Origin of the sequence: Streptomyces sp. NPDC060000, from assembly GCF_042737375.1 — a bacterium.
Taxonomy (GTDB): domain Bacteria; phylum Actinomycetota; class Actinomycetes; order Streptomycetales; family Streptomycetaceae; genus Streptomyces.
Window position 1 is genome coordinate 1 of the sequence record NZ_JBHWUU010000016.1, and the last position, 57,282, is coordinate 57,282.

The 57,282-nt window shown below is 71.0% G+C and carries 49 protein-coding genes (1 of these 49 only partly in view); 25 read left to right on the forward strand and 24 right to left on the reverse strand.

Translation table 11 applies throughout. The features are described 5' to 3' along the window. Window positions 1-70 precede the first annotated feature (70 nt). Window positions 71-259 (reverse strand): DUF5703 family protein, encoded by a 189-nt coding sequence (locus tag ACFWBB_RS11165; RefSeq protein ID WP_005485166.1) that lies wholly within the window; start codon window positions 257-259, stop codon window positions 71-73. A gap of 47 nt (window positions 260-306) precedes the next feature. On the opposite strand from ACFWBB_RS11165, the gene ACFWBB_RS11170 reads away from it, so the two are divergent. Then, window positions 307-1,032, forward strand: coding sequence for a hypothetical protein (locus tag ACFWBB_RS11170; RefSeq protein WP_385269472.1), 726 nt, complete (start codon window positions 307-309; stop codon window positions 1,030-1,032). 78 nt (window positions 1,033-1,110) lie between these two features. Here the strand turns inward: ACFWBB_RS11170 and ACFWBB_RS11175 are convergent, their stop codons facing one another. After that, a complete protein-coding gene (locus ACFWBB_RS11175; protein ID WP_385269474.1) occupies window positions 1,111-3,561 on the reverse strand; it encodes a helix-hairpin-helix domain-containing protein in 2,451 nt (816 codons plus the stop codon). Then, window positions 3,558-4,544, reverse strand: a complete 987-nt coding sequence (locus ACFWBB_RS11180; protein ID WP_385269476.1) for an aldo/keto reductase — start codon at window positions 4,542-4,544, stop codon at window positions 3,558-3,560. Before ACFWBB_RS11180 ends, ACFWBB_RS11175 begins: the two co-directional genes overlap by 4 nt. 199 nt (window positions 4,545-4,743) lie before the next feature. Here ACFWBB_RS11180 and ACFWBB_RS11185 point away from each other — a divergent pair, with 199 nt between their 5' ends. Then, window positions 4,744-5,799, forward strand: coding sequence for an LLM class F420-dependent oxidoreductase (locus ACFWBB_RS11185; protein WP_385269478.1), 1,056 nt, complete (start codon window positions 4,744-4,746; stop codon window positions 5,797-5,799). Between the two features lie 244 nt (window positions 5,800-6,043). After that, on the forward strand, window positions 6,044-6,832 hold the full coding sequence (locus tag ACFWBB_RS11190) for a ferritin-like domain-containing protein (RefSeq protein WP_385269480.1): 789 nt from the start codon (window positions 6,044-6,046) through the stop codon (window positions 6,830-6,832). Between the two features lie 52 nt (window positions 6,833-6,884). Here the strand turns inward: ACFWBB_RS11190 and corA are convergent, their stop codons facing one another. Beyond that, window positions 6,885-7,880 (reverse strand): magnesium/cobalt transporter CorA, encoded by a 996-nt coding sequence (gene corA / locus ACFWBB_RS11195; protein WP_385269482.1) that lies wholly within the window; start codon window positions 7,878-7,880, stop codon window positions 6,885-6,887. Window positions 7,881-7,942: 62 nt separating this feature from the next. On the opposite strand from corA, the gene ACFWBB_RS11200 reads away from it, so the two are divergent. From ACFWBB_RS11200 to mshC, 4 genes are all read left to right on the forward strand, one after another. Then, entirely contained in the window at window positions 7,943-8,629 is a 687-nt protein-coding gene (locus tag ACFWBB_RS11200) for a histidine phosphatase family protein (RefSeq protein WP_385269484.1), read from the forward strand. A 111-nt stretch (window positions 8,630-8,740) separates the two neighbouring features. After that, on the forward strand, window positions 8,741-9,331 hold the full coding sequence (locus tag ACFWBB_RS11205) for a DUF3090 domain-containing protein (RefSeq protein WP_385269486.1): 591 nt from the start codon (window positions 8,741-8,743) through the stop codon (window positions 9,329-9,331). After that, window positions 9,295-10,128 carry an SCO1664 family protein gene (locus tag ACFWBB_RS11210; RefSeq protein ID WP_385269488.1) on the forward strand — a complete coding sequence of 278 codons (834 nt, stop codon included), beginning with the start codon at window positions 9,295-9,297 and terminating at the stop codon, window positions 10,126-10,128. The genes ACFWBB_RS11205 and ACFWBB_RS11210 overlap by 37 nt, the downstream gene beginning before the upstream one ends. A gap of 594 nt (window positions 10,129-10,722) precedes the next feature. Then, window positions 10,723-11,952, forward strand: coding sequence for a cysteine--1-D-myo-inosityl 2-amino-2-deoxy-alpha-D-glucopyranoside ligase (gene mshC, locus ACFWBB_RS11215; RefSeq protein WP_385269490.1), 1,230 nt, complete (start codon window positions 10,723-10,725; stop codon window positions 11,950-11,952). 113 nt (window positions 11,953-12,065) lie between these two features. Here mshC and ACFWBB_RS11220 read toward each other — a convergent pair whose 3' ends face one another. From ACFWBB_RS11220 to ACFWBB_RS11255, 8 genes are all read right to left on the reverse strand, one after another. Beyond that, complete coding sequence (locus tag ACFWBB_RS11220) at window positions 12,066-13,013, reverse strand: PAC2 family protein (RefSeq protein ID WP_385269492.1); 948 nt, start codon at window positions 13,011-13,013, stop codon at window positions 12,066-12,068. Between the two features lie 179 nt (window positions 13,014-13,192). Continuing rightward, window positions 13,193-13,864, reverse strand: a complete 672-nt coding sequence (locus ACFWBB_RS11225; RefSeq protein ID WP_385269494.1) for a FadR/GntR family transcriptional regulator — start codon at window positions 13,862-13,864, stop codon at window positions 13,193-13,195. 115 nt (window positions 13,865-13,979) lie between these two features. Further along, window positions 13,980-15,275, reverse strand: coding sequence for an amidohydrolase (locus tag ACFWBB_RS11230; protein WP_385269496.1), 1,296 nt, complete (start codon window positions 15,273-15,275; stop codon window positions 13,980-13,982). After that, window positions 15,272-16,036: a nucleoside phosphorylase gene (locus ACFWBB_RS11235; RefSeq protein ID WP_385269498.1), complete on the reverse strand. Its 765-nt coding sequence runs from the start codon at window positions 16,034-16,036 to the stop codon at window positions 15,272-15,274. Before ACFWBB_RS11235 ends, ACFWBB_RS11230 begins: the two co-directional genes overlap by 4 nt. After that, window positions 16,033-16,899, reverse strand: coding sequence for an ABC transporter permease (locus tag ACFWBB_RS11240; protein WP_385269500.1), 867 nt, complete (start codon window positions 16,897-16,899; stop codon window positions 16,033-16,035). The genes ACFWBB_RS11235 and ACFWBB_RS11240 overlap by 4 nt, the downstream gene beginning before the upstream one ends. After that, window positions 16,899-17,945 carry an ABC transporter permease gene (locus tag ACFWBB_RS11245; protein ID WP_385269502.1) on the reverse strand — a complete coding sequence of 349 codons (1,047 nt, stop codon included), beginning with the start codon at window positions 17,943-17,945 and terminating at the stop codon, window positions 16,899-16,901. The genes ACFWBB_RS11240 and ACFWBB_RS11245 overlap by 1 nt, the downstream gene beginning before the upstream one ends. Then, window positions 17,942-19,492 (reverse strand): ABC transporter ATP-binding protein, encoded by a 1,551-nt coding sequence (locus tag ACFWBB_RS11250; protein ID WP_385269504.1) that lies wholly within the window; start codon window positions 19,490-19,492, stop codon window positions 17,942-17,944. Before ACFWBB_RS11250 ends, ACFWBB_RS11245 begins: the two co-directional genes overlap by 4 nt. Continuing rightward, window positions 19,473-20,528, reverse strand: coding sequence for a BMP family ABC transporter substrate-binding protein (locus ACFWBB_RS11255; RefSeq protein WP_385269506.1), 1,056 nt, complete (start codon window positions 20,526-20,528; stop codon window positions 19,473-19,475). The genes ACFWBB_RS11250 and ACFWBB_RS11255 overlap by 20 nt, the downstream gene beginning before the upstream one ends. Window positions 20,529-20,909: 381 nt before the next feature. Here ACFWBB_RS11255 and mtnA point away from each other — a divergent pair, with 381 nt between their 5' ends. Further along, window positions 20,910-21,941, forward strand: coding sequence for an S-methyl-5-thioribose-1-phosphate isomerase (gene mtnA, locus ACFWBB_RS11260; protein ID WP_385269508.1), 1,032 nt, complete (start codon window positions 20,910-20,912; stop codon window positions 21,939-21,941). Between the two features lie 129 nt (window positions 21,942-22,070). Here the strand turns inward: mtnA and mtnB are convergent, their stop codons facing one another. Genes mtnB through ACFWBB_RS11275 form a run of 3 tightly spaced genes read right to left on the reverse strand, consistent with a single transcriptional unit; the run spans window position 22,071 to window position 24,006 of the window. Next, window positions 22,071-22,679, reverse strand: a complete 609-nt coding sequence (gene mtnB, locus ACFWBB_RS11265) for a methylthioribulose 1-phosphate dehydratase (protein ID WP_385269510.1) — start codon at window positions 22,677-22,679, stop codon at window positions 22,071-22,073. Beyond that, a complete protein-coding gene (gene mtnC / locus ACFWBB_RS11270) occupies window positions 22,676-23,410 on the reverse strand; it encodes an acireductone synthase (RefSeq protein WP_385269512.1) in 735 nt (244 codons plus the stop codon). The genes mtnB and mtnC overlap by 4 nt, the downstream gene beginning before the upstream one ends. Next, window positions 23,407-24,006, reverse strand: coding sequence for an acireductone dioxygenase (locus ACFWBB_RS11275; RefSeq protein WP_385269514.1), 600 nt, complete (start codon window positions 24,004-24,006; stop codon window positions 23,407-23,409). The genes mtnC and ACFWBB_RS11275 overlap by 4 nt, the downstream gene beginning before the upstream one ends. 602 nt (window positions 24,007-24,608) lie before the next feature. Between ACFWBB_RS11275 and ACFWBB_RS11280 the strand changes: the two genes are divergently transcribed. The 4 genes from ACFWBB_RS11280 to mtnK are packed head-to-tail and all read left to right on the forward strand — an operon-like array spanning window position 24,609 to window position 29,524. After that, on the forward strand, window positions 24,609-25,706 hold the full coding sequence (locus ACFWBB_RS11280) for a substrate-binding domain-containing protein (protein WP_385269516.1): 1,098 nt from the start codon (window positions 24,609-24,611) through the stop codon (window positions 25,704-25,706). Next, a complete protein-coding gene (locus tag ACFWBB_RS11285) occupies window positions 25,693-27,252 on the forward strand; it encodes a sugar ABC transporter ATP-binding protein (protein WP_385269518.1) in 1,560 nt (519 codons plus the stop codon). The genes ACFWBB_RS11280 and ACFWBB_RS11285 overlap by 14 nt, the downstream gene beginning before the upstream one ends. Window positions 27,253-27,289: 37 nt before the next feature. Further along, window positions 27,290-28,336 (forward strand): ABC transporter permease, encoded by a 1,047-nt coding sequence (locus ACFWBB_RS11290; RefSeq protein WP_385269520.1) that lies wholly within the window; start codon window positions 27,290-27,292, stop codon window positions 28,334-28,336. A gap of 15 nt (window positions 28,337-28,351) precedes the next feature. Beyond that, on the forward strand, window positions 28,352-29,524 hold the full coding sequence (gene mtnK, locus ACFWBB_RS11295; RefSeq protein WP_385269522.1) for an S-methyl-5-thioribose kinase: 1,173 nt from the start codon (window positions 28,352-28,354) through the stop codon (window positions 29,522-29,524). 16 nt (window positions 29,525-29,540) lie between these two features. Here the strand turns inward: mtnK and ACFWBB_RS11300 are convergent, their stop codons facing one another. From ACFWBB_RS11300 to ACFWBB_RS11320, 5 genes are all read right to left on the reverse strand, one after another. Further along, window positions 29,541-30,101 (reverse strand): SMI1/KNR4 family protein, encoded by a 561-nt coding sequence (locus ACFWBB_RS11300; RefSeq protein ID WP_385269524.1) that lies wholly within the window; start codon window positions 30,099-30,101, stop codon window positions 29,541-29,543. Between the two features lie 189 nt (window positions 30,102-30,290). Then, on the reverse strand, window positions 30,291-31,907 hold the full coding sequence (locus ACFWBB_RS11305; RefSeq protein WP_385269526.1) for an FAD-dependent oxidoreductase: 1,617 nt from the start codon (window positions 31,905-31,907) through the stop codon (window positions 30,291-30,293). Between the two features lie 9 nt (window positions 31,908-31,916). After that, complete coding sequence (glpK, locus tag ACFWBB_RS11310; RefSeq protein WP_385269528.1) at window positions 31,917-33,455, reverse strand: glycerol kinase GlpK; 1,539 nt, start codon at window positions 33,453-33,455, stop codon at window positions 31,917-31,919. Window positions 33,456-33,529: 74 nt separating this feature from the next. Further along, window positions 33,530-34,324, reverse strand: coding sequence for an MIP/aquaporin family protein (locus ACFWBB_RS11315; protein WP_385269530.1), 795 nt, complete (start codon window positions 34,322-34,324; stop codon window positions 33,530-33,532). A gap of 429 nt (window positions 34,325-34,753) precedes the next feature. Beyond that, a complete protein-coding gene (locus tag ACFWBB_RS11320) occupies window positions 34,754-35,518 on the reverse strand; it encodes an IclR family transcriptional regulator (protein ID WP_385269532.1) in 765 nt (254 codons plus the stop codon). A gap of 363 nt (window positions 35,519-35,881) precedes the next feature. On the opposite strand from ACFWBB_RS11320, the gene metH reads away from it, so the two are divergent. The 4 genes from metH (at window position 35,882) to ACFWBB_RS11340 (ending at window position 43,947) form a co-directional block, all read left to right on the forward strand. Continuing rightward, window positions 35,882-39,400 (forward strand): methionine synthase, encoded by a 3,519-nt coding sequence (metH, locus tag ACFWBB_RS11325; RefSeq protein WP_385269534.1) that lies wholly within the window; start codon window positions 35,882-35,884, stop codon window positions 39,398-39,400. Between the two features lie 113 nt (window positions 39,401-39,513). Then, complete coding sequence (locus ACFWBB_RS11330; RefSeq protein WP_385269536.1) at window positions 39,514-40,212, forward strand: HAD family hydrolase; 699 nt, start codon at window positions 39,514-39,516, stop codon at window positions 40,210-40,212. Between the two features lie 478 nt (window positions 40,213-40,690). Continuing rightward, window positions 40,691-42,298 (forward strand): ABC transporter substrate-binding protein, encoded by a 1,608-nt coding sequence (locus ACFWBB_RS11335; protein WP_385269538.1) that lies wholly within the window; start codon window positions 40,691-40,693, stop codon window positions 42,296-42,298. A 65-nt stretch (window positions 42,299-42,363) separates the two neighbouring features. Beyond that, entirely contained in the window at window positions 42,364-43,947 is a 1,584-nt protein-coding gene (locus ACFWBB_RS11340; protein ID WP_385269540.1) for an ABC transporter substrate-binding protein, read from the forward strand. 120 nt (window positions 43,948-44,067) lie between these two features. Here the strand turns inward: ACFWBB_RS11340 and ACFWBB_RS11345 are convergent, their stop codons facing one another. Both ACFWBB_RS11345 and ACFWBB_RS11350 read right to left on the reverse strand, forming a co-directional pair. Beyond that, the gene (locus ACFWBB_RS11345; protein ID WP_189926438.1) at window positions 44,068-44,739 is read right to left on the reverse strand and encodes a response regulator transcription factor; all 672 of its coding nucleotides are present in this window, start codon (window positions 44,737-44,739) and stop codon (window positions 44,068-44,070) included. Between the two features lie 14 nt (window positions 44,740-44,753). Next, window positions 44,754-45,740 carry a RecB family exonuclease gene (locus tag ACFWBB_RS11350; RefSeq protein ID WP_385269542.1) on the reverse strand — a complete coding sequence of 329 codons (987 nt, stop codon included), beginning with the start codon at window positions 45,738-45,740 and terminating at the stop codon, window positions 44,754-44,756. A gap of 388 nt (window positions 45,741-46,128) precedes the next feature. Here ACFWBB_RS11350 and ACFWBB_RS11355 point away from each other — a divergent pair, with 388 nt between their 5' ends. From ACFWBB_RS11355 to ACFWBB_RS11365, 3 genes are all read left to right on the forward strand, one after another. Then, window positions 46,129-47,712, forward strand: a complete 1,584-nt coding sequence (locus ACFWBB_RS11355) for a site-2 protease family protein (protein ID WP_385269645.1) — start codon at window positions 46,129-46,131, stop codon at window positions 47,710-47,712. 52 nt (window positions 47,713-47,764) lie between these two features. Beyond that, on the forward strand, window positions 47,765-48,667 hold the full coding sequence (locus ACFWBB_RS11360) for a tRNA (adenine-N1)-methyltransferase (protein ID WP_385269544.1): 903 nt from the start codon (window positions 47,765-47,767) through the stop codon (window positions 48,665-48,667). A 320-nt stretch (window positions 48,668-48,987) separates the two neighbouring features. After that, window positions 48,988-49,566 carry a hypothetical protein gene (locus ACFWBB_RS11365; RefSeq protein WP_385269546.1) on the forward strand — a complete coding sequence of 193 codons (579 nt, stop codon included), beginning with the start codon at window positions 48,988-48,990 and terminating at the stop codon, window positions 49,564-49,566. A 56-nt stretch (window positions 49,567-49,622) separates the two neighbouring features. Here the strand turns inward: ACFWBB_RS11365 and ACFWBB_RS11370 are convergent, their stop codons facing one another. After that, window positions 49,623-49,928 carry a ferredoxin gene (locus ACFWBB_RS11370; protein ID WP_385269548.1) on the reverse strand — a complete coding sequence of 102 codons (306 nt, stop codon included), beginning with the start codon at window positions 49,926-49,928 and terminating at the stop codon, window positions 49,623-49,625. Window positions 49,929-50,171: 243 nt separating this feature from the next. Between ACFWBB_RS11370 and arc the strand changes: the two genes are divergently transcribed. From arc to prcA, 6 genes are all read left to right on the forward strand, one after another. Further along, window positions 50,172-51,938 carry a proteasome ATPase gene (gene arc, locus ACFWBB_RS11375; RefSeq protein ID WP_385269550.1) on the forward strand — a complete coding sequence of 589 codons (1,767 nt, stop codon included), beginning with the start codon at window positions 50,172-50,174 and terminating at the stop codon, window positions 51,936-51,938. Between the two features lie 233 nt (window positions 51,939-52,171). Next, window positions 52,172-53,683, forward strand: a complete 1,512-nt coding sequence (dop, locus tag ACFWBB_RS11380; RefSeq protein ID WP_385269552.1) for a depupylase/deamidase Dop — start codon at window positions 52,172-52,174, stop codon at window positions 53,681-53,683. A 187-nt stretch (window positions 53,684-53,870) separates the two neighbouring features. Further along, window positions 53,871-54,089, forward strand: a complete 219-nt coding sequence (locus tag ACFWBB_RS11385) for a ubiquitin-like protein Pup (RefSeq protein ID WP_189926427.1) — start codon at window positions 53,871-53,873, stop codon at window positions 54,087-54,089. 51 nt (window positions 54,090-54,140) lie between these two features. Next, window positions 54,141-54,716, forward strand: a complete 576-nt coding sequence (locus tag ACFWBB_RS11390) for an endonuclease VII domain-containing protein (protein WP_385269647.1) — start codon at window positions 54,141-54,143, stop codon at window positions 54,714-54,716. Then, complete coding sequence (gene prcB / locus ACFWBB_RS11395; RefSeq protein WP_385269554.1) at window positions 54,668-55,513, forward strand: proteasome subunit beta; 846 nt, start codon at window positions 54,668-54,670, stop codon at window positions 55,511-55,513. The genes ACFWBB_RS11390 and prcB overlap by 49 nt, the downstream gene beginning before the upstream one ends. A 62-nt stretch (window positions 55,514-55,575) precedes the next feature. Then, on the forward strand, window positions 55,576-56,313 hold the full coding sequence (gene prcA / locus ACFWBB_RS11400; RefSeq protein ID WP_385269556.1) for a proteasome subunit alpha: 738 nt from the start codon (window positions 55,576-55,578) through the stop codon (window positions 56,311-56,313). A gap of 64 nt (window positions 56,314-56,377) precedes the next feature. On the opposite strand, the gene ACFWBB_RS11405 is transcribed toward prcA, so the two are convergent. Next, window positions 56,378-57,282, reverse strand: partial view of a LacI family DNA-binding transcriptional regulator gene (locus ACFWBB_RS11405; RefSeq protein WP_385269558.1) — the 3' portion only. 112 nt of this gene lie beyond the right edge of the window; 905 of the gene's 1,017 nt are visible here — the last part of the coding sequence; the start codon falls outside the window, past its right edge — the gene reads right to left on this strand; its stop codon occupies window positions 56,378-56,380.

Sequence of the window (57,282 nt, forward strand, 5' to 3'; positions counted from 1 at the left end):
AGCCTGGGGAGTGCCAGCGCGGATGCGGGCCCCGCCACGGCGGGCCCCGCTCCGTATCCGTCGTCTCACCTCACCACGTGGCCCGCACCTGGCGGATGATCCGCCGACGCAACCGCACCCGGCGGCTGCCGTCACGCAGCAGGCTCAGACGGTCCAACTCCCAGTGTCCGTACTCGGCATGGTCGGTCAGCAGTCGTGTCGCGTCCTTGCGGGAGACCCCGCGCGGTACGTAGACGTCGACAAATTCGTATTCCGGCATCGCATCTATTGTGCGGTCTGGGGTCCGGTACGGATAGCGTCTGCACTATGTCTGATGCTGCGCAGCCCACCGCTGCCGAGGTACGCGCCGCCGCCGAGGCGGTCAAGACCGCGCTCGACCGCCACCTGGCCGCGGTCGAACGCAGGACGGGGGAGGACGACCCGGCCGTCTACGAGGCGTTCAACGAGCTTGCCGCGGCCGCGGAGGTCTACGACGAACTGCTCTACGACCGCTATGACGAGGTCACGCCCTTCGAGATCCCCGGCGCGGAGGACGCCCTGCCGCCGTACGCGGGCCCCGAGGAGCCGAACGCGCTGAGCGTGCTGATCCGCCGCGACTACGCCGTCGCGGAGCCGCAGCGGCTGCTGGCGCAGGCCCAGCGGGTCGAGGCGGCGGACGACGAGGGAGTGGGCGCGGCCGTCTCGGACACGGTGCACGGAGCCCTGGGCATTCTGTTCGGCGAGTTCGAGGCGGACGAGATCGCCTCCCGGCACAAGGAGTTCGGCCTGGAGGAGGGCGACTCCACGCTGTGGGTGCTGGCGGCGGACGAACCGGCCGAGCCGGGCGAGTGGCTCGAGACGCCGTTCGAACAGGCCGACCCCGGGCGAGTGGTCTGCCGCTTCGACGTGAGCTCGGTGTTCGACGAACCCGACGACGGTGACGACGGCGACGACGATCTCGTGGACGACATCGAGGACGAGGAGCTGGAGCCGTTGGACGCGGACCGCTGGGCCGGGTCCGCGAAGCCCCGCCCGGCCCCCGACGCCCGGTAGGCGCGCTCGCCGCGCGGTAGAACTTCACGACGGCGGCGGTCGCGAGGGGGAGACCCTTCGGGACCGCCGCCGTTCGCGCTATTCGGCCGCCGGGACCTGGGTGCGCAGCAGCACTGGCAGCCGGGTCGTGCGGGGCTTCGCCGGAACCTCGGTCACGGCCTTCGGCAGGGCCTGCTCGACGCCGTGCACCACGGAGAGATGGCGCTCCGCCCGGCCGAAGGCCGTGTACACCCACGGACGGGAGAGGGTCGGCGCGGCGTCCCCGGGCAGGACCACGACCGCCGCGGGCCACCGGCTGCCCACGGCCTGGTGCGCGGTCAGCGCCCATCCGTGCCGGACGGTCTGCTCCACCCGCTCCCTCGGCACGACCACGGAGGCACCGGCGCAGGACAGGTGCAGCCCGTCCGCGTCGGCCGTCACCACCCGGCCCGGCACCGTACGGCCCGGAGCGGGCGAGTAGGCGATCCGGTCGCCGGGGTCGAAGCCGCCGAAGCGGCCGGGGCCGGGATTGAGCCGTTCCTTCAGGGCGGCGTTCAGCGCGCGGGTGCCGGCCGCGCCGCCGTGCCCCGGGGTGATCGCCACCGTCTCCTCGGGTGTGATCCCGAAGGCCCGCGGCACCGAGTCGGCGACGAGCTGCACGGTCCGGTGGACGGCCTCGCCCGCCTCCCGCACCGGCACGATCACGATCTCCTTGCCCGGCGCGTCGACCTGGTTCAGCTCGCCGATGCCGACACCGGAGACGAGCTCGCCGATCGGCCCGGGGTCGGGTGTGCGCGAGGCGACCTGGGGGCACACGCGCGCCGCGAGCAGGTCGGCGAAGACCCGGCCCGGGCCGGCCGACCACAGCACCGCCGGATCCCCGCTGAGCACCAGGCGGGCCCCGTCCGGCAGCGACTCCGCCAGCGTCGCGGCGCTCTCCACGTCCAGTTGCGGCGCGTCGAGCAGGACCAGCAGGTCGAGGGCGAAGGCCCCTTCGGCGTCCCGTCCGGGCCCCTCGGAGCCGGCGAGCAGACCCGGGACGGTGACGACGGCGCCGTCGCCGGCCTGCTCGCCGAGGAGAGCCGCGAACCGCCGCCGACCGTCCGGCGTGTGGCAGGCCGCGACCGCGCGCAGGCCCAGGGTCCGGGCCGCGGTGAGCAGGGCCGCCGGTTCGGCGCGGGCGGCCTCGCCGCCGGTGTGCAGCACGAGACCGTGCCCGGCGACGGCGCGGAGCAGTTCGGCCGTACTGCCGGACGCGGTGGCCGTGACCGGCTCCCACGGCGCGGCGGCCTCCTTGGCCAGGGAGTTGACCACCCGGGCCAGTGCGTCGGCGAGGCTCTCCTCCGCGAGCGCGTACCGCTCCAGACCCACCAGGACCCGCACCGGCCGGGCCTCCTCGCCCTCCTCGCCGCCTTCCTCGGTGTCCGCCGCGGGCTGCCCGGCGCCGGGCGTGTCCAGGGCGTCCTGGAAGGCCAGGGCCTCGCCCTCGGCCAGCGTGCTCTGTACGGCGGCTTCCGCGTCCGGCACGGCCTGCCGGTCGAGGGCGGCGGTGAGGGTCGGCAGCTCCAGGGCGGTGTGCCCGGCCAGGGCGGCCTGTTCCAGCAGCCAGACGGTCACCGCGCGGCCGCGCCGTTCGTCGTCCGGGGCGCACTCCGGGCCGAGCAGCGCCCGCGCGAAGCCGTCGGCCTGTTCGGGCCGCACACCGGGGACGCGCAACAACTGCCAGGGGTCCTCGCGCAGCAGTTCCTCGGCGCCTTCGCCGAGCGCGAGGGCGGCCTGCGGCGCGAGTGGCTCGGGTGCGCCACCGGCGGCCAGCACGCGCCGCACCCCCTCGACGGCGTCCGCCGCGGGTGCCGGTGCGGCGTTCGCGGCCGCTACGGCGGCCATCGGCTGAGGGCGCCGCACGGGCTCCGGGGCGGGCCGGCGCGGGGCGGGAGCGGGCTCGGCGAACACGGCCGGGGGTTTCGCCCCGCCCTCCACCGCGCGTACCGCCGCCAGCAGATCGGCGGCCTTCCCGCTGAGCTTGGTCCCGCTGGCGATGGGCTCGGCCTTCTCGGCCTTGCGCCGCTCGATCCGCTCCCGCTCCAGCTTCTGCGCGGCCAGCTCGGCCTCCGCCTCGGAAAGCTGCGTGGCCGCGTCGCCGGCTGCCGAAGCGCCGCCGTCCCCCTCGGTCGCCTTCCCTTCGGCGCCGCCCTCACCCGCCGTGTCCGCGCCGGTGTCGGCGTCACTGCCTGGGCCCGCCGCTGCCTGCGCCGCCGCGCCCGAGGCCGCGTCCGGATCTTCGTCTGCCTCGGCGGCGAGCCTCTCTTCGCTGTCGCTGTCGCTGTCGCCGTCGCCGCTGTCGCCGCCGTCGGCTTCGTTCTCGCTCGGGCCCGTGCCGTCCGCCCCCGCGGCAGGCGCGCCGGGGGTGTGGTCGTCGCCCGTCCCGGCGCCGTCGGCCGGCGGCTCGGCCGTCGCGGTGTGGTCCGCGGCCCCGGGCTCCCCGGCGGCGTCCGGCGTCGCCGGTCCGGCGTTCTCGGTGCTCTCCGGGGGAACCGGCTCCGTGCTCACAGCGTGCTCCAGTCGTGATCGGGATAGCGGTGCACGGGCGCCGACACATCGTCGAGGGCCCGGCAGATCTCGTCAGGAAGACTAAGGGCCTCCACTGACAACGCCGCCGTGAGCTGCTGCGCGTTGCGCGCGCCGACGATCGGGGCGGACACGCCGGGCCGGTCGCGGACCCAGGCGAGGGCGACCTGGAGCGGGGTCACCGCCAGTCCGTCGGCGGCGGTAGCCACGGCGTCGACGATGCCGCTCGCGGTGTCGTCGAGATACGGCTCGACGAAGAGCCCGAAGTGGTCCGAGGCGCCGCGCGAGTCGGGTGGCAGGGCGTCGGCCCGGTACTTGCCGGTGAGGACGCCGCGGCCCAGCGGAGAGGAGGGCAGCAGACCGATGCCGAGATCCATTGCGGCCGGCAGCACCTCGCGCTCGATGCCGCGCTGCAGCAGCGAGTACTCCATCTGCGTCGCCGCGAGGCGGGTGCGGGTGCCCGGCGCGGAAAGCTGCCAGGTGGCCGCCTTGGCGAGCTGCCAGCCGCAGAAGTTGGCCACCCCGGCGTAGCGGGCGCGGCCGCTGGCGACCGCGATGTCGAGGGCCTGGAGTGTCTCCTCCAGCGGGGTGTCGGGGTCGAAGGCGTGCACCTGCCACAGGTCGACATGGTCGGTGCCGAGCCGTGCGAGCGAGGCGTCGAGGGCGGCGAGGAGGTGACCCCGCGAGCCGTCGTGTCGGCGGTCCGGGTCGGGGACGCTGCCCGCCTTCGTCGAGATGATCAGGTCCCGGCGCGGCACCAGGCCGTCCATCAGCCGTCCGAGCAGGTACTCGGCGTCTCCGTCGCCGTACACGTCGGCTGTGTCGACGAGGGTCCCGCCCGCCTCCCAGAACGTCTTCATGACGTCCGCGGCGTCCTGCTCGTCGGTGTCGCGGCCCCAGGTCAGGGTGCCGAGCCCGATGCGGGACACGCGCAGGCCGGTGCGGCCGAGATGCCTCTGCTCCATGGACGCCGAGATTACTGGCCAGAACTGGGCAGTGGGTTGCCTGTGGATAACCGAATGTGCGGGAGGGAGAGCCGAGTTCCGCAGGCCGCGACGCCGTTGGCGATCCGCGCGACCCTCGCCACACCACCCTCCCCGGGCACCGGCCCCCGCGCTAAGGTCTCCGCAACAGCGTCGTTACTGATCAGTAAGGGGATCGGCCATGCAGCTCGGGATCAACCTCGGCTACTGGGGTGCCGGAATGGACGGCGACAACCTCGCCGTCGCCCAGGAGGCCGACCGCCTCGGATACGCCGTCTGCTGGGCCGCCGAGGCCTACGGCTCCGACGCGGCCACGGTGCTCACCTGGGTGGCCGCGCAGACCGAGCGCATCGACGTCGGCTCGGCCATCTTCCAGATCCCGGCCCGCCAGCCGGCGATGACCGCGATGACCGCCGCCACCCTCGACTCGCTGTCCGGCGGCCGTTTCCGCCTCGGCCTCGGCGTCTCGGGACCGCAGGTCTCCGAGGGCTGGTACGGCGTCAAGTTCGACAAGCCGCTGTCCCGCACCCGGGAGTACGTGGAGATCGTCCGCAAGGCGATGACGCGGGAGCGGCTGTCGTACGACGGCGAGCACTGGACGCTGCCGCTGCCGGGCGGGCCGGGCAAGCCGATCAAGCTGACCGTGCACCCGGAGCGTGAGCACATCCCGCTCTACATCGCCGCGATCGGCCCGAAGAACCTCGAGCAGACCGGCGAGATCGCCGACGGCGCCCTGCTCATCTTCCCGTCCGCCGAGCACCTCGAGGACACCGCGATCAAGCACCTGCGGGCCGGACGCGAGAAGGCCGGCAAGACCCTGGACGGCTTCGACGTCTGTCCGACGCTGCCGCTGGCCGTGGGCGAGGACAAGGACGTCGAGCGGCTCGCCGACACCTTCCGCCCCTACACCGCGCTGTACGTCGGGGGTATGGGCAGCCGCAAGCAGAACTTCTACAACCAGCTCGCGCGCCGCATGGGCTACGAGGCCGCGGCCGACGATATCCAGGACAAGTACCTGTCCGGTGACAAGCAGGGCGCCGCGGCCGCCGTACCGCACGAGCTGATCGACCGGACCACGCTGCTGGGTTCGGTGGAGCGGATCGCCGACCGGATGAAGGCCTACGCGGCGGCCGGCGTCACCACCCTCACCCTCGCCCCCGCCGGCTTCACCCTGGACGAGCGCCTCGCCTCGCTGCGGGCCGGCGCGCAGGCCCTGGAGCTCGCCGGTCTGGCATAGCCGGTACTCGCGGGTCCCGGGAGTTTCAGCGGCCGTGGTGGGGGCTCGGGGGTCTTCCCCGCCACGGCCGTCACGCGGAACAACGCGCCGCGCGGCGCGTGGTTACGCTCCCGGGCCGACTCCCGGGGTCCCTCTTTTGGCGGAGTTGTCCGACACACCTGTTGCAACGCCTTCCGTGCCGCATTTGACTCGTTCCTTGCGGAATGCTGCGGAATCCTGCGCAATGCGGAGAGGTGCCCCCACGATGCTTTCGGCCAAGAGCCTGTTCCAGGAGATCATCGGCAACGACGAGTCCTTCGCGCTCTTCTGTTCCATCGCCGCAGGCGGAGAGTCGCAGGGTGGCTGGGAGAACGCGCGGATCGCCGCGCTCGTCCCGCAGAGCGAACGTGACCTCGCCCCCAAGATCACCCGGCACGGCGCCGACGAGGACAAGCACGCGCGGATCTTCAACGCCCTGATGAAGAAGCGCGGTCTCGCTCCCGTCCCCGTACCGCGCGACACCGACTACACGATGCTCCTGGAGAGCGACGGCATCGGCCTCGCGCACGACCGGCTCAACGCCGACGAGCCGTTGACCGTGCAGGACATCGTCGTCTACCTCGCCCACAGCCGGGTCACCGAACAGCGGGCCGCCGAGCAGATGGAAATGCTGCGCAGGCACTTCGGCGACCACCCCGACCTCGGCCGCGCGGTGCGGATGATCTCCAACGACGAGGACGACCACCTCGCCTACTGCCACGAGGAACTGCTGCGCCTGGCCCGCGTGGGACACGGCCGGGCCATCCAGAGGACGCTGCGCGCCTGCGCGCTCGCCGAGATCCGGGTCCACCGCGACGTGAGCCTGGCCGTCATGGCCCACATGGGGGACATCCTCGGCTGGGCCAGGGCCAGGTCGGCGTTCCTCGCGGCCGGCATCCACGCCGTCTACGCGTGGGAGCGGTTGGCGGGCTGGCGGCGGATGGTCTCCCTGGAGATGCCCGGGCGCCACGACGCGCTGGGCGGCCCGGCGGTCCCGGCCCCCGAGTCGGCCTGAGCCGGCCGCTCCCGCGCGGGAGCGGCCGCAGCCCTGGGACCGGCGGCTCTCGCTAGAGCCAGCCCCGCCGCTTGAACAACCGGTACAGCAGCACCTCGAGCCCGACCATCAGCGCGATCACCGCCGGATACGACCACACCCACCGCAGTTCCGGCATGTGCTCGAAGTTCATGCCGTAGATCCCCGCGATCATCGTGGGGATCGCGGCCATCGCCGCCCACGCCGAGATCTTCCGCATGTCGTCGTTCTGCCGGACGCTCATCTGCGCCAGATGAGCCGAGAGGATGTCCGTGACCAGGCGGTCCAGCCCCTCCACGGAGTCGTTCACGCGCGTGAGGTGGTCGTTGACGTCCCGGAAGAAGGGCCGCGCCTTGTCGTTCACGAAGGGCACGCCCGGGCCGGACGCGCTGGTGCCAGCCAGCCGGGTCAGCGGCGGCTCCAGCGGGCCGGTGGCCCGGCGGAACTCCAGGATCTGCCGCTTGAACCGGTAGATCCGCGACGCGGTGTGCCGTGAGCCGCCGCCGTCCGGCGAGAACACCTCCGCCTCCAGCTCCTCCAGGTCCGTCTGGAGCTCCGTCGCCACGTCCAGGTAGTGGTCCACGGTGGCGTCGGCGATCGCGTACAGCACCGCCGTGGGCCCCTTGGCGAGCAGCTTCGGTTCGTCCTCCAGCCGGTGCCGTACGGCGGCCAGCGGCGCACCCTCGCCGTGCCGGACGGTCACCACGAACCCGTCGCCGAGGAACACCATCACCTCGCCGGAGGAGACCGCGTCGCTCTCGGGCTCGTAGACGACCGGTTTGAAGACCAGGAACAGCGAGTCGTCGTAGATTTCCAGCTTGGGCCGCTGGTGGGCCTTGAGGGCGTCCTCGACGGCGAGCGGGTGCAGGGCGAACTCCCGCGTGACGTGGTCGAACTCCTTCTCCGTCGGCTCGTGCAGCCCGATCCACACGAAGCCGCCCGCGGCCCGTGCCTCGGCCAGGGCGTCCGAGAAGTCCTGCGGGCCCTCCGCGCGGTGCCCGTCCCGGTAGACGGCGCAGTCGACGATCACGCGGCGCATCCTCCCTTCGGGCGCTCACCGGCGCACGCGCGCGTGCGCCTACGCTGGGCGGCATGCCCACGTTGATCCTCGTCCGGCACGGCCGGTCCACCGCCAACACCTCCGCAGTGCTCGCCGGCTGGACGCCCGGTGTCGCCCTCGACGAGCGCGGAGCCGCGCAGGCCGCCGCACTGCCCGGGCGGCTCGACGGGCTGCCGATCGCCGAGGTGGTCGCCAGCCCCCTCCAGCGCTGCCAGGAGACGCTCCGGCCGCTCCTCGACGCCCGCCCCGGTCTGCGCGTCCACACCGACGAGCGGATCGGGGAGTGCCACTACGGCGACTGGTCCGGACGCAAACTCGCCGAGCTGATGGACGAGCCCCTCATGGAGGTCGTGCAGACGCACCCCTCCGCCGCCGCCTTCCCAGGCGGCGAGTCCATGCGGGCCATGCAGACCCGCGCCGCCGAGGCGGTACGTGAGTGGAACGCGCGCGTGGAGCGCGACCACGGCGCCGACGCCGTCTATCTGATGTGCTCGCACGGCGACATCATCAAGTCGCTCGTGGCGGATGCGCTCGGGCTTCATCTCGACCTCTTCCAGCGGATCTCCGTAGAACCGTGTTCCATCACAGCGATCCGTTACACCCGGCTGCGCCCCTTTCTCGTGCGCCTCGGCGACACCGGCGACTTCGCCTCCCTCGCCCCGCGCGAGGAGCCGCCGGCCGGGGACGCGACGGTCGGGGGTGGTGCGGGCGCACCGTGATCGTCGGCCGCAGTAGGGTGAAGCGGTCCGCAAACGCGTGCGTACCCGCAGGGACGTTCCCCCATCCGTTCCCCGGCCCATGATGACCCACGACTCCCATGGAGACAGGACGTGTCCCGTCAGGTGTTCCTCTACGATCCCCCGGACCGCTTCGTGGCCGGTACGGTCGGACTGCCCGGGCGCCGTACGTTCTTCCTCCAGGCCACCGCCGGCGCCCGAGTGACCAGCGTGGCCCTGGAGAAGACCCAGGTCGCCGCACTCGCCGAGCGCATGGACGAACTGCTGGACGAGGTCGTACGCCGCAGCGGCGGCAGCGCCCCCGTGCCCGCGATGTCGCCCGCCGAGAACACCGACACGGCCCCCCTCGACACACCGGTCGAGGAGGAGTTCCGGGTCGGCACGATGGCCCTCGCCTGGGACGGCGAGGAACAGCGCATGATCGTCGAGGCGCAGGCACTGGTGGAGCTCGACGCGGACTCCGACGAGGATCTCGCCGAGGCCGAGGAGAAGCTTCTCCAGGACGAGGAGAACGGGCCCCCGATGCTGCGGGTCCGGCTCAGCGGCGCCCAGGCGCGAGCCTTCGCCAAGCGTGCCCTCGACGTCGTCAACGCGGGCCGGCCGCCGTGTCCGCTGTGCAGTCTGCCGCTCGACCCGGAAGGACACGTATGTCCGCGCCAGAACGGATACCGCCGGGGGGCGTGACGGCCACCGACCGGGCCGGCGCCGAACTCCTCGCGCGCGGCGAGCTCACCGTCCGCGGCCGCATCCGCGACGCCTCCAACGCGGCCCTGTACTGCACCGTCGCACACGAGGGCCGTGAGGCCGCCTGCGTCTACAAGCCCGTCGCGGGCGAGCGACCGCTGTGGGACTTCCCCGACGGCACCCTCGCCCAGCGCGAGGTGGCCGCCTACGAGGTCTCCGAGGCGACCGGCTGGGGTCTGGTGCCGCCCACCGTGCTGCGGGACGGGCCCTACGGCGAGGGCATGTGCCAGCTGTGGATCGAGACGGCACCGGAGTCCGAACTGCTCGCCCTGGTGGACGCCGAGGAGCCCGAGCCGGGCTGGAAGGCGATCGGGTTCGCCGAGGTCGACGAGGGCCGGACCGCGCTGCTGGTGCATGCCGACGACGAACGGCTGCGCCGGCTCGCCGTCCTCGACGCGGTGATCAACAACGCCGACCGCAAGGGCGGCCATCTGCTGCCCACCGCCGACGGCCGGCTGTACGGCATCGACCATGGAGTCACCTTCAACGCCGAGAACAAGCTGCGCACGCTGCTGTGGGGCTGGGCGGGGGAGCCCCTGACCGGGGAGGCCGTCGAGGTGCTCAAGGGCCTCAGGGCGGCCCTGGAACCCGGCGGACGGCTGGCGGCCACCCTGGCCGCGCTCATCACCCCAGCGGAACTCGACGCCACACGCGCGCGTGCCGAAGCGCTGCTGCAGGCCGGCAGACACCCGGACCCGAGCGGCGACTGGCCGGCCATCCCCTGGCCCCCGGTCTGACCCAGGCTGGGCCGCCTGGTCCCGGCGGACGCGGCTGGGCCGCCTGGTCCCGGCGGACGCGGCTGGGCCGCCTGGTCCCGGCGGACGCGGCTGGGCCGCCTGGTCCCGCCGGACGTCGGCTGGGCCGCCTGGTCCCGCCGGACGTCGGCTGGGCCGCCTGGTCCCGGCGGACGCGGCTGGGCCACCTGGTCCCGGCGGACGTCGGGCTTGGCCTCCCGGTCCCGCCCGGCCTCGGCAGGGCCTCCCGGCCCCGGTCCGACCCCGACAGGGCCACTTGGTCCCGCGGTTGGACCCCGACGCACCCGCCTGGCCCCGGTCTGGCGCAGGCGGGCCCGCCTGGCGCCCGGACCTGAGCAAGCGACGGGCCGGCCGTCCCCCTGGCCCCCGGTCTGGCGCAGGCTGGCCCGCCTGGCGCCCGGACCTGAGCGGCGACGGGCCGGCCATCTCTGGCCCCGGGTTTGACCCGGGCAGGACCGCCCGGCCACCGGTTGAACCCCCGCCAGCACGTCGGGCGGGATCATGCAAGAGTGCCTTCCCGGTCATCCGGCCTGCTCCGGTTCGTATACGTCACTTCCGTCCGGTTAGGCTCATGACATGCATGCCTGGCCCGCTTCCGAGGTCCCCGCCCTGCCTGGTCAGGGCCGCGACCTGAGGATCCACGACACCGCGACCGGCGGCTTGGTCTCCCTCGACCCCGGTCCCGTCGCCCGTATCTACGTCTGCGGCATCACGCCGTACGACGCGACCCACATGGGTCACGCGGCGACCTACAACGCGTTCGACCTCGTCCAGCGCGTGTGGCTCGACACCAAGCGGCAGGTTCACTACGTCCAGAACGTCACCGACGTGGACGACCCGCTCCTGGAGCGCGCCGAGCGCGACGGCGTCGACTGGGTCGCCCTCGCCGAGAAGGAGACGGCGCTCTTCCGCGAGGACATGACGGCCCTGCGGATGCTGCCGCCGCGGCACTACATAGGCGCCGTCGAGGCGATACCCGGCATCGTCCCGCTCGTCGAGCGGCTGCGGGACGCGGGCGCCGCCTACGAACTCGACGGAGACGTCTACTTCTCCGTCGAGTCCGACCCGGACTTCGGCAGGGTCTCGGGCCTGGACGCGGCCGCCATGCGGCTGCTCTCCGCCGAGCGCGGCGGTGACCCCGACCGCACCGGCAAGAAGAACCCGCTCGACCCGATGCTCTGGATGGCGGCCCGCGAGGGTGAGCCCAGCTGGGACGGCGGCTCGCTCGGCCGTGGCCGGCCCGGCTGGCACATCGAGTGCGTGGCCATCGCCCTGGACCACCTCGGGATGGGCTTCGACGTGCAGGGCGGCGGCTCCGACCTCGCCTTCCCGCACCACGAGATGGGCGCCTCCCACGCCCAGGTGCTGACCGGCGAGTTCCCCATGGCGCAGGCGTACGTGCACGCCGGCATGGTCGCCCTGGACGGCGAGAAGATGTCCAAGTCCAGGGGCAACCTCGTCTTCGTCTCGAAGCTGCGCCAGGACGGCGTCGACTCCGCCGCCATCCGGCTCACCCTCCTCGCCCACCACTACCGATCCGACTGGGAGTGGACCGACCAGGTCCTGGCGGATGCCGAGGCCCGGCTCGGGCGCTGGCGGGCCGCCGTCTCCCGGCCCGACGGACCGCCCGCCGAGGCGCTCGTCGAAGAGATCCGCGAGGCCCTCGGGAACGACCTCGACGCCCCGGCCGCACTCGCCGCCGTCGACCGCTGGGCGGCTCTCCAGCAGGAGCGGGGCGGCACGGACATCGGCGCCCCGGGTGTCGTCTCGCGGGCCGTGGACGCGCTGCTCGGCGTGGCGCTGTAGCCGAAGGGCGCGCCCCGCCCGTACACCGCGCCCGTACACCGGGTACGACAAGGGGCGGTGCGCCGTAGCGCACCGCCCCTTTCGGACCTCGGACCTCGGTCCCGCTGGCAGTTCTATTCCTCCGACGATTCACCGTCGTCGGAGGCGTCCTCGGAGGTGTCCTCGCTCGGCTTCTGCGGCTTCGGGGGCCGGGTGCGCTCTCCGGGGTCCGGCGGAGCGCCGCCGTCCCGGCGTCGCAGGTAGCGCTCGAACTCGCGGGCGATCGCCTCGCCCGACGCCTCCGGCAGCTCCGCGGTGTCCCGCGCCTCCTCCAGCGTCTGCACGTACTCGGCGACCTCGGTGTCCTCGGCGGCCAGCTGGTCCACGCCCACCTGCCAGGCGCGCGCGTCCTCGGGCAGTTCGCCCAGGGGGATGCGTACGTCGATCAGGTCCTCCAGGCGGTTGAGGAGGGCCAGCGTCGCCTTCGGGTTCGGCGGCTGTGAGACGTAGTGCGGCACGGCCGCCCAGAGGCTCACCGCGGGCACACCGGCGTGCGTGCACGCCTCCTGGAGGACGCCGACGATACCCGTGGGGCCCTCGTACTTGGTCTCCTCCAGGTCCATCCGCTGGGCCAGGTCCGCGTCGGACGTGGTGCCGCTGATCGGTACCGGACGGGTGTGCGGGGTGTCACCGAGCAGAGCGCCCAGGATGACCACCAACTCCACGCCCAACTCGTGCGCGAAGCCGAGCAGCTCGTTGCAGAACGAGCGCCAGCGCATGGACGGTTCGATGCCGCGTACGAGCACCAGGTCGCGTGGTTTGTCGCCACCCACCCGGACGACCGACAACCTTGTCGTCGGCCACGTGATCTTGCGCACGCCGGCGTCCATCCACACCGTGGGACGGTTCACCTGGAAGTCGTAGTAGTCCTCGGCGTCCAGCGCCGCGAACACCTCGCCCTTCCACTCCCGCTCCAGATGCCCGACCGCGGTGGAGGCGGCGTCGCCGGCATCGTTCCAGCCCTCGAACGCGGCCACCATGACCGGGTCGATCAGCTCGGGAACCCCCTCGAGCTCGATCACCCAGCGCCTCCTTCCGACGTGCCCTCGCTTGACCACCCAACCTTACGGCGTTCCGCGGGAGCGCTCGCAGCCCCCTTGCACGGGGGAGTGAACGGATCACTGCCCCGTTCGCCACCCCCGAACACCCCACGCCGGACCCGACTCACGGCACCCCTCCACAGCCGACGCACAGGGCGGGCTCACAGAGTCGAGCGCAGCCACTGCTCCACGCTCGCGATGTGCACCGTCGCCCACGACCGCGCCGCCTCCGCGTCCCGGTCGCGCAGGGCCGCCAGGATCGCCCGGTGCTCGCGCAGCGTGCCGGCGACCGCGTCCTCCTGCGTCAGACCGCGCCAGATCCGGGCCCGGGTGGTGGGCCCGGACAGTCCGTCCAGCAGCGAGCACAGCACCGAGTTGCCGGCGCCGTGCACGATGCCCCGGTGGAACTCCAGGTCACCGGCGACCAGTTCCTCGACCGAGGGATCGGCCCCGAGCTTGTCCAACTGGGCGTCGAGCGCGTCCAGTTGCTGCTCGCTGATCCGCAGGGCGGCCATCGCCGTGGCGGCCGGCTCCAGGATGCGGCGCACGGCCAGGAACTCCAGGACCGTGTCGTCGCGGTGGAAGTCGACGACGAAACTCAGCGCCTCCAGAAGCAGTTGCGGGTCGAGACTGGTGACGTAGGTGCCGTCGCCCTGACGCACGTCCAGGATCCGGATCAGCGACAGGGCGCGCACCGCCTCCCGCAGGGAGTTGCGGGACAGACCCAGCTCGGCGGCCAGCTCACTCTCCTTGGGCAGCCGGTCCCCGGGGCGCAGCGCGCCCGAGACGATCATGCCCTTGATCTTCTCGATCGCCTCGTCGGTGACTGCCATGACCGGCCTCCCTGTCGTTCATCGCCCGAACATCGGATTCAGACGCCGGACCCGGACGTCGCATACAGACGTCGGATCCATACATCGGATGTCTCAGCGCCATTATGCGGGCAGATCAGAGGAGTGCCTCCAGATCTGCGATCACCGTCCGCTCGTCGAGCGTGGTGAGCCCGCGATCGCGCATCAGGACCCGCCCGTCGACGACGGTGTCGCGCACGTCCGAGGAGTGCGCCGCGTACGCCAGCGTCGACCAGGGGTCGTGCCGCGGCCGCAGATGCGGTGCGTCCAGGTCGAGGACGATCAGATCGGCCCGCTTGCCCGCCTCCAGCGAACCGAGCTGCTCGCCGAGCCCGAGGGCCCGCGCGCCCTCGATCGTCGCCATCCGTACGGCCTGCTCGGCGCCGACCGCCGTCGGGTCGCCGCCCGCCTTGTGCACCAGCGCCGCCTGCCGCACCGCCCCCAGCACGTCCAGCGAGTTGGAGCTGACGGCGCCGTCCGTGCCCAGCCCCACGGTCACGCCCGCGCTCAGGAGCCGTGGGACGGGTGCGATCCCGCAGCCCAGCTTCAGGTTCGACACCGGACAGTGGGCGACGGCCGTGCCCGTGCGGGCCAGCGCCGCGATCTCGGGACCGGTGAGGTCGACGGCGTGCGCGAGCAGCACGTCGGGACCGAGCAGGCCGAGGGAGTCCAGCAGCTCCACCGGCCGTTTGCCGTGCCGCACCTCGACGGTGGCGACCTCGGTGGCGTTCTCGGCCGCGTGGATGTGCACCAGCGCCCCGAACTCCCGGGCCAGCGCGAAGACTTCGGTGAGCTGGCCGGGGGAGAGGGTGTACGCCGAGTGCGCGAAGACGACCGGCCGGTGTCCTGCGCGGGCCGGTCCGCGTGCCGCGAGGTCCCGCCGCGCCCACGCGAGCCGCCCCTCGTACGCCATGCCGTCCGGCGGCCCGGGCACGTCCATGAAGGTGGGCCCCGTGTGCAGCCGCCAGCCGGACTCGCGGGCCGCCCGCTCGGCCGCCTCGTGGAACCAGTACATGTCCAGCGCCGAGGTCACCCCGGCCCGCAGGCTCTCCGCGACCGCCAGCCGCACCGCCGCCGCCACGTTCTCCGGCGCCAGCAACTCCGCCTCCCACTTCAGGACCCGTTCCAGGAACCCCTGGAGGGTGACGTCGTCGGCGCGGCCGCGCAGCAGGGTCATCGCCAGGTGGGTGTGCGTGTTGATCAGCCCGGGGAGGACGAGACAGCCGGCGGCGTCGATCTCCTCGGCGGCGGTGTGGCGCTCGCGCAGCTCACGGGCCGGTCCCACGGCGAGGATCCTGCCCTCGTGGACCGCGACCGCCCCGTCCCGCACGACGGTTCCGGCGTCGTCCACCGTCAGGACGTCACCGCCGTGCACCAGCAGGTCGATGCTCACGCCTGCTCCCCTTCCGCCTCCGCCTCCGCGAGCAGCCGCAGCGCCTCCAGGGAGACCACCGCGCCCCGTTCGACGCCTGCCGCGACGACCTCGCGGTGCGGGTCGTAGCCGCCGGTCGCCTGCTCGTCGACCAGCTCGTCGGCGTTCGCCCCGTCGATCACCAGCACACCGCCCGCGACCAGTCCGCGCAGCGAGGCGGTGACCAGCAGCGCGGACAGCTCCATCTCGATGGCGGCGAGCCCCGCGCCGGTGTAGGAGAAGAGCGGCAGCAGGCCCGGCTGGAAGGCCGCCCGGGTCCAGACGATGCCCCGGTGGTGCGGGGCGCCGGCCTCGCGGGCCGCGCGCCGGAGGGCGAGGACCGCCTCGGGCGCGGACACCGCCGGGTACTCCGGGGGCAGCAGCTGGTGGGTGACGCCGTCGTCGCGGACGGCCGCCTCCGCGACGACCAGGTCGCCGTCCCGGATGCCCGGCTTCATCGCGCCCGCGGTGCCGAACCGCAGGAAGGTGCGCACCCCCGCGTCCGCCAGCTCCTGGAACAGCAGGATCGCGCCCGGCGCGCCCACCCCGTGCGAGGCGACGACGACCGGCACGCCCTGCCAGCTACCGCTGAACACCCGGTACTCACGGTGGTACGAGACCTCCTCGGCGCCGTCGAGGAGCGCGGCGACGGCCGCGGCGCGGGCCGGGTCGCCGACGACCACGGCGTGCGCCGGAAGACCGGTGCGCGGAATGCGGGTGACGGGCAGCAGGTCCTGCGTCATTGGACGGCTCCGGTGGTGCGGGGGCGGCGACGGCGGCGGGCCGTCGTGAGGAAGAGGGCGCCGAGTGTGACGACGTAGGGCGCGGCGTCGGTCGCCTGCTGCGGCAGGCCGAGACCCTGGAGGCGGAACCCGGCCGCCTCGGCGAGCCCGAACAGCAGCGCGGCGAGCAGGACGCCCAGGGGCGCGGCGCGGCCCAGCATGACGGCCACGACAGCGATCCAACCACGGCCCGCCGTCATGTTCTCCGAGAACAGCGTGACGTTGCCCAGGGCGAGCTGGGCGCCCGCAAGCCCGCACAGCACTCCCGACAGCAGGATCACGCCGTACTGGTACTTGGCCGGGCTCACCCCGAGGGTGGCCGCCGCGTCGGGTGCCTCGCCGACCCCGCGCAGCCGGAGCCCCCACACGTGCCGCGACAGCAGCAGCGCGGCGACCGCGACCGCCGCCCACGACAGGTAGGCGAGCGGGGTGAAGCCGCCGATCAGCGGCAGCCCGGCGAGCGACGGATCGTCGAAGGTGCCCTGCACGCCGAAGACCGTCCGCAGCAGGAAGCTGGTCAGGCCGACGGCCAGGAGGTTCATGGCGATGCCGAGGACCACCGCGTCCCCGCGCAGGGTGACCGCCCCCACGGCCAGGATCAGCGAGTACGCGGCCGCCGCAAGGGCCGCCGCCAGGACGCCGAGCCAGGGGCTGCCGGTGAACCAGCTGGTCGCCACGGAGGTGAAGCAGCCCATCAGCATCATGCCCTCGAGGCCGATGTTGAAGACCCCGGCGCGCTCGCACAGGGCGCCGCCGAGGGCCGCCAGCAGGATCGGGGTGAGCGCGCGCAGCGCCGACACGAGGAGATCGGAGTCGAGGAACATCACACCGCCTCGCTTTCCCGGGTGCGGCGGCCGAACAGGCGGCCGGGGAAGCGCAGCCGGGCCGCGAGGAACACGATCACGATCGCCTGCAGCACCTGGGTCAGTTCGCGCGGCACCTCGGTGGTGCGCTCCATCGCCAGCCCCCCGACCTGGAGGACCGCGAAGAAGAACGCGGCGACCACCGTGCCCAGCGGAGCCGCGGCGGCGAGCAGGGCGGCGGTGAGGCCGGTCCAGGTGTAGCCGGGGGCGGTGAGCGAGCCGTCCACGAAGCGGTAGGGGAAGCTCAGCACCCCGATGCCGCCCACGAGTCCGGCGAGTCCCCCGGAGACCGCCATCAGCCTCAGCGTCAGGCCCCGGCGCTCGACACCGGCGTAGGCGGCGAAGCGGGGGTTGAGACCCGTCATGCGGATCTCGTAGCCGACGGCGGTGCGCCGGTCGGTGAACCAGTACACGGCGGCGGCGATCGCGACGAGGACGAGCCCCAGGGTGACCGTGGAGTCGCCGAACGCGGGCAGCGCCACCCCGTCGGGCAGCGCCCGCGTCTGGGGCAGGCTGGAGCCGGGCTCCTTGAGCGGGTAACGCGCCAGATAGGAGGCGAGCGACACCGCCGGGTAGCTGAGCAGCAGGCTGCTGACCAGCAGCGGGACCCCGAGGTGGTTCTCGCACAGGGCGGCCAGGACGGCGTATCCGGCGCCGGCGGCCATCCCGGCCAGCAGGGCCAGGACAACGGTGAGGGGCGCGGGAAGCGGCGCGTAGAGGCCGGTCACCGCCGCCGAGATCCCGCCGAGGACCATCTGCCCGTCGCCGCCGAGGTTGATCAGCCCGGCCCGCAGCGGGATCGCCAGCGCGAGCGCCAGGCCGAGCACGCTGGTGCCGGTGGTCAGGGTCGGGCCGATGCCGTCGGCGCCGAGCGCGCCGGTCACGACGGCCTCGTACGCCGTGACCGGGTCCGCGCCGGTGCCGAGCAGGAACACCGCGCCGATGGCCAGGCCCGCGAGCACGGAGAAGGTGAGGGGGGAGCGGAGGGCTCCGGATATGCGTGTCATGTCTGTGGGCTCATGTCAGTGGGCTCATGTCCGTGAGTGGCCTCCGTGGGGGCGCCCGCCATCGCGAGGCCCAGCGTCCGCTCGTCGGCCTCTTCCCTGGCGTACGAGGCCGCGATCCGGCCCTCGTACATGACGAGCACACGGTCCGCGAGGCCACGGATCTCGCTCAGCTCGGCCGAGACGAGGAGGACGGCGTGACCGGCGTCGCGGTAGGCGATCAGCTGGTCGTGGATGTTCTGGATGGCGCCGATGTCGACGCCCCTGGTCGGCTGCTCGACCAGCAACAGAGGTGCGTCATGGGCGAGTTCGCGGCCGATGAGCAGCTTCTGGAGGTTGCCGCCGGACAGTGCGGAGGCGGGCAGCTCGGTGGTCGCCGCCTTGATGCCGAAGCGCTCGACGAGCCCCCGGGCGTGCGCGCGGACGGCCGCCGGCGGCAGCAGGCCGCGGGCGGAGAGCGTGGTGCGGTGGTGGCCCATCGCCAGGTTGTCCGCGACCGAGGCGGCGGGGGCCGTACCGACCGCGTGCCGGTCCTCGGGGACGTAGGCGAGCCCCTTCGCGCGCCGTTCGGTGGCCGAGACGTGGGTGATGTCGTCGCCCTGGAGCGTGACCCGGCCGGTGGTGACGGGGCGCAGCCCGGCCAGCGCCTCGACCAGCTCGCTCTGGCCGTTGCCGGCGACGCCCGCGACTCCGACGATCTCCCCGGCGTGGACAGTGAGGTCCACATCGTGGACGGAGTGTGTGCTGAAACCGGTCACCCGCAGCACCGCTGCACCGGGCGTTCCCGGCGCGTGGACGCGGTCCAGTTCCACCGCGCGGCCGGTCATCGCGGCGGCGATCTCGTCCGCCGTGGTGTCGGCAGTGACCAGTCGGGCGACGACCCGGCCGTCCCGAAGGACGGTCACCCGGTCGCTGCCCTCCAGCACCTCGCGCAGTTTGTGGGTGACGAGCACGACCGTACGGCCCTGCGCGGTCAGCGACTTGAGCACGCCGAACAGGGCGTCCGCCTCGGCCGGGGTGAGCACCGCCGTAGGCTCGTCGAGGATGAGCGTACGGGCGCCCCGGTGCAGCAGCTTGAGGATCTCCACACGCTGACGCAGCCCGACGGGCAGGTCGCCGACCCGGGCGTCCGGGTCGACGGACAGCCCGTGCTCCTCGGCGAGTTCGCGCACCCGGCGGCGGGCCGCGGCCCGGTCCACCAGACCGAAGCGGCGCGGCTCGGCGGCGTAGACGACGTTCTCGGCGACCGTCAGCGAGTCGAACAGCTTGAAGCTCTGGTGGACCATGCCGAGCCCGGCGGCCATGGCGTCGGAGGGGCTGGTGAAACGCACCTCCCGCCCCTCGACGCGGACCGAACCGGCGTCGGCGCGTTCCATGCCGTACAGGACCGACATCAGCGTGGACTTGCCCGCGCCGTTCTCGCCCATCAGGGCGTGGATCTCACCGTGACGTACGGTCAGGTCGACGGCGTCGTTGGCGAGGGTGCCGGGGAACCGCTTGGTGATTCCCCGGAGTTCGACGGCGAGGTTCTCAGGAGGCGGCGGGGTCATCGACCTTCAGCTCTCCGGCGACGATCTGGTCGCGCAGCGCCTCGACCTTCGTCAGGACGTCCTTGTGGTCGGCGATCACGCACTTCGACGTGGCCGCGCCGTCCTCGAGGCCGGTCAGGCTGATGCCGCCCTCCTTGAGACCGTACGAGACGGTCGTGCCGGCGGTGCCGCCGAGGACCGTCTCGACGCCCTTCTCGACGGCCACGTCCGTGCGCTTGATCACGTTGTCGACGACCGTTCCGGGCGCCGAGGGGCACTGGTTGACGTCGACGCCGTACGCGAACGCGCCCTTGGCCTTCGCCGCCTCGAAGACGCCGTAGTTGCCGGCCGCGGCGGCCGCCATGATCTGGTCGTAACCCTTGGCGAGCAGGGTGTTCGCCTGCTCCTTGGCGCGGGCCGAGTCGTCGAAGGGTGACTGGCCGCCGACGAAGCGGGTGGACGTCTCGGTCTTGGCTGCCACCTTCTCGGCGCCGGCCGCGAACGGGTCGCTGTAGCGGCGGAACTGGGGGGTGTCGAGCACGTCGACCGCGCCGACCTTGCCGGACCTGCTCAGCAGGCCCGCCTCGGCGCCCGCGAGGTAGACGCCCTCGTGCTCGCGGAAGACCGCGCAGCTGACGTTCTTGAAGGTCTTGGCGGTGCACGCGTCGATGATCAGGAACTGCTGGCCCGGGTTCTTCGCGGCCTGCTGGGCGACGATGTCGGCGAACTCGAAACCGACGAGGACGATGACGTCCGGCTTGGCGTCCACCGCGGCCTGCACGTTCTGCTGCTGGGAGGCGGTGTCGGTGGACTCGTAGACCTTCTGGGTCCCGTCGTGCTGCTTCGCCGCGTTCTCGACGCCGGTCACCGCGAGCTTGAGGAACTCGTTCTGGCCGACGGCGTCGGGGGTGACCAGGGTGAAGGACTTGCCGCTGCCGCCGCTCGCGCTCGCGGCGGAGTCATCCTTCTTCGCGGCGGCGTTGCAGGCGGTGGCGAGGAGTACGGTGCCGGTCGCGAGCGCGGCGAACTGCACGGAGCGGCGGTGTCTGCGGGGCATCGGAGGACCTTCCGGGTATGCCGAGAGGCGCATCACGATGCTGCGGTGCGCGTGTTACGGCGAGGTGGGACGAGCGACGGTGCTCGGTGCGGGAGAAACCGCGGGGGAGGGCTGAGGGAGCGGACTCAGCCGCGACAGCCGTCGCCGGCGCAGCGGCCGAAGTCGAGGAAGCGGCGCCGGGTGAGCAGCGGCATGCCTTCCTCCTTCGTCTCGTTCTGCGGGATGGTGGTATCGCCCTGCGGATGCGGGTGCTGGACTCTAACACTCGTTTCCGGACACCCGCCGGGGCGTCTCGAACTGTGGTTCGCTCGCCCTTCCTCGGAGGTTCTTCGAGGTCATGTACGGTGTCGAACACCATTGGAACATCAGGAGTGTCCCGTTATGTCCAAGGAACTGCGCGCCGTCGAGTGGACCGGAACCGGCCTCGCGCTGATCGACCAGACCGCTCTCCCGCAGCGCACCGCGACCGTAGGTGTCCAGGATGTGGACACTCTGGTCGACGCGATCCAGCGGCTGGTGGTGCGCGGCGCCCCCGCGATCGGCGCGGCGGGCGCGTACGGTGTCGCGATCGCGCTGCTCCAGGGCGGGCGTGAGGGCTGGACGGAGGGCGAGACGCGCGAGGCCGTCGCCCGCGTCCGCGAGGCCCGTCCGACCGCCGTGAACCTCATGGTGTGCGTGGACCGGGTCATGACCCGCTTCGGCGAGGGTCTCGACGCGGTCCTGGCGGAGGCGGCCGCGGTCCAGCGCGAGGACGTCGAGGCGAACCGGGCGATGGGCGCGTTCGGCGCGGACTGGCTGCTGAAGCGGGTCGGCGAGGACCGTCCGCTGCGGATCCTGACGCACTGCAACACCGGTGCGCTCGCGACCGCCGGGTGGGGCACCGCTCTCGGCGTCATACGGGAACTGCACGCGCGCGGACGTCTGGAGGTCGTCTACGCCGATGAGACCCGCCCGCTGCTCCAGGGGTCGCGGCTGACCGCCTGGGAGCTGGTCCAGGAAGGCATCCCGCACTTCGTCCAGGCCGACGGGGCCGCCGCCGGCACCATCCTGCGCGGCGAGGTCGACGCGGCGATCGTGGGCGCCGACCGCATCGCGGCCAACGGCGACACCGCCAACAAGGTCGGCACCGTGGGGGTCGCCCTCGCCTGCGCCGACGCGGGCATCCCGTTCCTGGTGGCGGCGCCCACCACCACGGTCGACCTCTCCACCCCGGACGGGGCCGCCATCCACATCGAACTGCGCGGCGAGGACGAGGTGCTGGAGTGGGGCGGGATACGGACGGCACCCGCCGAGTCCCGCGGCCACAACCCGGCCTTCGACGTCACGCCCGGCCGCCTGGTGACGGGCCTGGTGACGGAGCGGGGCGTCCTGGAGGTCTCCACGGGCGAGCTGCCGGGCAACCGGCTCCGCTGAGCGGCCGGCCTGCGCCGAGCGCATGTGGTGCACGGCCGGGCTGCGCCGCGAACGCCGGACACACCGAAGGCCGCGGTCGAGGGACCGTGGCCTTCGGCGTGTCCCGCGTGGCCCCCGTGTCTCTCGTGGTCAGCGTCGCGTCAGCTCCAACTCCAGCAGCCATTCGACGACTTCGGTGTGGTGACGGGCCTGGCGCGGGGTGTCGCCCCATACGTACAGGCCGTGGCCGGCCACGACCACCGCGGGCATCCGGGGCTCGCGGGCCGCCTCGAGACGGTCGCCGAGGACCTTCATGTCCTGGCTGTTGGCGATGACCGGCAGAGTCACCTCGACATCGTGCGCGGGCTGGCCGACGCCCTTGAGCATCTCCAGGTCCTTGAAGACGATCCCGCCCGGATGCCGGTGGCCCAGTGCCACGGACGCCACCGTGTGGACGTGCACGACCGCGCCCGCCCCGGTCAGCGCGGCCACGCGCGCGTGCAGCTCCGCCTCGGCGGACGGCTTGCCCCCGTCCACGGCGGCGCCGCCCCCGTCCACCAGCACCACGTCCGCGGGCGTCAGTTCGCCCTTGTCGTGGCCGCTCGCGGTGACCGCGAGCCGCAGCGGGTCGCGGGTGAGCACCACCGACAGGTTTCCCGAGGTGCCTCGCATCCAGCCGAAGGAGGCGAAGCGGGCGGACTCGGCGGCGAGGACCGCCCCCGCCTCCTCCAGATCGAGTGCGGTGAGGTCGGCGGTCATGAAGTACTCCTGGAATTGCTGACGGTGAGCTCGTCGAACGTCCCCGCCTGCGCGTGGTCGCCGACGCCCTGCTCGAAATACGGCTCCCCGGGCCGCCGGACGCCGACCGCGTGCCAGCCGGCCTCGCGGGCCGCGTCCAGCTCCCCCGGCCGGTCGGAGAGGAACAGCAGCCGTCCGGCCGGCACGCCGGTCGACCCGGCGATACGGCGGTACGACTCCGGTTCCTGCTTGGGGCCGGCGTTCTCGGTGTCGTAGAGACCGGAGAGGAGCGAGGTGAGGTCGCCCGCCGGGCTGTTGGTGAACCACGCCCGCTGGGCGGAGACCGAGCCCGACGAGTAGACGTACAGCCGCAGCCCCGCCGCGTGCCACGCGCGCAGCCGCGGCACGACGTCGTCGTAGAAGTGCGAGACGAGGTCGCCGCGCGCGAAGCCCTCGGACCAGATGACGCCCTGGAGGCTCTTCAGCGGAGTCGCCTTGCGGTCCTCGTCGAGCCAGGCGTTCAGCGTCTTCTCGATGGTGGCCGCGTCGGCGGCCGGCTCGCCCGTCAGCTCCCGCACCTGCGCGATCGCCCGTGCCACGGCCGGCTCCCCGGCCCGCCCGGTGAGCAGCTCGGCGAAGCGGGCGCGGGAGTACGGGTACAGCACGTCCACCACGAAGCCCGTGGCGCTGGTGGTGCCCTCGATGTCGAGCACCACGGCGTCCACGTCGTACGTCAGGCCCCGCACGCTCACGCGGCGGCCCGGTCGGCCTCGTAGCCGGCTGCGATCGTGTCGTAGTCCGGGAAGCGGCCGGCGATGGTGGAGCCGGTGAAGCTGCCGATCCAGCCGTCCTCCTCGTGGAAGAAGCGGATGGCGGTGAAGGACGGGCTGGTGCCCATGTCGAACCAGTGGGTGGTGCCCCGCGGCACGCCCAGCAGGTCGCCCTTCTCGCAGAAGACCGCGTGCACCTCGCCGTTCACGTGCAGATAGAAGATGCCGGAGCCGGAGACGAAGAAGCGGACCTCGTCATCGTCGTCGTGGGTGTGCTCCTGGAGGAACTTCTCGCGGGCCGCCTTCGCCTTCGCCGGGAACTCCGGGTCGTCGCTGGGGTGCAGACCGAGGACGTCGACGGTGGTGAAGCCCTCCTGCGCGTTCAGCTTCTCGATCTCCGGGCCGTACGCCGCGAACACCGTCTCGCTGTCGGCGTCGGACGGCACGTCCGCGCGGACCGGCCACTGCTCGTAGCGCACGCCCAGCGGCTGGAGGGCCTCGGCGATCTCGGCGGGGTCGGCGGTACGGCGGACCAGGGTCTCGGGGCCGGACTCGGACCAGGTCGTCAGCAGCGTCATGGAAGCAACTCCAGGATTCTGTAAGGGATGTCCGGATACCGAGACGGATCGGACCGGAGGAGACGGGGAGCGGAGGGACAGGCAGGTAGCGGAGGGACAGGCAGGTGGCGGGAAACAGCCACCTAGCCGCGACACGACGCGCCGGGACAGCGCCGCATGCGGGGCATGCACAGCGCGTTCGCGCGAAATGGCGTCATCTGGGCCTCACTGTGCCGGGTCGGGTGCCGGTTCCGTGATGGTAACTCCCGACGGCACGTCCACCGCCTGTGACGTAATCGATGTCTCGCATGATGAGATCCGGCGTCCATTCCTTTGACGGGTGGCTGAAAGCGTTCTCATGATCTGCGTATGAAGACGCTGCTGCTCGTACGGCGGCTGTACGTGGACTTGCTCCGGTCGACCACAGCCAGCTGTCGCTGACCCCTCCCGGAGCTCCGACGCGCCCCCGTTCTGCCAGGCGCGCCCCGCTGTTCGCGGTGGCTCATTCCTGTCCTTCGCTCCGGGCTCAGGCATCCCCCGCTCTGCATTCCTTGCGCTGCATCCCTTTGCTTCGCATCCCCTCCGCGCCGCCCCTCGGTACCACCCCGCACCTGGAGCCCCTCATGTCCCGTGTCCGTCTGCCTCTCGCCGCGCTCTCGCTGGCCTCCGTCTCCGCCCTCGTCCTCTCCGGCTGCTCGCAGTCCACGGACGCCTCGAAGGACACCGGCAACGCGGCCGCCTCGGCCTCCGCCGCCACCGGCAAGAAGCCCGCCCCCTTCAGCGCGGGCTCGGTCAAGGTGGCCCTGGTCCGGCAGAGCGGCGCCGGCGACTACTTCGAGCAGTGGGGCAACGGCGCCAAGGCACAGGCCAAGGCCCTCGGCATCGACCTGACCGTGTACGACGCCCAGGCCGACAACGCCAAGCAGGCCACCGACCTCTCCTCGGCCATCAACTCCGGCGCCAAGGCGATCATCATCGACCACGGCTTCCCGGCGACCATCCAGCCGGAGATCGACAAGGCGGTGAAGAAGGGCATCAAGGTCGTCGTCTACGACGTGGAGACCCCCACCAAGGGCGTCGTCTCCACCGAGCAGGACGACGCGAGCATGGCCCAGGCGGTCCTCGACGTGATGGCCAAGGAGGTCGGCAAGAACGCCAAGGTCGGCTACGTCAACGTGGCCGGTTACGCCGCCCTCGACAAGCGCGACACGGTCTGGAAGTCGACGGTCGCCTCCGAGGCGTGGAAGCAGCAGTTCAAGGTCGGCAAGGTCACCGACTCCACGGCCACCGACAACGTTCCCCTGGTCTCCGCCGCGCTCACCCAGCACTCCGACGTGGCCGGCGTCTTCGCGCCCTACGACGAGCTCGCCAAGGGCACCGTGCTCGCCGTGCAGAACAAGAAGCTCCAGGACAAGGTGAAGGTCTTCGGCGCCGACGTCTCCAACGCCGACATCCAGCAGATGACCGCGGCCGGCAGCCCCTGGGCCGCCACGGCGGGCACCGACCCGTCCGCCGTCGGCGCGGCCGTCGTGCGCACCGCCGCGCTGGAGCTGGCCGGTCAGCTGAACAAGGCCACCGTTTCGTTCCCGGCCGTCGCCATCACGCAGGACTTCCTGCGCCAGAAGAAGATCGAGAACATGGACCAGCTGCGGGAGGCGCTGCCGGCGCTGAACCTGTCCCAGGTCTCCACCGCGGACTGGATCGCGAATGTCGCCCACTGAGCCCGCCGGGCGCGCCGGGCCCGCGGACCTTCTCGGGGTGACCCCCGCCGTCGGTCTCACCGACGTCAGCATGGCCTTCGCCGGCAAGACGGTGCTCGCCTCCGTCTCGCTCGACATCGCACCGGGCAGCGTGGTCGCGCTGCTCGGCGCGAACGGCGCCGGCAAGTCCACGCTGATCAAGATCCTTTCGGGCGTCCACGCGGACCACGGGGGAGAGGTGCGCGTCGACGGCTCGCCGGTCACGCTCAACTCGCCGCTGGCCGCCCGCCGGCTGGGCATCCGGACGGTGCACCAGCGGATCGGCGAGGGCATCGTGCCCGGTCTCACGGTCGCCGAGAACCTGGTCTTCGAGGAGCTGGCGCAACAGCGTGGCAACCCGTTCCTGAGCGGGCGCACCACGCTCGCCCGCGCCCGCGAGATCCAGGCCGGCCTCGGTCTGGACTGGGGCGACCCGGTACTGAAGCAGGACGTCACCGAACTCGGTATCTCCGACCGGCAGTTGCTGATCCTGGCCCGGGCCCTGGCGACCCGCCCGCGGCTGCTCATCCTCGACGAGCCGACCTCCGCGCTCTCCGCCGCCGAGGCGCAGCGGCTGTTCGCGCTCGTCGAGAAGATGCGCGAGGACGGCATCGCCGTGCTCTACGTCTCCCACCGGCTCGGCGAGATCGACGCGCTCGCCGACCGGCTGGTCGTCCTGCGCGACGGCCTCCTCACCGGGGACCAGGCGAAGCCGTTCGACTGGGACGCGGCCCTGCGCGCCATGCTGGCCCAGGCCCAGGAGGCGACGACCGCCCGGCCCGTCAGGGCGGGCGCCCAAGGAGAGGTCGTCCTCGCGCTGCGCGGTGTCCGCCTCCTCGAAGGCCGCTCCCCCCTCGACCTCGACCTGCGCGCCGGTGAGGTCACCGGGGTGGTGGGCCTGCTGGGCGCGGGCAAGACCGAGCTGGCCCGCGGTCTGTTCGGCGCGGAGCCCTTCGCGACCGGCGCCGTCGAACTGGACGGTACGGCCTACGCGCCCCGCCGCCCCTCCGACGCCATCCGCGCCGGCGTCCACCTCGTCCCCGAGGACCGGCACGCCGACGCCCTGGTGCCCGGCTGGTCGGTCGCGCGGAACATCTCGCTGCCGTTCCTGAAGTCCTTCTCCCGGGCCGGGCTCATGAACGGGCCGAAGGAGGACGCCCTCGGCCGCGAGACGATCGACGCCCTCGGTGTCGTCACCCGCGACGAGCACAGCACCGTCGAGGAACTGTCCGGCGGCAACCAGCAGAAGGTCGTCGTCGGCCGCTGGCTCGCCCACACCCCCCGTGTCCTCATCCTGGACGAGCCGTTCCGAGGCGTGGACATCGGCGCCCGGCGCGACATCGGCCGCCGGGCCCGCGCGCTCGCCGCCGAGGGCGCGGCCGTCCTCGTCCTGTCCGCCGACGTCGACGAGGTCCTGGAGGTGGCCGACCGGGTCGTCGTCCTCGCGGCCGGTGAGGTCCACCTCGACGCGTACGGCGAAGACGCGGAGCGCGACCGCGTGATCCAGACCATCTCGGCGTCCGTCTGACGCCGGCCCGCTCCCACGAAGGCCCAGGAAGCACCCCATGACCACCACCCAGAGCACCGAGGTCCCCACCAAGGCGGCGCTCCCGCCGGCGACCTCCACCGCGGTGCGCGTCCAGAACGCCGTGATCAAGTACGGCTTCATCTTCGTGACGGTCGCGCTGTTCCTGTACTTCGCCCTGAGCGAGGGCTCCTTCCGGGAGTCGGCGACCCTGCTCGACACCCTGCGGTACGTGTCCGTCGCCGCGATCCTCGGGCTCGGCGTCACCCTCACCATGGCCGCCGGCGGAATGGACATGTCCGTCGGCGCCGTCGCCGGACTCGGCGTCTCCGTCGCCGCGCAGACGATGGTCGTCTTCAACCAGGTCGGCACGGTCGCGATCCTCGCGGTCCTGCTGGCGGGCGCCCTGGCGGGTCTGCTCAACGCGCTGCTGATCGTCGTACTGAAGATCCCCGACATGCTCGCCACGCTGGGCACGATGTTCGTCATCCAGGGCAGCAAGCTGATCCTCGTCGACGGCCAGTCGATCACTCCGGGGATGACGATGTCCGACGGCAGCACCGCCCCGGGCAGGTTCACCGCCGGGTTCCTGCGCATCGACCGCGGCACGGTCCTCGGCGTTCCGATCTCCGTACTGATCTTCGGCGGTCTGACGATCGCCGCCTGGGTCTTCCTCGCCCGCACCCGCTGGGGCCGCGTGCTCTACGCCATCGGCGCCAACCCCGAGGCGGCCCGCCTGGCCGGCATCCGCGTCGGCGCCCACCGCGCGCTCGCCTACGTCATCTCCGGCGTCCTCGCCTCGGTGGGCGGCCTCATCCTGGCGTCCAGGATCGGCCAGGGCGATGTGTCGGCCGGTACCTCCCAGCTGCTGGAGGCGGTGGCGGTGGCGCTCGTCGGCACCTCCGTCCTGGGCCGCGGCCGCCCGAACGTCTGGGGCACGGCCCTCGGCGCGGTGCTCATCGGCATCATCACCACCGGCCTCACCATCAAGGGCCTGCCGTACTACACGCAGGACGTCGTCGAGGGCGCGGTGCTGATCCTCGCCCTGGTCTTCAGCTTCACCCTGTCCAAGCGCCGCACCGTATAAGGGAGTTCACCGACCATGGGCTACCGCATCCTGGAGACCGAAGACATCCCCGCGTACCTGAACGAGCGGGGCCACTGGCCGGACCCGGCGGACATCGAGGTCCGGGAGGTGTCGGACGGCAACATGAACCGGGTGTTCCTGGCCTCCTCCGCCGACGGCACCCGCAGCCTCGCCGTCAAGCAGGCCCTGCCCTGGGTCCGCGTGGCCGGCCCCTCCTGGCCGATGAACCCCGACCGCGCCGACGCCGAGGCCCGCGCCTACGAGCAGGTCGCCAAGGTCGCCCCCGACAAGATCCCGGCGGTCCACGGCTACGACCCCGAGAACTACGCCCTCGTCATGGAGGACATGTCCGACCTCGAGGTCCTGCGCACGCTGCTCAACGAGGGCGCGGCCTACGGCCCGCGGACATCGGCGGGGATCGGCGAGTTCGTCGCCCAGTTCTCCTTCGCCACCAGCGACTTCGGCATGCCGTCCGCCGAGCGCAAGGCACTGGTCGCGGCCTCCGTCAGCCCCGAGCTCTGCAAGATCACCGAAGACGTGGTCCTGTCGGAGCCGTACATCGAGCATGAACACAACCACTGGCACCCGGCTCTCGACGACCTCGCCGCCGCCTTCCGCGCCGACACCCGGCTGCGCACCGAGGTCGCCGACCTCCGCCACACCTTCATGACCAGTGCCCAGGCCCTCCTGCACGGCGACCTGCACACCGGCAGCGTCATGGTCGGCACCCGCGAAGGGGCACCCGTCGTACGGGTCTTCGACCCCGAGTTCTCCTTCGTCGGCCCCATCGGCTACGACCTCGGCCTCTACTGGGCCAACGTGCTGGTCTCGCAGGAGCGGGCCCGCGCACTCGGCACGCTGTCCGACCACGCCGACCAGCTCCGCCTCTCCTGGGAGGCGTTCGAGGACGAGTTCCGCCGCCTCTGGCCGACCCGCGTCGACACCTTCTTCGACGACGCCTATCTCGACCGCTTCCTGCGGCGTGTGTGGACCGACTCCGTCGGCTACGCCGGTACCGAGATCGTCCGCCGCATCATCGGTTTCGCCCACCTGACCGACCTGACGACCCTGCCGGACCCGGTGCCGGCATCGCGGCGCGCACTGCTCCTGGGACGCGAACTGATCATGCGCCGCGAGGAACTGACGGACGTCGAGGCGGTACGGGCGGTCGTCGAGTCGCTCGGCTGACCGGCCTCAGGCCGCCTCAGGCCGCGTCGAACCACCCCTCGCCGGCCGCCCAGTGCGCGACCCAGCCGGCGAAGCCGGGAGCGGAGGCCGTGTGGCCGGACCCCGCGCCGAACGGCATGGCACCCACGTCGGTCACCAGCCAGATCCGCCCCCGTTGGGGGCCGGTGACGACGAGATGCCAGTTCATCGCGCACCCGTCCGTCCCCAGCACGACGGAACCGTGGTTGAGCACCTGCTCGATGACCGCCTCGGGGTCCTCGTACGAACGGTCCTCCTCCTCCCAGAGCCACTGCTCCGTGAGCGGGAACGGCTTGGCCAGGTCCCGCTCGGTCCCGTTGTCGTCCCAGTCCGAGGGCAACTCGGCCAGTCCCACGAGACCGTACTCGGGCGGACCCTGGAACGACCCGTCGGAGATCTCCGCGACGAACGTGCGGTACGGCTCCGGAAGTATCACCCCGTGCTCCGCCTCGAAGGCGCGCACCGCCTCCCAGCCGAGCGCCGACTCCCCACCGTCGTCCACGGCGAAGGCCTCGCGCAGGGCCGCCAGTTCGGCGGCATCCGCCTGATCGATGTTCATGCCCCATGGAACCACCCGGCACCGACAACCGGCCCGCGAGGCGTTCGGGCATGCGAAAGGGGCGGCTCCATAGGGGTGGAGCCGCCCCTTCCAGGTTCCGGCCCCGGTACGGAGGGGCCGTCCCCCGCCGCCGGCCCCGGTCAGGGGGGCGGGCACCGGAGGCGGGTCTTCTTCGCCGGGCCGTCGGACCTACTTCTTGTCGAGCAGGTCCTGCACCCTGCCGCGGACGTCTTCCGTGGCGAGACCGCGGATCGTCAGCGTCGTACGGCGGCGCAGCACGTCGTCCACCGTCTCCGCCCACTCGTTGTCGCGGGCGTAGACGACCTGCGCCCAGATCTCGGGGGCGTCGGGGTGGACGCGCTCGCGCAGCTCGGGGTTGTCGTTGGCCAGTCGCGCGATGTCGAAGGCGAGCGAGCCGTAGTGGGTGGCCAGGTGCCTGGCGGTGTCGGCCGCCATGCGGGGGCCGGGCGCCGGGTTGTCGACCAGCAGCCGGTGGGCGACCGCGCGCGGGTTGGCGACGCCGGGCAGCGGCAGCTTCTTCGGCAGCGAGGAGATCGGCTCGAAGTCGTCGCCCAGCGGGTGGCCCGGCAGCGCCTCCAGCTTCTGCATGACCGTACGGCCGATGTGCCGGAAGGTCGTCCACTTGCCGCCGGCGACGGACAGCATGCCGCCCCTGCCCTCGGTCACCACGGTCTCGCGCTTGGCCTTCGCCGTGCTGCCGGGCCCGCCCGGCAGCACGCGCAGACCCGCGAAGGCGTAGGTGATCAGGTCACGGTCGAGCTGCTGGTCGCGGATGGAGAACGCGGCCTCGTCGAGTATCTGGGCCGTGTCCTTCTCGGTGACCGCGACGTCCGCCGGGTCGCCCTCGTACTCCTCGTCGGTGGTGCCGAGCAGCAGCATGTCCTCCCAGGGGAGGGCGAAGGTGATGCGGTACTTGTCGATGGGGGTCGCGAGCGCGGCCTTCCAGGGGGCGGTGCGCTTCAGGACCAGGTGGGCGCCCTTGGACAGGCGGATGGACGGAGCCGCGTTCGGGTCCTCCATCCTGCGCAGGTGGTCGACCCACGGACCGGTGGCGTTCAGCACCAGCCGGGCGTTGACGCCGAACTCGTCGCCGGAGAGCCGGTCGCGCAGCTCGGCGCCCGTGACCCGGCCCTTGGTGAAGCGCAGGCCGGAGACCTCGGCGTGGTTGAGGACGACCGCGCCCGCCTCGACGGCCGCACGGACCGTCATCAGCGCCATGCGCGCGTCGTTCATCTGGTCGTCGCCGTACACGGCCACGGCCTTGAGGTTGTCGGTGCGCAGCTCGGGCACGTCCTGCGCGGCCTTGGCCGGGGACAGGAGATGACCGACGCCGTCGCCGAACGCCGACAGTGCGGAGTAGGCGAAGACGCCCGCCCCGAGCTTCGCCGCGCCGTGCGGCCCGCCCTTGTACACGGGGAGGTAGAACGTGAGCGGGTTCGCCAGGTGAGGTGCCACCTGGCGGGAGACCGCACGGCGCTCGAAGTGGTTCTCCGCCACCAGCTTCACCGCGCCGGTCTGCAGGTAGCGCAGACCGCCGTGGAGAAGCTTGGAGGAGGCGGAGGAGGTGGCGCCGGCGAAGTCGCCGGCGTCGACCAGAGCCACCCTGAGCCCGGACTGCGCGGCGTGCCAGGCGGTGGAGATGCCCAGGATGCCGCCGCCGATGACGAGAAGGTCGAACGACGCCTTGGAGAGCTGTTCCCGGGTCTCGGCACGGCTCGGGTTCGAGCCGGACGCCGGGTGCGTCCCCAGGGCAGGCACGGACTTCAGGGTGGTCTGACTGGTCATGTGGGGTTCTTACTCCTCGTCCTCGAGCCAGCCCATGGTCCGCTCGACGGCCTTGAGCCAGCTCTTGTACTCACGGTCGCGGGTCTCCGCGTCCATGCGGGGGGTCCATTCGGCGGCCCGGCGCCAGTTGGCGCGCAGTTCGTCGGTGCTGGTCCAGAAGCCGACGGCGAGGCCGGCGGCGTAGGCGGCGCCGAGGCAGGTGGTCTCGGCGACCATCGGGCGCACCACGGGGGCGTCCGCGAAGTCCGAGAGCGTCTGCATCAGCAGGTTGTTGGAGGTCATGCCGCCGTCGACCTTGATCGCCGCGAGCTCGACGCCGGAGTCCTTCGTCATGGCGTCGGTGATCTCACGGGTCTGCCAGGCCGTGGCCTCCAGGACGGCGCGCGCGAGGTGCGCCTTGGTGACGTACCGGGTGAGGCCGGCGATCACACCGCGGGCGTCGGAGCGCCAGTACGGGGCGAACAGACCGGAGAAGGCCGGCACGAAGTAGGCGCCGCCGTTGTCCTCGACCGAGAGCGCGAGGGTCTCGATCTCGGCGGCGGTGGAGATCAGGCCCATCTGGTCGCGCATCCACTGCACCAGCGAACCGGTGACGGCGATCGACCCTTCGAGGGCGTAGACCGCCTTCTGCTCGCCGATGCGGTAACCGACCGTGGTGAGCAGGCCGTTGTAGGAGTTGACCGGCTTCTCACCGGTGTTCATCAGCAGGAAGGTGCCGGTGCCGTACGTGGACTTGGCCTCGCCCTCGGCGAAACAGGTCTGGCCGAACAGGGCCGCCTGCTGGTCACCGAGCGCCGAGGCGACCGGGATGCCGCCGAGCAGGTCGCCCAGCTTGCCGCCGGTGACCTCGCCGTACACCTCGGCGGAGGAGCGGATCTCCGGCAGCACGTTCAGCGGGACGCCGATGGACTCGGCGATCTTCTCGTCCCACTCCATGGTGTGCAGGTTCATCAGCATGGTGCGGGAGGCGTTGGTGACGTCGGTGACGTGCTTGCCGCCGTTCACACCGCCCGTGAGGTTCCAGATGACCCAGGTGTCCATGGTGCCGAAGAGGATGTCGCCCGCCTCGGCACGCTCGCGCAGGCCGTCGACGTTGTCGAGCAGCCAGCGCGCCTTCGGGCCGGCGAAGTACGAGGCCAGGGGGAGGCCCGTCTCGCGGCGGAAGCGGTCCTGGCCGACGTTGCGGCCGAGCTCCTTGCAGAGCGCGTCGGTGCGGGTGTCCTGCCAGACGAGGGCGTTGTGGACGGGCTGGCCGGTGTTCTTGTCCCACAGCAGCGTGGTCTCACGCTGGTTGGTGATGCCGATCGCCTTGATGTCGTCGCGGGTGATGCCGGCCTTCGCGATGGCCCCGGCGACGACCTCCTCGACGTTGGTCCAGATCTCGGTGGCGTTGTGCTCCACCCAGCCCGGCTTCGGGAAGATCTGCTCGTGCTCCTTCTGGTCGACGGAGACGATACGGCCGTCCCGGTCGAAGACGATGCAGCGCGAGGAGGTGGTGCCCTGGTCGATGGCGGCGATGAAGGGGCCGGCGGTGTGCGCGTCGGTCACGGTGTGCTCCTGGGTTTCCGTGGATGGGGGGCGGTGCGTACGGTGCTGATGACTACGCGGTGCGGCTGGTGCTCTTAAGCAAAAGCGACGTTGTAGATGCCCGCAGCGATCGCGCCGCCGATCAGCGGACCGACGACCGGGATCCAGGCGTAGCTCCAGTCGGAGCCGCCCTTGTTGGGCAGGGGCAGGAGGGCGTGCACGATGCGCGGACCGAGGTCACGGGCCGGGTTGATCGCGTAGCCGGTCGGGCCACCGAGGGACAGACCGATCGAGACCACCACGAGCGCGGTGATCAGAGCGCCCAGGTTGCCGAGGCCGTTGCCCTTGTCGTTCAGGCCCTGCGTGAGCACGGCGAGGACCAGCACGATGGTGCCGATGATCTCGGTGGCGAGGTTCTGCCAGACGACCCGGATCTCCGGACCGGTGGAGAAGACGCCGAGGACCGGTCCCGCGCCCTTTTCCCGCGCCTCGACGGACTTGGCCGGCGTGGCCTCCGCCTCCGGCTCGCCGACGATCTCCGTGTCGGTGAGGTGCGCGTGGAACTGACCGTAGTAGGCGACCCAGACCAGGGTGGCGCCGATGGCGGCACCGAGCAGCTGCCCGGCCCAGTAGACCGGAACGTTGCTCCAGTCGTCGTCCTTGATCGCGAGTGCGAGGGTGACCGCCGGGTTGAGGTGGGCGCCGGAAAGGGGCGCCGAGGTGTAGACAGCCGTCAGAACGGCGAAACCCCACCCGAAGGTGATGGCGAGCCAGCCGGCGTTGCGGGCCTTGGAGGCCTTCAGCGTGACGGCGGCGCAGACGCCACCGCCCAGCAGGATGAGTATGGCGGTACCGATGGTCTCGCCGATGAAGATGTCGGAGCTGGACACCCGCGACTCCTTTGTCCTTCGTCCAGGGAAGCCGAACCCCGGGTCCCACCGGGGGTTCGAGCGCCCTCGGGGGTGAGAGCGATGCCGGCCTTTGACGTTGTCACACTCTAGCGCGTATTGCCGGTAGGTGTTCGACAATGTCGACCGATGGACGGGAGTCTTGCCCCGGGGTTACGTGTGCGTCAAGAGTGTTGTTCTCGAAAGCGCGATCGTTATTGATCGCCGCGAGTCTTCGATCTTCGCGCCGGTGCTCACACCTCACCCCTTTTGCCCAGTTCAAGGGGTTGTCGCAGCGTATGGCAAAGGCCGGGACCCGTACGGCGTCCCGGCCTGCTCTTAGGTACTTCTCAGGAGCGGTACCGCTCAGGGGCGGCACCCGTCGGGAGCGGCACTGCCTGGAGGCGGCGCTTCCCGGGAGCGGGGGGCCGCTCAGAAGCGCCCGCCGCCCAGGTCCCGCGACACCGCGCGGGCACAGTCGCGGACCGCGGCGATCAGCTCGGGGCGCACCTCGCCGTCCCGGCCCAGCCGCTCCACCGCGCCGGTGATGCCGACCGCGCCGACGGGCATGCGCCGCCGGTCGTGGATGGGTGCGGCGACGGAGGCCACGCCCTCCCAGGTCTCCTCGATGTCGGCCGCGTACCCCCGCGCGCGGGTGAGGTCGAGGATGCGCTCGAAGGCCTCGGGTTCGCACACCGTACGGTCGGTGAACGGCTTGCGCTCGGCCTCCAGGGCCTCGCTGTGCGCGACCGGGTCGTAGGCCGACAGCACCTTGCCCAGGGCCGTGGAGTGCAGCGGCTGCATGGCGCCGATCTCCAGCACCTGCCGGCTGTCGTCGGGCCGGAAGACGTGGTGCACGATCAGCACGCCCTTCTGGTGCAGCACTCCCAGGTGGACGCTCTCACCGCTGGAGCGGGCCAGGTCGTCCGTCCACACCAGGGCGCGCGCGCGTAGCTCGTGCACGTCCAGGTAGGTGGTGCCCAGGCGCAGCAGCTCCGCGCCCAGCTGGTACCGCCCGGAGGCGTCGTCCTGTTCGACGAAGCCCTCCTGCTGGAGGGTGCGCAGGATGCCGTGGGCGGTGCCCTTGGCCAGGCCCGTGGACGAGGCGATGTCCGACAGGCCCAGCCGCCGTTCGCCGCCCGCGAGCAGCCGCAGCATCGCGGCCGCGCGTTCGACCGACTGGATGTTCCGTGCCATCGCCGTCCTGCCTCCGTCCCCTTCGGCCGCCCGCGCACGGCATCTGCCGCCGTCGTTCGGCAATGTCGAACACTACCGGTCCATGTCGACCTTCCGCTAACGTTCGGTCGATCCGTGTTACGTCACTTGTCTCCCCGGAGTGGCGCGCACGACGCACGGCAGTGGGCCGGTCGAGTCCGGCCGCAGCACCGCTCGTGGTCCGCTGGTGCGGGACCGCCACACCCGTCCGTCCCGTGGACGCCCCCGACCATAAGGCCTCCGTCCCGGCTACCCTGACGGCGTGCGCTCTCCTCGGGGCGGCTTCCTGCCCGCGTCCCGAGGTGAGGCAAAGCCGACAGCCGTCGCATCTGAGGGAGCCCTTTCATGGCCTCTGTGCCGCCGACCCCTTCCGCCGACAGCCGGACCCGCGTGTCCGAGCTCCGAGAGGCCCTGGCCACCCGTGTGGTGGTGGCCGACGGAGCGATGGGCACCATGCTCCAGGCCCAGGAGCCCACCCTCGAGGACTTCGAGAACCTCGAGGGCTGTAACGAGATCCTGAACATCACCCGGCCGGACGTCGTCCGTTCCGTGCACGAGGAGTACTTCGACGCGGGTGTGGACTGCGTCGAGACCAACACGTTCGGCGCAAACCACTCGGCCATGGCCGAGTACGACATCGCCGAGCGGGTGTACGAGCTGTCCGAGGCGGGTGCCCGCATCGCCCGCGAGACCGCCGACGCCTTCGCCGGACGTGACGGACGCACGCGCTGGGTGCTCGGCTCGATCGGCCCCGGCACCAAGCTGCCCACCCTCGGCCACATCGCCTACGGCACCCTGCGCGACGGCTTCCAGGCCAACGCGGAGGGTCTGCTCGCCGGCGGCGCGGACGCGCTGATCGTGGAGACGACGCAGGACCTCCTTCAGACGAAGTCGTCGATCCTGGGCGCCAAGCGCGCGATGGAGGCGACCGGCGTCGACGTGCCGCTGCTGGTCTCGATGGCGTTCGAGACGACCGGCACCATGCTGCTCGGCTCGGAGATCGGCGCTGCCCTGACCGCCCTCGAGCCGCTCGGCGTCGACATGATCGGCCTGAACTGCTCGACGGGACCGGCCGAGATGAGCGAGCACCTGCGCTATCTGGCCCGGCACTCCCGCACCCCCCTGCTGTGCATGCCGAACGCCGGCCTGCCGATCCTCACCAAGGACGGCGCCCACTTCCCGCTCGACGCCGAGGGCCTGGCGGACGCCCAGGACACCTTCGTACGCGACTACGGGCTGAACCTGGTCGGCGGCTGCTGCGGTACGACGCCCGAGCACCTTCGGCAGCTCGTGGAGCGGGTCCGGGGGGCCTCGCCCGCCGAGCGGCACCCGCGGCCCGAGCCCGGCGCCGCCTCGCTCTACCAGACCGTGCCCTTCCGCCAGGACACGGCGTACATGGCGATCGGTGAGCGTACGAACGCCAACGGGTCGAAGAAGTTCCGTGAGGCGATGCTGGAGGGCCGCTGGGACGACTGTGTGGAGATGGCCCGGGACCAGATCCGCGAGGGCGCCCACATGCTCGACCTGTGCGTCGACTACGTGGGCCGGGACGGCGTCGCCGACATGGACGAGCTGGCCGGCCGCTTCGCCACCGCCTCCACCCTGCCGATCGTCCTGGACTCCACCGAGGTCCCGGTCATCCGGGCGGGCCTGGAGCGGCTCGGCGGCCGCGCGGTCATCAACTCCGTGAACTACGAGGACGGCGACGGCCCCGAGTCCCGCTTCGCCAAGGTCACCGAGCTGGCCAGGGAGCACGGCGCGGCGCTGATCGCGCTGACCATCGACGAGGAGGGCCAGGCCCGTACCGTCGAGACGAAGGTCGCCATCGCCGAGCGGCTCATCGAGGACCTGACGACGAACTGGGGCATCCAGGAGTCGGACATCCTCATCGACTGCCTGACCTTCACCATCTGCACCGGCCAGGAGGAGTCCCGGGGCGACGGAGTCGCCACCATCGAGGCGATCCGCGAGCTGAAGCGCCGCCGCCCCGACGTGCAGACCACCCTGGGCCTGTCGAACATCTCCTTCGGCCTGAACCCGGCCGCGCGCATCCTGCTCAACTCGGTCTTCCTCGACGAGTGTGTGAAGGCGGGCCTGGACTCGGCGATCGTGCACGCGTCGAAGATCCTCCCCATCGCCCGCTTCAGCGAGGAGGAGGTCACCACCGCCCTCGACCTGATCCACGACCGCCGACGCGAGGGTTATGACCCCCTGCAGAAGCTGATGGCGCTGTTCGAGGGCGCCACCACCAAGTCCCTCAAGGCCGGCAAGGCCGAGGAACTGGCCGCGCTGCCCCTGGACGAGCGCCTCAAGCGGCGGATCATCGACGGCGAGAAGAACGGCCTGGAAGCCGATCTCGCCGAGGCCCTGCAGACCCGCCCCGCCCTCGACATCGTCAACGAGACGCTCCTGGACGGCATGAAGACGGTCGGCGAGCTGTTCGGCTCGGGCCAGATGCAGCTGCCGTTCGTGCTGCAGTCGGCCGAGGTGATGAAGACCGCGGTCGCCTACCTCGAACCGCACATGGAGAGGTCGGACGCCGAGGGCAAGGGCACCATCGTGCTGGCCACCGTGCGCGGCGACGTGCACGACATCGGCAAGAACCTCGTCGACATCATCCTGTCCAACAACGGCTACAACGTCGTCAACCTCGGCATCAAGCAGCCGGTCTCGGCGATCCTGGACGCGGCCCAGGAGCATCGGGCGGACGTCATCGGGATGTCGGGGCTGCTGGTGAAGTCCACGGTGATCATGAAGGAGAACCTGGAGGAACTCAACCAGCGCAAGATGGCCGCCGACTACCCGGTCATCCTCGGCGGCGCCGCCCTGACCAGGGCCTACGTCGAACAGGACCTGCACGAGATCTACCAGGGCGAGGTCCGCTACGCCCGTGACGCCTTCGAGGGCCTGCGCCTGATGGACGCCCTGATCGGCGTCAAGCGCGGCGTGCCCGGCGCGAAGCTGCCCGAGCTGAAGCAGCGCCGGGTCCGCGCGGGCGCCGCCGTCGTCGAGACCGAGGAGCGCCCGGAGGAGGGCCACGTACGTTCCGACGTGGCCACCGACAACCCCGTCCCGAAGCCGCCGTTCGAGGGCACCCGGGTCATCAAGGGCATCCAGCTCAAGGAGTACGCCTCCTGGCTGGACGAGGGCGCCCTGTTCAAGGGGCAGTGGGGCCTCAAGCAGGCCCGTACCGGTGACGGGCCGAGCTACGAGGAACTCGTCGAGAGCGAGGGCCGCCCGCGGCTGCGCGGTCTGCTGGACCGGCTGCAGACCGACAACCTCCTCGAGGCGGCCGTCGTCTACGGATACTTCCCCTGTGTGTCCAAGGACGACGACCTGATCATCCTGGACGAGCAGGGCAACGAGCGCACCCGCTTCACCTTCCCCCGCCAGCGCCGTGGCCGCCGCCTGTGCCTGGCCGACTTCTTCCGGCCGGAGGAGTCGGGGGAGACGGACGTGGTCGGCTTCCAGGTCGTCACCGTCGGCTCCCGCATCGGCGAGGAGACCGCCAGGCTCTTCGAGTCGGACTCCTACCGCGACTACCTCGAGCTGCACGGCCTGTCCGTGCAGCTGGCCGAGGCCCTCGCCGAGTACTGGCACGCCCGCGTGCGCGCCGAACTCGGCTTCGGCGGCGAGGACCCGGCCGACGTCGAGGACATGTTCGCCCTCAAGTACCGCGGCGCCCGCTTCTCCCTCGGCTACGGCGCCTGCCCCGACCTGGAGGACCGCGCGAAGATCGCCGAGCTGCTGCGGCCCGAGCGGATCGGCGTCCACCTGTCGGAGGAGTTCCAGCTCCACCCCGAGCAGTCCACCGACGCCATCGTGATCCACCACCCCGAGGCGAAGTACTTCAACGCACGGTGACGCGCCCGTGCCACTGAGCACACCGATCGGACAGGCCGTACACTTGTCGGTCCACTGAAGGCCGGTTCCCCACAGCGGGAACCGGCCTGCTCGTCCCTCAAGGAGGTACGTGGATGACCAGCACGGTTCCCGCGCCACTCACCCGCACGGCCGAAGGCTCCGCCCTGGAGGCCGTGCTGCTCGACATGGACGGCACCCTGGTGGACACCGAGGGTTTCTGGTGGGACGTCGAGGTCGAGATCTTCGCCGGCCTCGGCCACACACTCGACGACTCGTGGCGCCATGTCGTGGTCGGCGGACCGATGACCCGCAGCGCCGGGTTCCTGATCGAGGCGACCGGGGCCGACATCGACCTCGCCGACCTCAGCGTCCTGCTCAACCAGGGGTTCGAGGACCGCATCACCCGCGCCCTGCCCCTGATGCCGGGAGCCGCCCGGCTGCTCGCCGAGCTGGCCGAGCACGAGGTGCCGACGGCCCTCGTCTCCGCCTCCCACCGGCGCATCATCGACCGCGTCCTCGCCTCGCTCGGCACCGGGAACTTCCGCCTCAGCGTGGCCGGCGACGAGGTCGCGCGTACCAAGCCGTACCCCGACCCCTATCTGTTCGCGGCCGCCGGGCTCGGCGTGGACCCGGCCAGATGCGCCGTCATCGAGGACACCGCGACCGGGGTCGCCTCGGCGGAGGCGGCAGGCTGCCATGTGGTCGCGGTGCCCTCGGTGGCCCCGATCGCGGCGTCCCACCGACGCACCGTCGTCCCCTCACTGGAACAGGTCGACCTGACATTCCTGCGCGACCTGATGCCGCTCCGATGATCGGCCCCGCGATCATTGGTGAGGGACCGATGACCGAAATGCCATAGGAGTTCACCCAGCGTGCACCGCCGATAACAAGGAATTCGGCGGGTGTACGCGCGGTGGAATTCCGATCTTCGGCAACGCTTCGGCGGCGGCCGAATTCCACCCCTTACGAACCCCGTATGGCGTGTGACGTTCCCCACCCGTCCGGGGGTCGACAGCTGACTCTCCGTGTGTATTCCGCCCTCGTGAAGAGGGTTCGGGTGCGCCTTTGTGTCCCGATTGATGAGTGGCTGTACGAATCCTTCCGCTGACGGCTGTTCAGTGCGTCCGCGGCCGGTTTCGCAGCGTGATGGTGATTCAACTCCGGTGGCCGCGAACCTTCGTGCTGGTGCGGACTAATCTCATCGCGAGAACATCGCCCTTACCCCGTGATCCGCCGCGACACCCCTGCATGCCGGGTACACGGACTCGACAGCTCTGGAGAAACTCGAGCATGAACCGCAAGACTTTGGTGCTGCCGGCCGTGGTAAGTCTGCTCGCGCCCGTACTCGCCGCCTGCGGCGCGTCCGACGGCGGTAGCGGCAGTGGGGACGCCATCGTCTTGGGCACCACCGACCGGTTCACCGCAACCAAGGACGCCCCGGCCCCCCTCGACCCGGCGTACTCCTACGACGTCGGCACCTGGAACATCCTGCGCCAGACCGTGCAGACCCTGATGATCCAGCCCAAGGGCGAGGGTGAACCCGTCCCGGAGGCGGCCCAGAGCTGCGGCTTCACCGACACCGGCAACGAGCGCTACGCCTGCAAGCTGCGCAGCGGCCTGAAGTTCGCGGACGGCGAGGCCGTCACCGCCAAGGACGTCAAGTTCTCCATCGAGCGCGCCCGCACCATCAAGGCCGACTCCGGCGTCTTCGCCCTGCTGTCCACGATCGACACCATCGAGACGCAGGGTGACAACGAAGTCATCTTCCACCTCAAGACCGCCGACGCCACTTTCCCCTTCAAGTTGTCGACCCCGGTCGCCGGCATCGTCAACCCGAAGGACTACGAGAAGGACAAGCTGCGCGACGGCTTCTCGATCGACGGCTCCGGCCCCTACACCCTCAAGGCCGACACCGACGGCGACGAGATGACCAAGGCCGTGTTCACCAAGAACCCCAACTACAAGGGGACGCTCGAGGTGAACAACGGCCAGGTCGACATGGTCTCCTACAAGGACGCCGACGCCATGAGCACCGCCCTCGAAAAGGGCGACATCGACCTCATGACCCGCACCATGTCGCCGGAGCAGATCCAGAAGCTCTCCGAGTCCTCCGCGACCGGGGACATCGGCCTCGTCGAGCTGAGCGGCCTCGAGATCCGCTACCTGGCCTTCGACACCACCGACCCGTCGGTCAAGTCCAAGGCCGTGCGTCAGGCGATGGCCCAGGTCGTCAACCGCGCCGCGCTCGTCTCCGAGGTGTACGGCTCCCAGGCCGAGCCCCTCTACTCGCTGGTCCCGGCCACCCTCACCGGCCACTCCAACTCGTTCTTCAACACCTACGGCGACCCGAACGTCACGAAGGCCAAGTCCCTGCTGGCCGACGCGGACATCACCGCCCCGGTGAAGCTGACCCTGAACTACACGACCGACCACTACGGCCCGGCCACCAAGCAGGAGTTCGAGGTGCTGCGGAAGCAGCTCAACGACAGCGGCCTGTTCGACGTCACCATCAAGGGGACCCCCTGGGACGCGTTCGTCCCGGCCGAGCGCAAGGGCGAGTACGCCGTCTACGGCATGGGCTGGTTCCCCGACTTCCCCGACGCCGACAACTTCGTCGCCCCGTTCCTCGACAAGGACAACTTCCTCAAGTCCCCGTACTCCAACAGCGACATCATCGACGACCTGATCCCGGCCTCCCGCCGCGAGGCCGACCGCCTCAGCGCCGCCAAGAACCTGACGAAGATCCAGGACATCGTCGCCAGGGACGTTCCGATCCTCCCGCTGTGGCAGGGCAAGCAGTACGTCGCCGCCAACAACGACGTCACCGGCACGGCCTACGTGCTCAACTCCTCCGCGACCCTCCAGCTGTGGGAGCTCGGCCACGGTGTGAGCAACTGACACACCCCCTGCCGGGGCCCCGGACCGCGGCCCCGGTGTGCACAGAACCGAAGACAAGGCATTTTGTGAACCTGCGTAACCAGTGGCCAGTCCTGCCGATCGTGGCGGGACTGGCCTCCGGCCTGTTGACCGGCTGTGGCACCCAGAGCGGGGGATCCGGGGGTGACGGCGCCGCCCTGGTCCTGGGGATGTCCGACGACGTCCTCGCCACGGACCCCGCCTCCGGCTACGACCCGGGCTCCTGGCTGTTGTTCAACAACGTTTTCCAGTCACTGCTGAGCTTCCCCAAGGGCGGCACGGAACCCGAGCCGGACGCCGCCCGGGAGTGCTCCTTCACCGACACGCGGACCCAGGTCTACACGTGCACCCTGAAGGACGGCCTGAAGTTCAGCAACGGTGACGCGCTCACCTCCGAGGACGTCAAGTTCTCCTTCGACCGCATGCGGAAGATCGACGACGACGCCGGCCCGGCCATCATGTTCCCCATGCTCGACAAGGTCGAGACCCCCGACGCCAAGACCGTCGTCTTCAAGCTCAAGGTCCCCGACGCCACGTTTCCCAGCAAGATCGCCTCGGGTGCCGGCTCCATCGTCGACCACCGGGAGTACGACGCCGGCAGCCTGCGCGAGGACGGCGCCGCCGTCGGCTCCGGCCCCTACAGGCTGGACTCCTTCGGCGACGGCGAGGCCGTCTTCTCCGTCAACGACACCTACCGGGGCAGCGCCGACGACGCCAGGAACACCGGCGTCACCCTGAAGTTCTTCAGTGGCGACCAGAAGGCCCTCGAGCAGGCCCTGCTCGCGAACGAGATCGACATCGCCTACCGGGGCCTCGCCGCCACCGACGTCGCCGACATCCAGCAGAGCACCGACGACACGGGCGCCAAGGTCGTCGAGGGCAGCAGCGCCGAGGTCCAGCACCTCGTCTTCAACATGGACGATCCCGTAGCCGGAAAGCTCGGCGTCCGCCGGGCCATCGCCCATCTGATCGACCGCGAAGCCCTGATCAAGGACGTCTACGAGGGCACCGCCGACCCCCTCTACTCGATCGTCCCGGCCGGTGTCGCCGGCCACACCACCGCCTTCTTCGACCGCTACGGCGCCCGTCCCTCCCGGGACCGGGCCGCCGCCGCGCTCGCCGACGAGGGCATCACCGGCAAGGTGAAGCTCACCCTCTGGTCCACCCCGACCCGCTACGGTCCGGCCACCGACCAGGAGATGAAGGCCGTCGCGGCGCAGCTCAACGCCAGCGGCCTGTTCGACGCCGACGTCAGGTCGGTCGCCTACGGCCAGTACGAGAAGGACATCGCCGAGGGCAAGTACGGCGTCTACGTCAAGGGCTGGGTGCCCGACTACCCGGACGCCGACAACTTCACCTCGCCCTTCTTCGGCAAGGGCAACGTGCTGAGCAACAACTATGCCAACGCCGCCATCACCGGCACGCTCATCCCGCGCACCGCCGCTCAGAGCGACCGCACCGCCACCGACGCGGACTACGCCGAACTCCAGGACATCGTCGCCGCGCAACTGCCCGTCCTGCCCCTCTGGCAGGCGAAGCAGTACGCGGTCGTCGGCGCGCACGTCTACGGCCTGGAGAACTGCCTGGACGCCTCGACGGTGTTCCGCTTCTGGGAACTCAGCAAGAGCTGACAGCCACGACGGCCGGCACGGTCACGCGGCCACCACTTCACGCAGGCCGCGCGCAACGTCCGTACGAAAGAAGGCGCCCCCGGTCGAGGGGGCCCCTTCTCTCGTCTCTCCGTACGCCGCCTACTGCGCCCCGGGACGCACCAGACCGCTCTCGTACGCGTACACCGCCGCCTGTACCCGGTCGCGCAGCCCCAACTTGGTCAGCACATGCCCCACATGGGTCTTCACCGTGGTCTCGCTGACGAACAGGTCGGCGGCGATCTCGGCGTTCGACAATCCCCGGGCCACCAGCTTCAGTACCTCCACCTCACGGTCGGTCAGCGTGTGCAGCGTGTCCGGCACCGGATCGTCGCCGGACGGCAGATGCGTGGCGTACTTGTCGAGCAGCCGACGCGTGATGCTCGGTGCCAGCATGGCCTCACCGGCGGCCACCACCCGGATCGCCTGCACCAGTTCATTGGCGGGCGCGTCCTTCAGCAGGAACCCGCTCGCGCCGGCCCGCAGCGCCTCGACCACGTACTCGTCGAGGTCGAAGGTGGTCAGGACCAGCACCTTGGCCGGCCCGTCCCGCCCCGGCCCGGTGATCTGCCGGGTCGCCTCCACCCCGTCCATCCGCGGCATGCGGATGTCCATCAGCACCACATCGGGCTGCAGTGCCCGCACTTGGTCGAGAGCCTGCAGACCGTCTCCGGCCTCGCCGACGACCGCGAGATCCTGCTCGGCCTCCAGGATCATCCGGAAGCCGGTGCGCAGCAGCGGCTGGTCGTCGACCAGTAGGACGCGGATGGCCACGTATGTCTCCTTCTCTAGCCCGGCCCCATTCTGCCCTGCGCCCCGCCCTCGGACTCGGCCGCCCTCACCGGCAGCGTCACGGGAAGCGGATACGGCGGGGGAGTACCACCGAACTCCGGGCAGTGCGCCTGGTGGTCGCACCAGCCGCACAGCTTGGTCGGCCGGGGCCGCCACTCACCTGTCTCCGTCGCCAGCCGGATCGCCTCCCACAGCGCGAGCAACTTGCGCTCGACCCGCTCCAGATCGGCCAGGACCGGGTCGTACGTCAGCACCTCACCACTGCCGAGGTACACGAGCTGAAGCCGCCGGGGGATGACGTTCTTCAGCCGCCACACGACCAGGGCGTAGAACTTCATCTGGAACAGCGCGCCCTCGGCGTACTCCGGCCGGGGCGCCTTGCCCGTCTTGTAGTCGACGATGCGTACCTCGCCGGTCGGTGCCACATCGACCCGGTCGATGATCCCGCGCAACCGCAGCCCCGACTCCAGCTCCGCCTCGACGAACAGCTCCCGCTCGGCGGGCTCCAGCCGCGTCGGATCCTCCAGCGTGAACCAGCGCTCGACCAGCCGCTCCGCCTCCACCAGCCAGCCGGCCAGCCGCTCGCCCTCCGGATCGTCGGCGAACAGCTCCACGACCTCGGGCCGCGTCTCCCGCAGCCTGTCCCACTGTCCCGGGATCAGCGACTTGGCCCGCGGCGCGGTCCGCTCGGCCGCCGGAGCGTCGAACAGCCGCTCCAGGACCGCGTGCACCAGCGTGCCCTTGGTGGCCGCCGGGCTCGGCTTCTCCGGCAGCCGGTCGATCACCCGGAACCGGTACAGCAGCGGGCACTGCATGAAATCCCCGGCGCGCGAGGGCGAGAGCGAGGCGGGCGCTTTGGCGGCCACCGCCGTCACGACCGTCTCCGTCACCACCGCCTCGGGCCCGACCGTCTCCGTGGGTGCCGGATCCTCCACGACACCGTCATCGCCCATCCGGGCGACGCCCTCGCTGCTGCTCTCCATGACCCAAGACCTTACGGCCCACCACTGACAGTCACCCAGCCGCGCACCCCACATCACCCCGGACACCGGGGGCGAGCGGGGAAACACGGGGGGTGCCGGGGCGGAACACGTCACGACCGCCGCATACCATCGGTCCGAGACCCTCCCGCCCGGCACGAGCGGGGGACGCTTCGATCGAGGGGACACCGTGGTGGAAAGCGGCGGGAGCGGGCGGCCGCGGCCGGACAACGAGCAGTCGGCCGAGCACCCCGCGACACCTGCGTCTCCGGCCACCGACCTCGCGCAGACCCCGGACCCCGGCACCCCCGGCCGGGCCACGCCCGACGCGGAACCGGCGCCCAGCCGCTCCGAGGCACCGGAGCCGAGCGGAGCCGCGCCCGCCGAAGCCGTGCCCGCCGAAGCCGCGCCCGCCGACGGCGAGAGCGCTCCCCAGGGGCCCTCCGCACGCGAAGACGGCAGCCGCACGGCCGCTGCGAACGGAAGCGACAAGGGCGAATCCGACGCCGAAGCCGCAACTGGGCCCGGCGACGAAACCGCGCCTGCGGCCGAAGCCGGGCCCGCGGCCGAAGCCGGGCCCGCGGCCCAAGCGGGGCCTGGGGACGAAACCGCGCCTGCGGCCGAAGCCGGGCCCGGGGCCGAGACCGCGCCCGGGGCCGAGACCGCGCCCGCGGCCGAAGCCGAAGCCGGGCACGGGGCCGCGTCACCTGCCGAGGTCAGGGCCGAGGTCGGGGAACCGACAGCTTCCACCCCCGCACCCGCCCCCGCACCCGCCCCCGTGTCCTCCCTCCCCAAAGGCCCTCCGCCCCCGCGCCCCCCGGAGCAGCCCCGCGGCGGTCTCCTCATGGGCCGCCCCTTCGGCGTACCCGTCTACGTAGCCCCCAGCTGGTTCCTCGTCGCCGCCCTCATCACCTGGGTCTTCGGCAACCAACTGGACCGAGTGCTTCCCGAACTCGGCGTCGCCCGCTACCTCGTCGCCCTCTTCTTCGCGGTCGCCTTCTACGCCTCCGTGCTCATCCACGAGCTCGCCCACACCATCGCCGCCCTCCGCTTCAAACTCCCGGTCCGCCGTATCCAGCTGCAGTTCTTCGGCGGCGTCTCCGAGATCGAGAAGGAAGCCGAGACCCCCGGCCGCGAGTTCTGGCTCGCCTTCGTCGGCCCCCTGCTCTCCCTCGTGCTCGCCGGCGTCTTCTACCTCGCCATGCAGCCCGTGGAGCGCGGCACCGTCCCCGGAGTCCTGCTGGCCGGCCTGATGATCTCCAACCTGATCGTGGCGATCTTCAACCTCCTCCCCGGCCTCCCCCTCGACGGCGGCCGCATGCTCCGCGCCGTCGTCTGGAAGATCACCGGCAGGCCCATGAGCGGCACCGTCGCCGCCGCCTGGGTCGGCCGCGCCCTCGCCGTCTCCGTCCTCATCGGCCTGCCCCTGCTCACCCAGTCCGGCGCCCTCGGCTCCAGCGCCGAGGACAGCGTCGGCATGGACACCGTCACCGACGCCCTGCTCGCGGCCATCCTCGCCGCGATCATCTGGACCGGCGCCGGCAACAGCCTGCGCATGGCCCGGCTGCGTGAACACCTCCCCGAACTGCGCGCCCGCACCCTCACCCGGCGCGCCGTCCCCGTCGAGACCCACACCCCCCTGTCCGAGGCCCTGCGCCGAGCCAACGACGCCGGCGCCCGCGCCCTCGTCGTCGTCGACGCCAACGGCGAACCGCTCTCCCTCGTCCGCGAGGCCGCGATCGTCGGCGTACCCGAACACCGCCGCCCCTGGGTCGCCGTCAGCGGTCTCGCCCAGGACCTCAGCGACGGCATGCGCGTCTCCGCCGAGCTCGCCGGCGAGGGCCTCCTCGACGTCCTGCGCGCCACCCCCGCCACCGAGTACCTCGTGGTCGAGGAGACCGGCGAGATCTTCGGGGTGCTGTCCGCCGCCGACGTCGAGCGGGCCTTCGTGAAGGCCATGGCCAGACCGTCCTAGCCGGGCCGTACCCGTGGTCGGCGCCTCCGGCAAACCCCGGTAGGCTGTTCACATGTCCGAACCGACCGGTGCCGCCCGCAGGCGCGGGCCCTTCAAGGTCGGGGACCAGGTTCAGCTGACCGATCCCAAGGGCCGCCACTACACGTTCACGCTCGAAGCCGGGAAGAACTTCCACACCCACAAGGGTTCCTTCCCGCACGACGAACTGATCGGTGCTCCCGAGGGCAGCGTTGTCCGCACCACCGGGAACGTCGCCTATCTCGCGCTGCGCCCCCTGCTCCCCGACTACGTCCTGTCCATGCCCCGCGGGGCAGCCGTCGTCTACCCGAAGGACGCGGGGCAGATCCTCGCCTTCGCCGACATCTTCCCCGGCGCACGCGTCGTCGAGGCCGGCGTCGGCTCCGGCTCGCTGAGCAGCTTCCTGCTGCGCGCCATCGGCGACCAGGGCATGCTGCACAGCTACGAGCGACGCGAGGACTTCGCGGAGATCGCCCAGCAGAACGTGGAGCGCTACTTCGGCGGCCCGCACCCCGCCTGGCAGCTCACCGTCGGCGACCTCCAGGACAACCTGTCCGACACCGAGGTCGACCGCGTCATCCTCGACATGCTGGCCCCCTGGGAGTGTCTGGAGGCCGTCTCCAAGGCGCTCGTGCCCGGCGGCATCCTGTGCTGCTACGTCGCGACCACCACCCAGCTCGCGCGGACCGTGGAGTCCATCCGCGAGATCGGCTCCTTCAACGAGCCGACCTCCTGGGAGTCGATGATCCGCAACTGGCACGTGGAGGGTCTGGCCGTCCGCCCGGACCACCGGATGATCGGCCACACCGGCTTCCTGCTCACCGCCCGCCGCCTCGCCGACGGAGTCGAGCCGCCCATGCGCCGACGCCGCCCGGCCAAGGGCGCCTACGGCGAGGACTACACTGGCCCCAACGCCGACGGTGGCAGCGGCCGCTGACACGGCCCCAGCACAGCGCTCAACGACGAGGCGCCGTGACCCAGTTCCCGGACCGACCCGGAACTCGGCCACGGCGCCTTGTCGTTGGCACTCTCGGACGCCGATCCGACACCTGGTCCGACATACGTCCGGGCCCCGGGTCGGGACCCGGCAGGGCAGCCGTCCCGGGACTCGATCCGCCGGCGGTCGGCAGAGCCCTGCACCGGGCGGCGATCCGTCCGAAATCCCGTACCCCGCCGTTCCCCCACCGTGTGACGTGTGGCACGATGCTGGCCAATCCCCCACCCCCACCGGCACAGCCATCACAGGAGACCCTGCCAGTGCAGCAGTCCGCCGTCCCGGAACTGGCACACACCCACGCCCGGCCCATCCACTGGGTCGCGACCGCCACCGCTCTCGCCGGTGTCGTCGCCCTCTCCTCGCTCCTGCAACCCAAACCCGCGACGGCCGCCCAGGCGACCGGCCAGGATGCCAGGCCCGCCCCCGTCACCGCCGCGGCCCCCGCCACCACCGGCGTCGACTTCCCCATCGAATGCGGTCCCGTGCAGGCCCTCGTGGTCAGGAAGGCCACCGGCGACCTCGACGGCGACGGTGCCCCGGAAACGGTCGCGGTCGTCCACTGCGACGCCTCCATGGGCACCCCGCCCGACGGCGTCTACGTCCTCACCCGCGGCGCGGACAGCGCCCACGCGCGTGTGGTCGCGACCCTCGTCGATCCCAGGACCCGCAACACCGTCACGAGCCTCTCGGTCACCGACGGAGCCGTCCTCGCCACGCTTCTCGGCTACTCCACGGCCGACATACCCAGTTGCTGCCCCGACGTGAAGGACAGCGCCAAGTGGCAGTGGAAGGACCACGCGTTCATCCGCTCGACACCCGCGGGCGCCCACAGCGTCTGATCCGGGCCACCGGCCTGTGAGAAATCAGACAGGTGTCACGGTCGGCTTCCGGAGCCTCACTCCGCGTCAGGGCCGTAGACCTCGACGCTGTCCGAAACCCGTCGCACATGAATACAGTCACCCGGGCACTCCCGCGCCGAGTCCACCACGTCCGTCAACAGAGGCAACGGCACCGGCGTCGTGGCCCCCTTGGCCAGGAGGAGCTCGTCGTCCCCGCCCTTGACGTAGGCCAGGCCGTCGATGTCCAGCTCGAACACCTCCGGCGCGTACTGCGCGCAGATCCCGTCGCCGGTACAGAGATCCTGGTCGATCCAGACCTCCAGCGCCTCGCCGCCGACCTCGGCCTCCTGCTGCACGCCCATATCTCCTGCCGTTTACTGTCGAGCCGCAAGGGAACGATGCAGGCTCTGACGGGTGTTGAACACTTCGACCCTACCCTCGGCGGCTTCCCAACCATCTTCGGTGGGTATCCCCCTGGCGTGAGGGAGAGCGCAAGGGTGAAGATCGGACACACCTCGACAGTCTTTGTGATCTAGGGGTTTCAATCGACACCCACCCAGGTAGGGTCTGGAAGCGTCCAGCTCCCCTTGGAGGAGGTGAGGACCGTGGCAGCCCACGACGACGACATGAACCGCGGCATCCGCCCGGGACGAGGGTCCGACGACCCGTCCGGGCAGATTGCCTACCTTGAGCAGGAGATCGCCGTCCTGCGGCGCAAGCTCGCCGACTCTCCGCGACACACGAGGATTCTCGAAGAGCGGATCGTCGAGCTACAGACAAACCTGGCCGGCGTGTCCGCCCAGAACGAGCGACTCGCCAACACGCTCCGTGAGGCCCGCGACCAGATCGTGGCCCTCAAGGAAGAGGTCGACCGGCTCGCCCAGCCGCCGGCCGGCTTCGGTGTCTTCCTCTCGGCGAACGAGGACGGCACGGCCGACATCTTCACCGGAGGCCGCAAACTCCGGGTGAACGTCAGCCCCGGCGTCGAGCTCGAGGAGCTCCGGCGCGGCCAGGAAGTGATGCTCAACGAAGCGCTCAACGTGGTCGAGGCCATGGAGTACGAGAGCGTCGGCGACATCGTCACCCTCAAGGAGATCCTCGAGGACGGCGTGCGCGCCCTCGTGCAGGGGCACACCGACGAGGAAAGGGTGGTCCGGCTCGCCGAACCCCTCCTGGACGTCGTCATCCGCCCCGGCGACGCGCTTCTGCTCGAACCCCGCTCCGGATACGTCTACGAGGTCGTTCCCAAGAGCGAGGTCGAGGAACTCGTCCTCGAAGAGGTCCCCGACATCGGCTACGAGCAGATCGGCGGCCTCGGCGGACAGATCGAGATGATCCGCGACGCGGTCGAGCTCCCGTATCTGTACCCCGACCTCTTCAAGGAGCACGAGCTGCGCCCGCCCAAGGGCGTCCTGCTCTACGGACCGCCCGGATGCGGCAAGACGCTCATCGCCAAGGCCGTCGCCAACTCGCTGGCCAAGAAGGTCGCCGAGGTCACCGGCCAGGCCACCGGCAAGAGCTTCTTCCTCAACATCAAGGGCCCCGAACTCCTCAACAAGTACGTCGGTGAGACCGAGCGGCAGATCCGCCTCGTCTTCCAGCGCGCCAGGGAGAAGGCCTCCGAGGGCACCCCCGTCATCGTCTTCTTCGACGAGATGGAATCCCTCTTCCGCACCCGCGGCTCCGGCGTCAGCTCCGACGTGGAGAACACCATCGTCCCGCAGCTCCTAGCCGAGATCGACGGCGTCGAAGGCCTGCAGAACGTGGTCGTGATCGGTGCCTCCAACCGTGAGGACATGATCGACCCGGCCATCCTGCGCCCCGGCCGCCTCGACGTGAAGATCAAGATCGAGCGCCCGGACGCCGAAGCGGCCAAGGACATCTTCCAGAAGTACCTCACCGAACGCCTCCCCCTGCACTCCGAGGACGTGGGCGAACACGGCGGCGACAGGACCATCACCGTCCAGAGCATGATCCAGACGGCCGTGGAACACATGTACGCCGAATCCGAGGAAAACCGCTTCCTGGAAGTCACCTACGCCAACGGCGACAAGGAAGTCCTGTACTTCAAGGACTTCAACTCCGGCGCGATGATCGAGAACATCGTCGGCCGGGCCAAGAAAATGGCCATCAAGGACTTCCTCGACCACAACCAGAAGGGCCTTCGGGTCTCCCATCTCCTCCAGGCCTGTGTGGACGAGTTCAAGGAGAACGAGGACCTGCCCAACACCACCAACCCCGACGACTGGGCCCGGATCTCCGGAAAGAAGGGCGAACGGATCGTCTACATCCGTACCCTCATCACCGGAAAGCAGGGCGCGGACACCGGACGCTCCATCGACACGGTGGCGAACACCGGACAGTACCTGTAAGAACAGGGCGGCTGCGGGTGCCCACGACGGGTACCCGCAGCCGACTGTTTTCCGGGCCACGGCTGGAGCAAGGCAATGACGCAAATGATCTCCCCACCAGCGCGGAGGCGTTCTAGGCTCTTCCGTACCGCCGGGTCGCGCAGTGCGGGGACGGGCACCGCACACGCACCGGAGCACCACCGGTATCTGAGCGGCGCCCACGACCGAGGGTGCCGCCGGGCAAGGAGGGCCGCATGACCGTACGGCGAGTAATGGGCATCGAGACGGAGTACGGCATCTCCGTCCCCGGCCACCCCAACGCCAATGCCATGCTCACCTCGTCCCAGATCGTCAACGCCTACGCGGCGGCGATGCACAGGGCCCGCCGGGCCCGCTGGGACTTCGAGGAGGAGAACCCGCTGCGGGACGCGCGTGGCTTCGACCTCGCTCGCGAGGTCGCCGACTCCAGCCAGCTCACCGACGAGGACATCGGCCTCGCCAACGTCATCCTCACCAACGGCGCACGGCTCTACGTCGACCACGCGCACCCCGAGTACAGCGCCCCGGAGGTCACCAACCCCCGTGACGCCGTCCTCTGGGACAAGGCCGGCGAGCGGATCATGGCCGAGGCCGCCGAACGCGCGGCCGCGCTGCCCGGCGCCCAGCCCATCCACCTCTACAAGAACAACACCGACAACAAGGGCGCCTCCTACGGCACGCACGAGAACTACCTGATGAAGAGGGAGACCGCCTTCTCGGACATCGTGCGCCACCTCACGCCCTTCTTCGTCTCGCGCCAGGTGGTCACCGGCGCAGGCCGCGTCGGAATCGGCCAGGACGGCCATGAACACGGCTTCCAGCTCAGTCAGCGCGCCGACTACTTCGAGGTCGAGGTCGGCCTGGAGACGACGCTGAAGCGCCCGATCATCAACACGCGCGACGAGCCGCACGCCGACGCGGAGAAGTACCGCCGGCTGCACGTGATCATCGGCGACGCGAACCTCTCCGAGATCTCGACGTACCTGAAGCTGGGCACGACGGCCCTGGTCCTGTCCATGATCGAGGACGGCTTCATCGCCGTGGACCTGGCGGTCGACCAGCCGGTCCGCACCCTTCACCAGGTCTCCCACGACCCGACCCTGAAGCGACTGGTCACCCTGCGCAGCGGCCGCACGCTCACCGCGGTCCAGTTGCAGATGGAGTACTTCGAGCTGTCGCGCAAGTACGTGGAGGAGCGGTTCGGCTCGGACGCCGACGACCAGACGAAGGACGTCCTGGCGCGCTGGGAGGACACCCTGAACCGCCTGGAGAACGACCCCATGAGCCTCGCCGGCGAACTGGACTGGGTCGCCAAGCGGGAGCTCATGGAGGGCTACCGGCGCCGTGACAGCCTCGACTGGGACGCCGCGCGCCTGCATCTCGTCGACCTCCAGTACGCCGACGTACGGGCCGACAAGGGCCTCTACAACCGTCTCGTGGCCCGCGGGCGCATCAAGCGCCTCCTGGACGAGTCCGAGGTCGAGCGGGCGATCACGAAGCCCCCGGAGGACACCCGCGCGTACTTCCGCGGTCGCTGTCTGGAGCAGTACGCCGATGACGTGGCCGCCGCCTCCTGGGACTCGGTGATCTTCGATCTGCCGGGCCGGGACTCGCTCCAGCGTGTCCCAACCCTCGAACCCCTTCGCGGAACGCGAAATCACGTCAAGGAGCTTCTGGACCGCTGCCGTACGGCAGAAGACCTGGTCAGGGTCCTTTCGGGCGGCTGACCGGCCGTCTGTACGGAACCTGCCGGACGGGTGGAAACGCCTCCGTCCGGGAATCATCGAGGTGGCCCCCGTACGTTGTCGCAACTGCGGGGCCGATGTCGGACCCGGCTTGTAGGGTCTGATCATCACCGATCGGCAGGAATGCCGACCTGTCGACCATGTCGGGCGAAAGAGCGGGGTGAGGGTTATGGCGACCAAGGACACCGGCGGCGGCCAGCAGAAGGCGACGCGGTCCACGGAGGAGGCCGAGGAGCAGGCGCCCGAGGCGCAGGCGTCGGAGGACCTCAAGGAGCGTCAGGAGAAGCTGAGCGACGACGTGGACTCGGTTCTTGACGAGATTGACGATGTACTCGAGGAGAATGCCGAGGACTTCGTGCGAAGTTTCGTTCAGAAGGGTGGCGAGTAGTCTTCGAATTGAAGGCTGCGGGGGGCTCTGAACTTGACAATCGAAGATGCCGTGAAGAGCTGCTCGCGGTGCAGGGAGGCGAAGCCGCGGGCAGCCTTCGCCGGCAACAAGGCGGCCCGGGACGGGTTGCAGGCCTACTGTCGGGAGTGCTGGGCGGCCTATCACCAGGCTCGTCAACTCGCGAAGGGCCGGAATGTGAGGCCGCGGGTTGAGCCGCCCGAGGGGCACAAGTACTGCCGCAGCTGTAAGGAGATCAAGCCGCACGGTGAGTGGCACCGCAACGCCACAGCGTCCGACGGCCTTGCGACCTGCTGCAAGGCCTGTAAAGCCGTCAAGGGGCGCCGAGGACACCTGAAGCGCCACTACGGCATGACGGAAGCCGAGCGTGACGCCATGGTCGCGTCTCAGATGGGGCTCTGTGTGATCTGCCTGAAAGCTCCTGCCGTACATGTGGATCACTGCCACGAGACGGGTAGGGTCCGTGGCGTACTGTGCTTCAACTGCAATTCGGCCATCGGCAAGTTGGGAGACGATCCCGACGCTGTTCGTCGGGCAGCCGCTTACCTGGAAGGAACTCCATGGAAGCCAACACTCGTAGCACCGGGCGTCTACCGGCTGCCTTCCTGACGCCCGGGTCCTCGTCCTTCATGGACTTTCTCTCCGACCACCAGCCGGAGCTGCTGCCCGGCAAGCGGCAGCTGCCTCCGACGCAGGGTGTGATCGAGGCGCCGCACGGCACGACGATCGTCGCCGTGACGTTCCCCGGTGGTGTCGTGCTCGCCGGTGACCGTCGCGCCACGATGGGCAACGTCATCGCGCAGCGGGACATCGAGAAGGTCTTCCCGGCCGACGAGTACTCGGCCGTCGGTATCGCCGGTACCGCCGGTCTGGCCGTCGAGATGGTGAAGCTGTTCCAGCTGGAGCTGGAGCACTTCGAGAAGGTCGAGGGGGCGCAGCTCTCGCTGGAGGGCAAGGCGAACCGGCTGTCGACCATGATCCGGTCCAACCTGGGCATGGCCATGCAGGGGCTGGCGGTCGTGCCCCTGTTCGCCGGGTTCGACGTGGACCGGGACAGGGGCCGGATCTTCTCCTACGACGTCACGGGCGGTCGCTCCGAGGAGCACAACTACGCCGCCACCGGCTCCGGCTCGATCTTCGCGCGCGGGGCGATGAAGAAGCTCTTCCGCAACGACCTGTCGGAGGAAGAGGCCACGACTCTCGTGGTCCAGGCCCTCTACGACGCGGCGGACGACGACTCGGCGACCGGTGGTCCCGATGTCGCGCGCCGGATCTACCCCATCGTCACCGTGATCACCGATGACGGCTTCCGCCGGCTCACCGACGAGGAGTCGTCGGAGATCGCCCGCGCCATCCTGGCGCGTCGCCTGGAGCAGCCGGACGGCCCGCGCGCCGCCCTGCTGTAGCCGGCGGCCCCGTTCTCATCCCAGGTGATCCAGTGACTTCGACAGAAAGGGACGGATAACCGGTGTCGACGCCGTTCTATGTCTCACCCCAGCAGGCGATGGCCGACCGCGCCGAGTACGCCCGCAAGGGCATCGCGCGCGGGCGCAGCCTCGTTGTGATCCAGTACGCCGACGGCATCGTGTTCGTCGGTGAGAATCCGTCCCGTGCGCTGCACAAGTTCAGCGAGATCTACGACCGGATCGGTTTCGCGGCCGCCGGCAAGTACAACGAGTACGAGAACCTGCGGATCGGCGGGGTCCGGTATGCCGATCTCCGCGGCTACACCTATGACCGTGACGACGTGACGGCCCGCGGTCTGGCCAACGTGTACGCCCAGACGCTGGGCACGATCTTCTCCTCGGCGGGCGAGAAACCCTACGAGGTGGAGCTGGTGGTGGCCGAGGTCGGCGCCACGCCGGACGGGGACCAGATCTACCGCTTGCCGCACGACGGTTCGATCGTGGACGAGCACGGCTCGGTGGCGGTCGGTGGCAACGCCGAGCAGATCAACACGTACCTGGACCAGCGTCACCAGGACGGCATGAATTTGGCCGAGGCGCTGAAGCTGGCCGTCCAGGCCCTGTCGCGCGACACCAACGGCACGGAGCGGGAGATTCCCGCCGAGCGCCTGGAGGTGGCGGTGCTGGACCGTACCCGGCCGCAGTCGCGCAAGTTCAAGCGGATCGTGGGCCGTCAGCTGGGCCGGCTGCTGGAGACGGACGGGGCGACCACGGAGGCGGAGAGCTCCGACGAGGAGTAGCCCGCCGTTCACGATTCACCTCTGCTGCGCCCCGGTCGATGATTCGGCCGGGGCGCAGGGCGTCTCAGGAGGCGCCCGGTGGGGCCGTGGAGGCCCGTACGACGAGTTCGACGGGGATGTCCCCGCCGTCCGGCGTGCGGCCCTCCAGGACGGCCAGCAGGGCCCGCATGCCTCGTTCGCCGAACAGCTCGGAGTCCAGCCGTACGGTCGTCAGCTCGGGGTCGAGGGCGGTGGCCAGGGCCAGGTCGTCCAGGCCGGTGACCGACACGTCGTCGGGGACGCGCAGGCCGAGGCGTCGCAGGGCCTTGTAGACGCCGGCCGCGAGTTTGTCGTCGTCGCAGACGACGGCTGTGGGGCGCGGTCCGGGCGCGCTCAGCGCCGCCTCCGCGGCGGCCAGGGCCCCGTCGATGGAGATGGGGGCGCGGGCGGTGCGCAGCGAGGTCCCCGGTACGGCGGCGACGCGTGCGGCGAGCTCACGCGCGCGTACCTCGAAGGTCCAGGAGGGGATGTCGGCCGCCAGATGCAGGAAGCGGCGGTGGCCGAGGTCCAGCAGATGGTCGGCGACCTGACGGACGCCGTCGGCGATGTCCAGGTTGACGGTGGCGGCGCCGAGGCTCCCGGAGGGGTCGCTGTCGAGCATCACCAGGGGGAGCTGGTCGCCCCGGATGGCGGTCAGCGCGTCGGCGGCCATGGAGGAGGCGAGGACGCCGTCGAGGGCCGCCTGGGCGGAGGCGAAGGGGTCGCGGGCGGGGCCGACGCCCTCGGGGGAGGGGTAGAGGACCACGCCGAAGCCGTGCTCGGCGGCGACCCGCGCCGCTCCCGTGTAGACGCCGGCGAAGAACTCCGTCGTGAGTGCGGGGACGACGAGGAGGACGGTGCGGGTGCTGCCGAGACGCAGGTTGCGGGCGGCCAGGTTGGGCCGGTAACCGAGGTCGCGGGCCGCCTCCCGGACGCGTTCCGCGGTGGTCT

Excerpts from the sequence above, each read along its gene's own strand:
- ACFWBB_RS11165 (WP_005485166.1), bottom strand. The coding sequence starts at position 259 with ATGCCGGAATACGAATTTGTCGACGTCTACGTACCGCGCGGGGTCTCC.
- ACFWBB_RS11170 (WP_385269472.1), top strand. The coding sequence starts at position 307 with ATGTCTGATGCTGCGCAGCCCACCGCTGCCGAGGTACGCGCCGCCGCC.
- ACFWBB_RS11180 (WP_385269476.1), bottom strand. The coding sequence starts at position 4,544 with ATGGAGCAGAGGCATCTCGGCCGCACCGGCCTGCGCGTGTCCCGCATC.
- ACFWBB_RS11185 (WP_385269478.1), top strand. The coding sequence starts at position 4,744 with ATGCAGCTCGGGATCAACCTCGGCTACTGGGGTGCCGGAATGGACGGC.
- ACFWBB_RS11190 (WP_385269480.1), top strand. The coding sequence starts at position 6,044 with ATGCTTTCGGCCAAGAGCCTGTTCCAGGAGATCATCGGCAACGACGAG.
- ACFWBB_RS11200 (WP_385269484.1), top strand. The coding sequence starts at position 7,943 with ATGCCCACGTTGATCCTCGTCCGGCACGGCCGGTCCACCGCCAACACC.
- ACFWBB_RS11210 (WP_385269488.1), top strand. The coding sequence starts at position 9,295 with ATGTCCGCGCCAGAACGGATACCGCCGGGGGGCGTGACGGCCACCGAC.
- mshC (WP_385269490.1), top strand. The coding sequence starts at position 10,723 with ATGCATGCCTGGCCCGCTTCCGAGGTCCCCGCCCTGCCTGGTCAGGGC.
- ACFWBB_RS11225 (WP_385269494.1), bottom strand. The coding sequence starts at position 13,864 with ATGGCAGTCACCGACGAGGCGATCGAGAAGATCAAGGGCATGATCGTC.
- ACFWBB_RS11235 (WP_385269498.1), bottom strand. The coding sequence starts at position 16,036 with ATGACGCAGGACCTGCTGCCCGTCACCCGCATTCCGCGCACCGGTCTT.
- ACFWBB_RS11240 (WP_385269500.1), bottom strand. The coding sequence starts at position 16,899 with ATGTTCCTCGACTCCGATCTCCTCGTGTCGGCGCTGCGCGCGCTCACC.
- ACFWBB_RS11245 (WP_385269502.1), bottom strand. The coding sequence starts at position 17,945 with ATGACACGCATATCCGGAGCCCTCCGCTCCCCCCTCACCTTCTCCGTG.
- ACFWBB_RS11250 (WP_385269504.1), bottom strand. The coding sequence starts at position 19,492 with ATGACCCCGCCGCCTCCTGAGAACCTCGCCGTCGAACTCCGGGGAATC.
- ACFWBB_RS11255 (WP_385269506.1), bottom strand. The coding sequence starts at position 20,528 with ATGCCCCGCAGACACCGCCGCTCCGTGCAGTTCGCCGCGCTCGCGACC.
- mtnA (WP_385269508.1), top strand. The coding sequence starts at position 20,910 with ATGTCCAAGGAACTGCGCGCCGTCGAGTGGACCGGAACCGGCCTCGCG.
- mtnB (WP_385269510.1), bottom strand. The coding sequence starts at position 22,679 with ATGACCGCCGACCTCACCGCACTCGATCTGGAGGAGGCGGGGGCGGTC.
- ACFWBB_RS11275 (WP_385269514.1), bottom strand. The coding sequence starts at position 24,006 with ATGACGCTGCTGACGACCTGGTCCGAGTCCGGCCCCGAGACCCTGGTC.
- ACFWBB_RS11280 (WP_385269516.1), top strand. The coding sequence starts at position 24,609 with ATGTCCCGTGTCCGTCTGCCTCTCGCCGCGCTCTCGCTGGCCTCCGTC.
- ACFWBB_RS11285 (WP_385269518.1), top strand. The coding sequence starts at position 25,693 with ATGTCGCCCACTGAGCCCGCCGGGCGCGCCGGGCCCGCGGACCTTCTC.
- ACFWBB_RS11290 (WP_385269520.1), top strand. The coding sequence starts at position 27,290 with ATGACCACCACCCAGAGCACCGAGGTCCCCACCAAGGCGGCGCTCCCG.
- mtnK (WP_385269522.1), top strand. The coding sequence starts at position 28,352 with ATGGGCTACCGCATCCTGGAGACCGAAGACATCCCCGCGTACCTGAAC.
- ACFWBB_RS11300 (WP_385269524.1), bottom strand. The coding sequence starts at position 30,101 with ATGAACATCGATCAGGCGGATGCCGCCGAACTGGCGGCCCTGCGCGAG.
- ACFWBB_RS11305 (WP_385269526.1), bottom strand. The coding sequence starts at position 31,907 with ATGACCAGTCAGACCACCCTGAAGTCCGTGCCTGCCCTGGGGACGCAC.
- ACFWBB_RS11320 (WP_385269532.1), bottom strand. The coding sequence starts at position 35,518 with ATGGCACGGAACATCCAGTCGGTCGAACGCGCGGCCGCGATGCTGCGG.
- metH (WP_385269534.1), top strand. The coding sequence starts at position 35,882 with ATGGCCTCTGTGCCGCCGACCCCTTCCGCCGACAGCCGGACCCGCGTG.
- ACFWBB_RS11330 (WP_385269536.1), top strand. The coding sequence starts at position 39,514 with ATGACCAGCACGGTTCCCGCGCCACTCACCCGCACGGCCGAAGGCTCC.
- ACFWBB_RS11335 (WP_385269538.1), top strand. The coding sequence starts at position 40,691 with ATGAACCGCAAGACTTTGGTGCTGCCGGCCGTGGTAAGTCTGCTCGCG.
- ACFWBB_RS11350 (WP_385269542.1), bottom strand. The coding sequence starts at position 45,740 with ATGGAGAGCAGCAGCGAGGGCGTCGCCCGGATGGGCGATGACGGTGTC.
- ACFWBB_RS11360 (WP_385269544.1), top strand. The coding sequence starts at position 47,765 with ATGTCCGAACCGACCGGTGCCGCCCGCAGGCGCGGGCCCTTCAAGGTC.
- ACFWBB_RS11370 (WP_385269548.1), bottom strand. The coding sequence starts at position 49,928 with ATGGGCGTGCAGCAGGAGGCCGAGGTCGGCGGCGAGGCGCTGGAGGTC.
- dop (WP_385269552.1), top strand. The coding sequence starts at position 52,172 with ATGACCGTACGGCGAGTAATGGGCATCGAGACGGAGTACGGCATCTCC.
- ACFWBB_RS11385 (WP_189926427.1), top strand. The coding sequence starts at position 53,871 with ATGGCGACCAAGGACACCGGCGGCGGCCAGCAGAAGGCGACGCGGTCC.
- prcB (WP_385269554.1), top strand. The coding sequence starts at position 54,668 with ATGGAAGCCAACACTCGTAGCACCGGGCGTCTACCGGCTGCCTTCCTG.